The sequence below is a fragment of the Kitasatospora sp. NPDC024654 genome (assembly GCF_055559155.1).
Window position 1 is genome coordinate 1 of sequence record NZ_JBVHLF010000024.1, and the last position, 50,933, is coordinate 50,933.

General features: G+C 68.3%; 39 protein-coding genes. 21 read left to right on the plus strand and 18 right to left on the minus strand.

The genetic code is table 11. From position 1 onward, the window contains the following. Positions 1–43: 43 nt before the first annotated feature. Entirely contained in the window at positions 44–334 is a 291-nt protein-coding gene (locus ACZ38L_RS16645; RefSeq protein WP_465693636.1) for a type ISP restriction/modification enzyme, read from the minus strand. A 146-nt stretch (positions 335–480) separates the two neighbouring features. Here ACZ38L_RS16645 and ACZ38L_RS16650 point away from each other — a divergent pair, with 146 nt between their 5' ends. Further along, the gene (locus ACZ38L_RS16650) at positions 481–3,813 is read left to right on the plus strand and encodes a type ISP restriction/modification enzyme (protein WP_465693639.1); all 3,333 of its coding nucleotides are present in this window, start codon (positions 481–483) and stop codon (positions 3,811–3,813) included. A 77-nt stretch (positions 3,814–3,890) separates the two neighbouring features. On the opposite strand, the gene ACZ38L_RS16655 is transcribed toward ACZ38L_RS16650, so the two are convergent. The 7 genes from ACZ38L_RS16655 to ACZ38L_RS16685 form a co-directional block, all read right to left on the minus strand. Next, on the minus strand, positions 3,891–8,768 hold the full coding sequence (locus tag ACZ38L_RS16655; RefSeq protein WP_465693643.1) for a DEAD/DEAH box helicase: 4,878 nt from the start codon (positions 8,766–8,768) through the stop codon (positions 3,891–3,893). A 539-nt stretch (positions 8,769–9,307) separates the two neighbouring features. Beyond that, positions 9,308–9,505, minus strand: a complete 198-nt coding sequence (locus ACZ38L_RS16660) for a hypothetical protein (protein WP_465693647.1) — start codon at positions 9,503–9,505, stop codon at positions 9,308–9,310. A 34-nt stretch (positions 9,506–9,539) separates the two neighbouring features. Further along, positions 9,540–10,097: a hypothetical protein gene (locus ACZ38L_RS16665; protein WP_465693651.1), complete on the minus strand. Its 558-nt coding sequence runs from the start codon at positions 10,095–10,097 to the stop codon at positions 9,540–9,542. Between the two features lie 464 nt (positions 10,098–10,561). Next, a complete protein-coding gene (locus ACZ38L_RS16670) occupies positions 10,562–11,767 on the minus strand; it encodes an amidohydrolase family protein (protein ID WP_465693654.1) in 1,206 nt (401 codons plus the stop codon). A gap of 215 nt (positions 11,768–11,982) precedes the next feature. Then, positions 11,983–13,104 (minus strand): MAB_1171c family putative transporter, encoded by a 1,122-nt coding sequence (locus ACZ38L_RS16675; protein ID WP_465693658.1) that lies wholly within the window; start codon positions 13,102–13,104, stop codon positions 11,983–11,985. Further along, positions 13,101–13,616, minus strand: coding sequence for a hypothetical protein (locus tag ACZ38L_RS16680; RefSeq protein WP_465693662.1), 516 nt, complete (start codon positions 13,614–13,616; stop codon positions 13,101–13,103). The genes ACZ38L_RS16675 and ACZ38L_RS16680 overlap by 4 nt, the downstream gene beginning before the upstream one ends. Positions 13,617–13,702: 86 nt before the next feature. Continuing rightward, positions 13,703–14,146 carry a helix-turn-helix domain-containing protein gene (locus ACZ38L_RS16685; RefSeq protein WP_465693666.1) on the minus strand — a complete coding sequence of 148 codons (444 nt, stop codon included), beginning with the start codon at positions 14,144–14,146 and terminating at the stop codon, positions 13,703–13,705. 784 nt (positions 14,147–14,930) lie between these two features. Between ACZ38L_RS16685 and ACZ38L_RS16690 the strand changes: the two genes are divergently transcribed. From ACZ38L_RS16690 to ACZ38L_RS16770, 17 genes are all read left to right on the plus strand, one after another. Next, positions 14,931–15,950, plus strand: a complete 1,020-nt coding sequence (locus ACZ38L_RS16690) for an ABC transporter ATP-binding protein (protein WP_465693670.1) — start codon at positions 14,931–14,933, stop codon at positions 15,948–15,950. 94 nt (positions 15,951–16,044) lie between these two features. Then, positions 16,045–16,977 carry an ABC transporter permease gene (locus ACZ38L_RS16695; protein WP_465693674.1) on the plus strand — a complete coding sequence of 311 codons (933 nt, stop codon included), beginning with the start codon at positions 16,045–16,047 and terminating at the stop codon, positions 16,975–16,977. Beyond that, a complete protein-coding gene (locus tag ACZ38L_RS16700) occupies positions 16,974–18,308 on the plus strand; it encodes a YcaO-like family protein (protein WP_465693676.1) in 1,335 nt (444 codons plus the stop codon). Before ACZ38L_RS16695 ends, ACZ38L_RS16700 begins: the two co-directional genes overlap by 4 nt. Before the next feature lie 307 nt (positions 18,309–18,615). Further along, the gene (locus ACZ38L_RS16705) at positions 18,616–19,263 is read left to right on the plus strand and encodes a TOMM precursor leader peptide-binding protein (protein ID WP_465693679.1); all 648 of its coding nucleotides are present in this window, start codon (positions 18,616–18,618) and stop codon (positions 19,261–19,263) included. A 38-nt stretch (positions 19,264–19,301) separates the two neighbouring features. Beyond that, the gene (locus tag ACZ38L_RS16710; protein WP_465693681.1) at positions 19,302–20,969 is read left to right on the plus strand and encodes a nitroreductase family protein; all 1,668 of its coding nucleotides are present in this window, start codon (positions 19,302–19,304) and stop codon (positions 20,967–20,969) included. Between the two features lie 2 nt (positions 20,970–20,971). Continuing rightward, complete coding sequence (locus ACZ38L_RS16715; protein WP_465693685.1) at positions 20,972–21,757, plus strand: nitroreductase family protein; 786 nt, start codon at positions 20,972–20,974, stop codon at positions 21,755–21,757. A gap of 88 nt (positions 21,758–21,845) precedes the next feature. Further along, the gene (locus ACZ38L_RS16720) at positions 21,846–22,016 is read left to right on the plus strand and encodes a thiocillin family RiPP (RefSeq protein ID WP_280669718.1); all 171 of its coding nucleotides are present in this window, start codon (positions 21,846–21,848) and stop codon (positions 22,014–22,016) included. Positions 22,017–22,054: 38 nt separating this feature from the next. Next, entirely contained in the window at positions 22,055–22,234 is a 180-nt protein-coding gene (locus tag ACZ38L_RS16725) for a thiocillin family RiPP (protein ID WP_465693691.1), read from the plus strand. Positions 22,235–22,262: 28 nt separating this feature from the next. Further along, positions 22,263–22,436: a thiocillin family RiPP gene (locus ACZ38L_RS16730; RefSeq protein ID WP_465693695.1), complete on the plus strand. Its 174-nt coding sequence runs from the start codon at positions 22,263–22,265 to the stop codon at positions 22,434–22,436. Between the two features lie 41 nt (positions 22,437–22,477). Next, a complete protein-coding gene (locus ACZ38L_RS16735; protein WP_465693700.1) occupies positions 22,478–22,663 on the plus strand; it encodes a thiocillin family RiPP in 186 nt (61 codons plus the stop codon). 75 nt (positions 22,664–22,738) lie between these two features. Then, the gene (locus ACZ38L_RS16740; protein WP_465693703.1) at positions 22,739–23,977 is read left to right on the plus strand and encodes a PqqD family peptide modification chaperone; all 1,239 of its coding nucleotides are present in this window, start codon (positions 22,739–22,741) and stop codon (positions 23,975–23,977) included. After that, complete coding sequence (locus ACZ38L_RS16745) at positions 23,974–26,415, plus strand: hypothetical protein (protein ID WP_465693707.1); 2,442 nt, start codon at positions 23,974–23,976, stop codon at positions 26,413–26,415. The genes ACZ38L_RS16740 and ACZ38L_RS16745 overlap by 4 nt, the downstream gene beginning before the upstream one ends. Then, entirely contained in the window at positions 26,412–27,332 is a 921-nt protein-coding gene (locus ACZ38L_RS16750) for a thiopeptide-type bacteriocin biosynthesis protein (protein ID WP_465693709.1), read from the plus strand. The genes ACZ38L_RS16745 and ACZ38L_RS16750 overlap by 4 nt, the downstream gene beginning before the upstream one ends. 726 nt (positions 27,333–28,058) lie before the next feature. Further along, positions 28,059–29,024 carry an SAM-dependent methyltransferase gene (locus ACZ38L_RS16755; RefSeq protein ID WP_465693712.1) on the plus strand — a complete coding sequence of 322 codons (966 nt, stop codon included), beginning with the start codon at positions 28,059–28,061 and terminating at the stop codon, positions 29,022–29,024. A gap of 274 nt (positions 29,025–29,298) precedes the next feature. Further along, on the plus strand, positions 29,299–30,180 hold the full coding sequence (locus ACZ38L_RS16760; RefSeq protein WP_465693714.1) for a hypothetical protein: 882 nt from the start codon (positions 29,299–29,301) through the stop codon (positions 30,178–30,180). Positions 30,181–30,269: 89 nt separating this feature from the next. Next, on the plus strand, positions 30,270–31,775 hold the full coding sequence (locus ACZ38L_RS16765; RefSeq protein WP_465693717.1) for an amino acid permease: 1,506 nt from the start codon (positions 30,270–30,272) through the stop codon (positions 31,773–31,775). Next, positions 31,775–33,178 (plus strand): glutamine synthetase family protein, encoded by a 1,404-nt coding sequence (locus ACZ38L_RS16770; protein ID WP_465693722.1) that lies wholly within the window; start codon positions 31,775–31,777, stop codon positions 33,176–33,178. Before ACZ38L_RS16765 ends, ACZ38L_RS16770 begins: the two co-directional genes overlap by 1 nt. 317 nt (positions 33,179–33,495) lie before the next feature. Here ACZ38L_RS16770 and ACZ38L_RS16775 read toward each other — a convergent pair whose 3' ends face one another. After that, positions 33,496–34,377 (minus strand): class I SAM-dependent methyltransferase, encoded by an 882-nt coding sequence (locus ACZ38L_RS16775; RefSeq protein WP_465693726.1) that lies wholly within the window; start codon positions 34,375–34,377, stop codon positions 33,496–33,498. 113 nt (positions 34,378–34,490) lie between these two features. Here ACZ38L_RS16775 and ACZ38L_RS16780 point away from each other — a divergent pair, with 113 nt between their 5' ends. Further along, positions 34,491–36,251, plus strand: coding sequence for a proline--tRNA ligase (locus ACZ38L_RS16780; protein ID WP_465693730.1), 1,761 nt, complete (start codon positions 34,491–34,493; stop codon positions 36,249–36,251). Positions 36,252–36,318: 67 nt separating this feature from the next. Here the strand turns inward: ACZ38L_RS16780 and tyrS are convergent, their stop codons facing one another. The 9 genes from tyrS to ACZ38L_RS16825 form a co-directional block, all read right to left on the minus strand. Continuing rightward, on the minus strand, positions 36,319–37,725 hold the full coding sequence (gene tyrS / locus ACZ38L_RS16785) for a tyrosine--tRNA ligase (protein ID WP_465693888.1): 1,407 nt from the start codon (positions 37,723–37,725) through the stop codon (positions 36,319–36,321). Between the two features lie 96 nt (positions 37,726–37,821). Next, positions 37,822–38,775 carry a glycosyltransferase family 2 protein gene (locus tag ACZ38L_RS16790; protein ID WP_465693733.1) on the minus strand — a complete coding sequence of 318 codons (954 nt, stop codon included), beginning with the start codon at positions 38,773–38,775 and terminating at the stop codon, positions 37,822–37,824. Next, positions 38,772–39,908: a hypothetical protein gene (locus ACZ38L_RS16795; RefSeq protein WP_465693736.1), complete on the minus strand. Its 1,137-nt coding sequence runs from the start codon at positions 39,906–39,908 to the stop codon at positions 38,772–38,774. The genes ACZ38L_RS16790 and ACZ38L_RS16795 overlap by 4 nt, the downstream gene beginning before the upstream one ends. Beyond that, positions 39,905–40,642, minus strand: a complete 738-nt coding sequence (locus tag ACZ38L_RS16800; RefSeq protein ID WP_465693739.1) for a class I SAM-dependent methyltransferase — start codon at positions 40,640–40,642, stop codon at positions 39,905–39,907. The genes ACZ38L_RS16795 and ACZ38L_RS16800 overlap by 4 nt, the downstream gene beginning before the upstream one ends. 20 nt (positions 40,643–40,662) lie before the next feature. Further along, positions 40,663–41,742, minus strand: a complete 1,080-nt coding sequence (locus tag ACZ38L_RS16805) for a hypothetical protein (RefSeq protein WP_465693743.1) — start codon at positions 41,740–41,742, stop codon at positions 40,663–40,665. Then, on the minus strand, positions 41,739–42,668 hold the full coding sequence (locus tag ACZ38L_RS16810; RefSeq protein WP_465693747.1) for a radical SAM protein: 930 nt from the start codon (positions 42,666–42,668) through the stop codon (positions 41,739–41,741). Before ACZ38L_RS16810 ends, ACZ38L_RS16805 begins: the two co-directional genes overlap by 4 nt. Then, positions 42,662–43,819 carry a hypothetical protein gene (locus tag ACZ38L_RS16815; RefSeq protein ID WP_465693751.1) on the minus strand — a complete coding sequence of 386 codons (1,158 nt, stop codon included), beginning with the start codon at positions 43,817–43,819 and terminating at the stop codon, positions 42,662–42,664. Before ACZ38L_RS16815 ends, ACZ38L_RS16810 begins: the two co-directional genes overlap by 7 nt. A 22-nt stretch (positions 43,820–43,841) precedes the next feature. Further along, the gene (locus ACZ38L_RS16820) at positions 43,842–44,900 is read right to left on the minus strand and encodes a zinc-dependent alcohol dehydrogenase (RefSeq protein WP_465693755.1); all 1,059 of its coding nucleotides are present in this window, start codon (positions 44,898–44,900) and stop codon (positions 43,842–43,844) included. Beyond that, on the minus strand, positions 44,897–45,670 hold the full coding sequence (locus ACZ38L_RS16825) for an HAD family hydrolase (RefSeq protein ID WP_465693758.1): 774 nt from the start codon (positions 45,668–45,670) through the stop codon (positions 44,897–44,899). Before ACZ38L_RS16825 ends, ACZ38L_RS16820 begins: the two co-directional genes overlap by 4 nt. A gap of 631 nt (positions 45,671–46,301) precedes the next feature. Between ACZ38L_RS16825 and ACZ38L_RS16830 the strand changes: the two genes are divergently transcribed. Next, positions 46,302–49,562, plus strand: coding sequence for a WD40 domain-containing protein (locus ACZ38L_RS16830; protein WP_465693762.1), 3,261 nt, complete (start codon positions 46,302–46,304; stop codon positions 49,560–49,562). A gap of 2 nt (positions 49,563–49,564) precedes the next feature. Further along, entirely contained in the window at positions 49,565–50,731 is a 1,167-nt protein-coding gene (locus ACZ38L_RS16835) for a damage-control phosphatase ARMT1 family protein (protein WP_465693764.1), read from the plus strand. Positions 50,732–50,933 lie beyond the last annotated feature (202 nt).

A 50,933-nucleotide genomic window follows, 5' to 3' on the forward strand; every position in this document is an offset into this window, starting at 1 on the left:
GCTACCTCACCCCACTCGAGATCCGACAGCGACACCAGCAAGGTCACGCCTTGGCGGCGTAAACGGACAGTGTCCAACCGCAGGGTGGAACTTCAGCCCCAGGTCCGTCGTCGACGTACAGGGACGGCTCGTGGACGCTGATGTGTGTCTTCGGCCCGATGGACTCCTCCTTGTGGGAGTAAGTGTCCCAAAGCGGTAGATATCCACCAAATTCGGGCAACTTCATGTGCAGGCCAGCGAGCTTGCGGCCGGCCTGGGCGAAGCCCTGAAAGTCGTGCACCTTGGGGATACGGGGGAGGGACCTCTTCAGGTCGGTGGCGAAGTCTCGCGGCACTCCGGGATCACCCTCAGGCTGCTCACCATCGGGCTGGTTGGATCGACTTGGGATGCGCTGAACTCGTAGGATCTTGAACGTTACAGTGCTTCGGTGGGGGGCTGACGATGTCGCAAGTGGGTAGTTGGTCTAATGAGGCTGGGATCATGTCAGCTGCGGATCTTGTCGCGCGGTTCGGCCGCGAGGTCTCGGCAAAGCTTCAGGGGGTCGGAGGCAAAGATAGCGGCCGAGAAGAAGCGCTGACAGCTCCCACAGAGCATCTTCTGCGAGGCATGGCCCGCCGCCAGAACGTCAGTCTGACCGCACATGGCCAGCACACGATCAAGAAGCTCAAGGCCCGCCCCGACTTCGCCATGACCATTGGCGGCAAGATCATTGGCCATGTCGAGCTGAAGGCACCAGAGAAGGGAGTTGACCCTTCGAAGTGGTCGATCAGCAGCCACGACCGCGAGCAGTGGGAAAAGATCAAGGTCTTGCCCAATCTCCTCTACACCGATGGGTACGAGTGGGCCCTGTACCAAGAGGGAATCCAGGTCGGAACAACTGCCAAGCTCATCGGCAACTTCGACCACGGCACTGCGGAACTGGCTATGGCAGACGGCCAGTTCGAACAGATCATCGCCGTGTTCCTCGGCTGGGTACCGAAAGAGCCAGAGAGCCTCGGCGACCTGGTCAAGCGCATCGCCGGACTGTGCGCACTGCTGCGTGACGAGGTCAGGGAGCGGCTCACCCGTGAGGAGAGTGGGGAGACCAGCGCTTCCTTCACGGTCCTCGCGCAGGACTGGCGCGACCTGCTCTTCCCCGACGCAACACCGGACTCCTTCGCCGACCAGTACGCACAGACGCTCACATTCGCCTTGCTGCTGGCCCGGATCGAGGGCATCGATCTAGAGACTCTCTCCTTGGTGGAGGCAGCGAGGAAGCTCGGCAAGAGCCACTCGTTGATGGGCAGAGCACTCGAGGTCATGACGCACGACGCCCTGGACGATCTGCGGGGCGTGGTCGGCATCATGGTTCAGGTCATTTCCAAGGTCGACTCCGCGTTGTTCCAGGACGAGACCGGGGACGCTTATCTCCACTTCTACGAGGGCTTCCTAAGCGCCTACGACCCAGGGCTGAGGCAGCGGACTGGCACCTACTACACGCCCAACGAAGTCGTCAGCTTTATGGTCGACTTCACCGACCAGGTCCTGCGGACGCGACTTGACAGAAAAAAGGGCTTTGGCAGCGACGACGTCACCGTGGTGGACCCTGCCACCGGCACCGGCACATTCCTGATCAACATCATCAACCGCGTCGCCAAGGACATCGAGCACGAATACGACCACGGCCTGAAGCCTGGTCTGCTGCGCAAACTCGCCGACCGCCTCATCGGATTCGAGAAGCAGACTGGCCCCTACGCGGTGGCTGAGCTCCGCCTGAGTCATGCCTTCAAGACTCACCAGGCCAACATCGCAGACAACGCACTCCGCCTACACGTCGCAGATACCCTCGACGACCCAGCTGTCGAAAAGCGCCTCGGTCTCGTCTATGAGGCCATCGCCCAGCACCGCAAGGCGGCTAACAAGATCAAGGCCGAAGAGCAGGTCATGGTGATCATCGGCAACCCACCCTACCTCAAGGGCGCCAAGGCCGCAGGACTAGGCAAGTGGGTAGCCGAAGGGGGCAAGAACAAGGCCCCTGCGATCCTGAACCGATTCCGCGCGCCAGACATCGGCCGGGCCGGGTATGCCCTGGACAACCTCTACGTCTACTTCTGGGCCTGGGCCACCTGGAAGGCCTTCGACCAGGTGACCGCCGCCGGGGGGCCTGACGCCCCCTCGGGCATCGTCGCATTCATCACCAACGCGGGCTTCCTCGACAGCAAGGGGGCTGCAGGCATGCGCCGGTATCTGCGCACGTCCGCAGACGAGGGATGGATCATCGGCCTCTCCCCAGAAGGGGCCTACTCCGACGCGCGGAGCCGCGTATTCCCGCTCGCGAAGCGGGAGATCTGCATCGCGATCTTCATGCGCAAGGGCGAGCCCGATCCCGATGCACCAGCTACAGTCAGGCGGCTGGATGTCCCGGCCGGCCGCCGTGAGGAGAAGTTCGCCTGGCTCGCGGGCCTCGGGGTGAACGGTCATGAGGATGGCAGCCCTTGGCAACTCTGTTCCGACATCCTTACAGACCCCTTTCAGCCCGCGGCCGCCGCGGGCTGGGCAGCGATGCCGCCCCTGGATGCGCTGCTGCCGTGGACCGCCCCCGGGAACAAGAACAACCGCAGCTGGCCAGTGTCCCCAAGTCGCGAAGTCCTGCACGAGCGCTGGAAGGCCCTGGTCAAGGCACCCAGTAGCCGCAAGGCCTCGCTGATGAAGGTCACACGCGATCGCCGGCCCGACAAGGTGGAACAACCCCTCCCCCGCCAGGAGTGGCAGGGAACCCTCGCAGGAGAGACCAACCAGACCCCCGTGCTCGAACCCTACGGGCGGATGACCTTCGACCGGCAGCACCTCATAGCCGACCGCCGCGTCATCGACTACCCGCGCCCTCCGCTTTGGTTCACCAAGAGCGATAAGCAGGTGTTCCTCTCCGAACTGCATTCGGAATCGGGTCGTCCCGGTCCTGCGGTCAGTTTCACCGCACTCATCCCAGACATGCACCATTTCAAAGGCACCGAGGGCGGGCGCGTCCTGCCACTGTACCGCGACCCTCTCGGTCAGCAAGCCAATATCACGCCCGGCCTGCTCGCAACGCTCTCCGCTACGCTCGGAATCCCGATTACACCCGAGGATCTACTCGCCTACATCGCCGGAATCGCCGGACATTCCGGGTACACCAAGCGATACCAGAAGGAACTGAGCGCTCGCGGCGTTCGCATCCCCCTCACCCGCGACGCGGCTCTGTGGCAGGCGGTGCTGGAGGTCGGCAAGCAGGTCGTGTGGCTGCACACCTACGGTGAGCGGTACGCGGACCCGGCGGCAGGCAGGCCGGAGTCGGAGCCACGTCTACCGAAGGGCGAACGGCCGATGAACCCAACGCCCATCGGCGAGGGGCCACACAGTTTCCCCGAAGCCGTCGATTACGACGCGGACACACGAACGCTCACCATCGGCGCGGGCACTATCGCACCAGTCGAGCCCGAGGTCTGGGACTACCGAATCGGCGGCGTGAAGGTTGTCAAGAAGTGGTTCGGTTTCCGTAAGCGCAACCCTGACGTCGAACGCCAGACAGCGCTTAACGACATTCTGCCCAAGGAGTGGCCGACGGACTACACGATTGAACTCCTCGACCTGCTGAACGTTCTCGGGCTGCTGGTGGCACTGGAGCCCGAGCAGGCGCATCTACTCGAGGCAGTCGCAGAGGGGCCCTTGATCGGGATCGACGAGCTGACCCAGTGCGGGGTGCTGCCAGCACCTCCGGAAGCCAAGAAGGCGCCGAAGGTGCCACACGCTACCCGGGAGAAGCCTGGCGACGAAGTCCATCAGGACGGGGCCTGAAAGAGAACCGGCGCCTCTCTGCGCAAAGCTGCAGGACTCAGAGAGGTGCCGTTTCCTGCATAAACCCCGGCCAGCCACTACCCAAGAATGTCTAGCGGCGGAAGCACATCCACGATCTTCATGGTCTCCAGGCTAACCGTTACGATCCGCTTGAGAAGATCGATGATGTAGCGCGGGTCGTCAGACCAATCGTTGGGGTCGTTAGTAATGCCAGATGCCTTGTCGGCCTTAAGCTGGTAACGGTCAATGATCCACTCGATCGCGGATCGCGGCCCCAGATGGTAGCGGTATGCCTCCGCCGGAATATTGCTGAGGGTAACGCGAGTGTTGTAGACGATTGTCGAGTAGTCTGGAGTGCCCTGCACCTTGGGGATCTTCATTTTCCCCACTCGATACAGCTCGCGTGGCGACGTAGCGGACACATCTCCAGAGACCGTCTCAACGATGCCCTTGTATGGCTCCGCCTTTTCATAGTGGATGTGCAGGCCGGCGAGCTTGCGGCCAGCATCAGCGAAGCCTCGGAAGTCGCGCACCTTGGGGATGCGGGGAAGAGACTTCTTCAGGTCGGCAGCGAAAAGCTCGCGATACTCCGGGGAGTGCAGCAGGCCGTAGGTGTAGTAGAAGACGTCGTCCGTGCTGATTGTCGAATCGTTGTAGCTGGTCTGGTAGTCACGCAGAGCAGCATCGGTGATGTTGTCGAGGCGCTCGTAGCCGGTCTCTTCCTCTGCGGCAGCAAAGAGGTCGTCGCCCTTGCCACGCTCCCGGTACGTGTAGCGAGGGAAGAATTGGCCGCCACTGCCCGCGCCCGTGACATGGAGGTCGGGAAGGGCATCGAGCATAAGAACTGAGAACGGGACTGCCGATCCGCTGCCGACGTTGTAGAAGCCAAAGTTTTCGTGCTCAGGCGTAGGGAAGAGCCGCGCAAGCTGGTAAACCATGTCGTTTAGGCGCGCGTCGAAAGCAACATGCTGCTTAGCGAATGGGCGATATGAGGAAACGAATAGGCGCTGACTGTCGAAGACATATTTCACACCCTTCGCCACATTGGACTTGTCTGCACGGTTCCAGCTGATCTTCCTCGGGTCGAAGTCGATGTACTTCTCGACTTCCGCAGCCTTCGGGGAAGTGATCCCCTGCGATTTGCAGTGCTCTGCAAATCCCGCAACCTGCTCGTTGTAGAAGTCAACCATAGACTTCACATTCTCCCTGAGCTTCTCCTCTGAAAAGTTGTAGGCCCAAGGATCACGCCCGGTCTTAAGGCCGCCCGAGAAGAGCTCGAAGACCGCGCTCGTGCGCGCGACCTTGTCCTTTTCACCTAGTGCGCGGAACCGTACGAATCGCTCGTCACGCTGGTTGATCCAGTCTCCGTCCGCGTTCGGTGCCAGCTGCTCCCATTCCACCGTGTCGAGGCTTTGGGAACCGATGATGCGGAGCTTGTTCTCACGACTGAGATAGTCCCCGATGTCCCGGTAGTAGAGCGCACACTCTGCGGCCGTACCGGCGCCCTTGCCGCCCTTGACCAGGATCAGGATGGCGACGGTGTTCCGGCTGCCCGAGTCGAAGATCTTGCCACCTTCCCTGCGGGACAGTTCGCCAGCCGTGCGCTGGTTGCCTCGCAGGTTGTAGCAGTAGATCGCGTCGAACTCGTCGACGAGGGACTTGCGCAGGCCGTCTGCGGTGTTGCCGTCGATGTACCCGCCGTTGGAGACGTAGGCGACGACGCCTTCGTCCTTGATGCGGTCGGAGGCCCAGCGGATGGCACGGATGTAGGAGTCGTACAGCGAGTTCTTGTTCGTTGCCGTCGAACGCGCGACGTACGTCTGCTTGATGCGCTCATCGAGAACGTCGTACTTCAGGTTCTGGTTGTCGTCGTTCTGGCTGTCCTGCCCGACCGAATAGGGCGGGTTGCCGACGATGACGGTGATCTTCTGCGTCTGCTGCTTCTTTGCGCGTTCACTGTTGCCTTCCAGGACGTCCATTCCGTCGAGCTTCGCTTTGCCCTCGGCGAGCTGGAAGGTGTCGGTGAGGACGATGCCCTCGAAGGGCTGGTATTTGCCGCCGGCGAGGTCGTGGAAGGCGGCTTCGATGTTGATGGCAGCGATGTAGTACGCGAGGAGCACAATCTCGTTGGAGTGGAGTTCACTCGTGTACTTGCGCAGCAGGTCTTCGGGCTTGATGAGGCCCGACTGGAGGAGACGTACGGGGAACGTCCCAGTGCCGACGAAGGGGTCGATGATCTGGACGCCTTCGTCCGAAAGGGAGCGGCCAAGGTGCTTAGCCAGGGCCTGTTCGGTGGAACGGAGGATGAAGTCGACGACCTCGATGGGGGTATAGACGATGCCCAGGGCGTCGGCGGTCTTAGGCAGGGCGGTCTTGAAGAACTTGTCGTACAGCTCGACGATGACGTGCTGCCGGCCATGGCTGTCGACACCCTCGACCTTGACCCGCACCGAGTGGTAGAAGCTCTCAAGGTCCTTGGCCTCTGCCTCCAGACCCTGGCCATCGAGGATGTCGAGCATCCGCTGCATGGCCTTGGAGACGGGATTGTGCTCGGCGAAGCCGTGGTCCTTGAAGAGGGCGTCGAAGACCGGCTTGGTGACGATGTGCTGGGCGAGCATGTCGATAGCGTCGGCCGCGGTAACGCCAGGGTTTATGTTCACCCGCAGCTCGCCGAGGAACTCCTCGAAGGCGGCCTGCTTATCGGGCATCGCCAAAGCGGCCTTGATGCGGGTGACGTGGCGGTCGGCGATCTGGGCAATGTCCTTGGCCCAGTCCTCCCAGTAGCGGCGCTCGCCGACCTTGTCGACGATGCGGGCGTAGATGGCCTCCCGCCAGTCACTGACCGAGAACAGCGCGTCCTGGATGTGCTGGGCGCTCTGGGCTTCCCTCTCCTTGGCGTCCTTGGCGCTGTCAGCGGTGCTAGAGCCGTCTTTGTCGCCGATCAACTCGTCGTCGGGGCCGATGTAGCCGATACCGATCTTGTTGTCGGGCTTATTCTTGTTCAGGTCGATCTGGTGGACAGTCGCGTTGAAGCGGTCATCGTGAGCGCGCAGGGCCTGGAGGACCTGCCAGACGGTCTTGAAGCGCTGGTTCTGAGCGAGGGCCTGCTCCGGCGACATGCCAGCGGGGATGGCGACAGGCAGGATGATGTAGCCGTAGTTCTTGCCGGGAGCCAGGCGCATTACCCGGCCGACGGACTGAACGACGTCGACGACGGAGTTGCGGGGGTGAAGGAAGAGGACCGCGTCCAGGCTGGGGACATCCACGCCTTCGGACAGGCAGCGGGCGTTGGACAGGATGCGGGCGTTGGCCGGTCCGGGGTCCTGCTTGAGCCAGTCCAGCAGCGTGTTGCGCTTGAGAGTGTTGAACGTGCCGTCGACGTGGTCGACCTCACAGCGCAGCACATCGTCGTCGGCGTCGTCGTAGGCGTCGACGACCTCCTTGAAGCGGGCTGCGATCTCCTTCGAGTCGGCGATGGAGCGGGCGAAAGCAACGGCCCGCTTCATGGGGGCCTCGCCCTCGGCGAAGCCGGAGCCATCGGCGAAGGTTCCGGTGCGCTTTGCCATCGCGTTCCAGCAGCCGATGATCTTCGCGGCGTCGTCAAGGCCCAGTTCAGATGCCCCGCCGGCGAGGCCCTGCTGGAGGGTCTTGGCGACCACACCCTCGTCGATGGCGAGGATGAGGACCTTGTAGTCGGTGAGCAGCCCCTGCTCTACAGCGTGGCCGAAGCCCAGGCGGTGAAATTCAGGGCCGTACTGATCTTCCCTGTCCATCGACGCCACGGTCGCAGCCGCGTTCTTCGCGTCGGACTTGGTGTCCTCGTTGTAGATGCGCGGGGTTGCCGTCATGTAGAGACGGCGGTCGGCTTCGAGATACGTGCTGTCGTGGACTCGGACGAACTTCGACTCGTCATGGCCGGCCAAGGTCACGCCAGTGGTGCGGTGGGCCTCGTCGCATAGGATCAGGTCAAAGCGGGGCAGGCCCTTCTGCTGTGCCTCATGGATGGTCTCGATGGACTGGTAGGTGGAGAACACCACAGTCAGGCCGGGCACCGCTTCCACGCTGGCCATCTGCTCGATCAGCCGCTTCGCGTCAGTTGTCGCGGGCAGCGCCAGGTCATGGGTGGACATGTCCTTGTCGTCGCCCACCGCCTGCTGCTTGCCGACCTTCACGTCCGAGCACACCGCAAAACCACGCAACGGCACCTCGGCCTCGTACGACCACTCGCGCAGCGTCTGGGAGAGCAGGGCAATAGAAGGAACCAGGAACAGAACAGTGGTGTGCTCGCCCTCCCCGGCCTGGGCGCGCTCTTTCTGCAGCCGCTCAACGACCTTCAGGCCAGTAAAGGTCTTCCCGGTGCCACAGGCCATGATGAGCTTGCCACGGCTGTGCTGGGCGAAGCCCTTGAAGACGTCGTCGATCGCCTCGCGCTGGTGCTTGCGGGGGGACTTCTTCGACCGAAGTGTCATCTCGATGGGCGCGCCGGCCACGGGAAGATGCCACTCCACCGGGCTCTCTGCGATCTCGGACAGGCCGATGCGAGTTACCGGGACCTGCTGGTCATCCAGAGCGGCCTCGGCGTGAACGCTCCACTTGTCCGTTGTCGAGATGATCATGCGGCGGGTGAATCCGCCCTTGCCCGATGCCGTGAAGAAGGAGTCGATGTCCTCCTTGTGCACGGTGTGCTGGGGCTCGTAGAACTTGCACTGGATTGCGCAGAAGCCGCCGGTCTCACGGTCCTGGGCCACCAGGTCGATGCCGGTGTCCCGCTTGTCGTGCTCCGTTCCTGGCCAGTCAGCCCACATCCACACACGGGTGAACTGCACGGTCCACTGCGGGTCGGTGCTGAGGTACTGGACCATCAGCTCCTCGAAGCGCGTACCGCGATCGCGGTTCACGTCGGAGCCCTCACGGATCGCCTTGAGGACGTCGTGCACCGTCGTGGTCGTGGCCACAGCGCTTCCCATCACAGTCGACGACGCGCGAAGTCCGCGCACCGAGAAATAAGTATCCAGAGCACCCTACTGGCAGTAGCCGCCATGACACAGACGCTTCGGCTCGGTCGCGCCAGTGGTGGCCGTCATGCACCCGCTTACGAAGTGCTCGCCGGAAACCCGCGCTGGCCAGGGATCACGGTCGATCGGCGGCGCCCCGCCAAGTGACGGCGAGGTCGTCGCCGATCTGCTGGCGCGTGCTGGGGTGGCTATCGTCCTGGCCGAAGTCGGCGGGCTGGATCCAGAGGACGCCGCTACCTCGGCGATGACGCCGGTCACCTCCGATGGCGGCACAGGGGAGTCTGCCGACTACGGGGCAGCGCCAACTTCTGGACGCGCGCTCGAAAGCCCGTCCGGGAATCGCGGCATCCTTGGTCTTCGACGTGGTGGTAGGGCAAGCCCAGCCGCACCACCACGCCACGTTTCGTCACGCCTCGATGCGGACGATCTTTTGGCCTGCCTTGAGGTAGAAGGCGCTTCCCCGTCAATGTCGGCCTCGCTCACGAGGGCAGCCAGCGGCTGCTTGGTGGCCTCCTGGTCTGGCCACCGCCGCCGGCCCGAAGGCCGTCCACCTCCCCCGCCGCCGGCACCGCCGATAGCGGACCGAGCAAACCAGTCACCTCATCGCCGTGGGCATCCAGCTGCGGCGCGCCGCGGGTCTTCACCCCGAGCATCCGGCCCGCCAGCAGCACCGCCATCACAGCCCTCCCGTTCCGGGGATGCCCGGGACCGTCAGGCCGGGCGGGGCCGGCCGTACTGGGGCCTGGTGGACACGGCGCCCGCGCAGTCGACGGTCGCCAGATCGGGTGGCGCCAGCAGAGCGGGGGTATCAGTGCCCGTGTCGTAGGTGACCGCCTGCCCGTCTACCGAGGCGGAGGCCACGCGGCGCTGGCGTGCTGGGGCATCAGCGAGAAGGGGATGGGCGCACGCGGTGGCCCTCAGCCACAGGCGCAGCGGCGCGGTGTCGGGGTCGGTTCGAGCATCGATACCGGCCAGGTATCGCACGGTATAGGTCGACTCGTGAAAGGAGACCGGGGCCGTGACCGGATCCGGCGTCGCGGACAGGATCAGCCGCACAGGCGTGTGCTTGAGCACCCAACCACTGGCATCCGGGCACACACCGGTCTCGCTGTACTCGGCCAGGATCAGCGGCCGGCCAAGATGCGCTTCCACGGCATCTTGGGCGTCCTGAATCGCCGACTCGGCCCGCTGCCGCACCTCGCCAGTGATCGGTGTGGTGTACCCAAGACGCTTGGCCACATCCTCCGCCGTAACGACCAGATCCGTCATGGCGCTCCTCCCATCCAGGCCCCGAGAGCCGAGGCAGCCGAGGCGACGGTAAGACCCAGCCGAAGTTGTGTCCTGCCGTGGAGTCGCTACCAGGCGCAGCACACTGTTCAGAGCCGGGGGGCATGACGGCGGGGCGACTGCTCAAGTCAACGTGGCCATGTTCATCGAGACCCACGGGGCGCAGCCCAACTCCCTCTTGGCATGGATCCTGTGAGTGAGTGTCTTCCTCGTCGGGATGGCTGGCCTGACCAGGGCCGTACGCGCCTGGTTCGGGCCGGTCGAGTTCATCCATCCTTCCCGGACGGGCCTGCCGTGACCGTGTGGCAGGTCGTCAGCGCGTCGTACGCGCGGACCGGCAACCGGGACACACTCGTGCGCCCGGGGCCAGCCTGCGAAGGCTCGCGCTGGTCCCGGACGCACGTGGATCCTCTTCTGCTGCTACCGGGCAAGTGGGACCGACGCGCTCACCACCTGCCGACTGCTCCGTTGCCGTATGGACGTCCTCCTGCCACGACGAGGCGTACGGCGTGCAGGGCGCTCAGGTCGCGGAGCGGGTCGCCGTCGACAACGAGCAGGTCGGCGCGGTAGCCGGCGGTGAGCTGTCCGGTGTGGGTGTCGATTCCGAGGGCGCGGGCGGCGTCGATGGTGGCCATGTCGACGACGCGGTCTCGGGAGAGGCCCAGGTGTTCGTAGAGTTCGAGAGCGCCCACGAGGCCGCCGAAGACGGAGCGCGGCACCCCGGCATCCGTTCCGGCCACCAGGCGGACCCCTTGCTCGGCCATCCGCCGTATCTGGCCGAAGAGTTGCTCCGCCCGCTCCGCACCGAAGTAGTCGGCGAAGCGCCGCCAGTTGTGGCTGGCCGCCGGGCAGACGTGGATCTCCTTGGCGACGATGTCGGCGACCACGTCGGGGCGCAGCTCGAAGCCTTCTTCGACCATCCAGGTGCAGTGCTCGATGGTGTCCACTCCGGCGGCGACCGCGGCGGCGATACCGTCCGCGCCATGGGCGTGGGCCGCGACCGGCAGGCCGGCCCGGCGGGCCTCCGCCACCACCGCGTGCAGCTCCTCGGTGGTGAACTGGGACTGCCAGGTCGGCGGCCCGCCCTTGGTGAGCCCGCCACCCGTGGCCATGACCTTGATCACGTCGGCGCCACTCGAAGCGTTGCGCCTCACCCGGTCCCGGATGGCCTCCTCGCCGGACACTTCGCCACCGAGGAACCAGCAGTGTCCGCCGGGCGGGGTGAGGGGAGCCGTCGCCGCCAGGATCCGCGGACCGGGCAGAACCCCCTCCGCGATCGCGTCACGCAGGCGTACCGAGAGTCCACCCCGGTCACCCAGGTCCCGCACCGTGGTCACACCCGCGGCCAGCGCCTGCTGCGCCCGGCCGGCCATGCCGAGCAGCAGACTCGTGTCGTCCGCCTCCCGCACCGAAGTTACCGGGTCCGGCCCGGCGTCGAAGGCGAGATGGACGTGGCAGTTGATCAGGCCCGGGAGGACGGTGCCATCGGGGAAGGACGCCCTCCGCACGCCGTCGTGGGCGACCTGTTCGACCTCGTCACGCGTCCCGACCGCAGCGATGGAGCCTCCGCTGACGAGTACGGCCCCATCGTCCAGGCATTCGCCACCAGGGCCCGTGAGTACCCGCCCGGCCGAGATCAACAGCTCCATCATCCGTCTCCCTGATTCAATCGTGTTTGTCTGCCACGAACCGAGTGCCACCGACGAGCCGACGCCCCAGCCCTGGCCTGTGGATGCGATGTGCCGCGGCCAGCCCACCGAGACGGGGCACTGAACGGCGTCGGGGTGGACCAGCCCGCAATCGACTCGTCATCCGGGCCGTGCGCCTGCGGGCAGGTGTGGGGCTCACCAGGCACGGATGCGGCGTGCTATGCGGATCTCACCGCATCTGCCAGTGCCACGAGTTGTTGTACGTCGGCGTCAAGGTCGTCGCTGTGTGGCATCGCTATCGGAACCGCCGTCGAAGTCGCCGAGCCGCCTGACGCGTAAGTTTGGAGTGCCGTTCGCAGGTGCTCGGCCAGGGTCACCGGCGAGGTCTCACCGACACCGGCGCCGAGGTCTGCGAGGTATGGGCTGATGCGCACCAGGCCGTCGCGGCACTCGATGACGCGTCGGTAGTAGCGATGGTGGACGCTTCGGAGGGAAAGGATGTGGTCCCATCGGCTGGCGGGTACGCGGTTCAGGGCGTCTTCGGGGTACGCCTCGTGCAGCATCGTCCAGAGCGGGTGCAGTCGCAGGTAGAGGCGACGATGGTGCCGCCAGATTCGTACCGCGGCGACCCGTGTGGCGAAGCCGGGGTAACTGACGCCGACCATGAAGAGTGGCAGCGCGAGGACCAGGAGGAGATTCGCGCTCCGGAGTAGCGCCGGTGGAGCTGAGCCGCCCCACCACCAGAGCAGGACGAGGACCGCGCGGACCAAGCTGGCTGCCACCATGCCTGCCATGCCTGCTGCTGCCAGCCGTAGCCCGGTGGTCAGGGGGCGGGTCGACACCTGGGCATAGCGCCAGGTCCAGCGCAGTGCTGAGGCGATTGCGTAGATCATGTACAGTCCGGCGACCAGGTAGAAGACGGTGACCTGGGGGACTCGCATGTCCGTTGGCGCGTAGGGGAGGTCTTTGACGCTCTTCGGAGCAGTGAGAGCTGCCAGGGAGATGGTTCCGATGGCGACGACGAGTGGGACTGCCTCCCACCGGGCGCGGATTCGCCCCCGGCGGCGATCTGAGGCCGAGTAGAGGTAGAAGCACATCAGCCAGTAGTAGGCACCGAGGAGCAGGACGTTCTGCAGGAGCTTGGCTGAGCCATGTCCTGCGACGTTGTCGAAGGCCCTCGCTCCAGGCGCAAGGCCGAGTGGGAAAGCCGCGCCGATACACGCAAGGCACAGCGTGACCGCGCGGAGCGGGTCATCGTGGCGTGCCCTGACGAGTTGGTACAGCTTCCAGATCAGGGCGACGGCGAAAACCGCACCGGCCAGTGCTGTCACGACGGTCACAGCCATCCCTGCCGATCACCCAATGCCGTCTGCATCCGCTGGACGGAGGGGTTGCTGGACTTGCACGGAGTCACGCGGTCGAGCACGGAGGCCCACTCCAGGATGATCGTGGCGACCAGCTCGGCCTCTCGTTCGTGCTCCTGGTCGTAGGAGGTCCGCCGTAGTGCTCGCCGGATGGCTTCCTGCGAGAGGTCGGGCATCATCTCTCGCCAGAACTCGTCGTCGCCATCGTCGCTCTGGTGGTCTGCCAGGATGTGGCCGACCTCGTGCAGGATGATGTGATCCTGGTGGATCTTGCTGGTCTCCCGCTGGTACAGGATGTAATCAGCCGACGCGGTGGCCAGCCACACACCGAACGGCCCAGGCACGGGCAACGAGTAGGGCACGAGCCGGATCGGGCGCTGGCGTCGTTCCCCGAGGAGCTGGCACAAGACATCCACCCGTAACGGGGGCTGGATGCCCAACGCCTGCAACTCGCGCCTGCAGCGACGCCGCAGCTCGCGCTCTTTCAATCTGCCCACCCCTGATCAGATTTTGATGCCGTTCGCTACTAGCGCCTGCCCCCGCCGGGCGCCAGTAGCCTGCCGATGCCGCCCAGTCACAAGCCCCGCTGCTCCGCTTGCTCCAACTGGTAGACGACGTCAAGAAGATCCATGACCTGTTTGCGTCGAGCGGGCGACAGCTCGCCGGCGCGCATCGCCATCAGCTTCACATCGCTGCTGCCGACCGCCGCGTCCAGGCGCTCCTGCTCAGCCGCCAGGAGCCTCAACTGCCCCTCGACCCGGTCCGTCACCTCGTCGTCGAAGAAGTAGGCCGCCGGCACCCCGAAGAAGTCCGCCAGAGCCTGCAGGTGCTTGAGGGTCGGGTTCGCCTTCTTGTTCTTGCGTAGCTGCCAGATGTAGCTCTGCGAGATCGCGACGCCGGTCCTGCTGATGGCAGCTGCGACGTGCTCGTTGCTGTACTCCTGGCCCCCGCGGGGCTTGACGGTCGCGAACAAGTGGTTCAGCTTGTCCGCCAGGCTACGGTCTACCTGCTCGGTCACAGCGACCCCCTCGCGGCATCACCCTGGTCTCCACTCGTGTCAATGTACCTCAATCCCAATCTCTGCACGATAGTTGAATCCCGCCCGGGCGCATGGCTAGACTGCCCCGAGCCGGCTCCACTGAGGTGCGCAAGCATCGAAAATGATCTTAAACGAGGGTGGAGGAGCTGGTCGCCGAGCCGGAGGGGGAGGCATGGCGATGCACTGGGGGCGCTCGAGGCGGCATGCGGTCAGGGCGGGCGAAGGTCCAGGGCGCGGAACGCCCTGCCGTTGCCCCTCGGGGGCGCAGGTCGGCCAGTGAGGGCGCCTATAAGGGGGCGGCAATCGCAACGGCGCTGGTCGTCGGAAAATTACCCCCCTCTCCATCTCTCGGCCGGTCGAAGTCGGCTCGCCCAGCAGAGAGGACGGAAATCAAGGCGGCTCGTTCGACCGCGGCCAGTGGCGGGGCGGGCTGACTGCCATTGAATCGTAATAAGGGATTCATCGCTTCCACTCGGCGATAATCACAAGCCGGGCGCGGCATGGAGCGCCGCTGGAGCCTTGGCGCCAACCGAGCTATTCGCCACTTGCTTGAAGTTCTATCACTCGAACAACTTGCGCCATGTTCACTCCCTGTGCAAGCATCGATACGAACACAGCCGGTCAGGACGTGCCGAAATCAGACGGCAAGCGAGTCGTTCAAGATCCAATTAAAAAACGCAGGGCTGGACTTCGAGTGTCAGCCCTTAGGATGGTTCAGAGTTTCATTCTTTATTGATCTTCGGGAATTCCTGGGGGGAGTCCGATGTCACCGAACGATGTGACGGCCGCCGATCATGCGGTCACATTCAATCGGCCAGCCGAGGCTGCGCCAGTCGTGAGCATCGACGGGCTGCGGAAGAGCTACGGCGACAAGGAGGCCGTCCGTGGGATCTCCCTGGAGATCCGCACCAACGAGGTCTTCGGGCTTATCGGACCGAACGGCGCCGGCAAGACAACCACGCTGGAATGCCTGGTGGGGCTCCGTCGGCCGACAGCCGGACAGATCCGCGTCCTCGGCTTCGACCCGGCGGGTCGGAGCTTGGAGTTACGGAGGCAGCTAGCAGTCCAGCCCCAGGAAGGCACCCTGTTTCCGCAGCTCAAGGTGCGGGAGACCATCGAAATGTGGGCCTCCTTCTACTCGCAGCCGCTCGGCGTCGACCAGGTGCTGAACGAGGTCGGGCTGGCCGAGCAGGCAGGGCAGAAGGTCAAAGCTCTGTCCGGCGGGCAGCGACGTAGGCTGCTGCTCGCGGTCAGCATCGTCGGTCGTCCGAAGCTGCTGTTGCTGGACGAGCCGGCCGCCGGTCTCGACCCGCAGGCGCGCGAGCTCCTGTGGGACGTGATCAGAGCACACCGCCGAGCAGGCGGGTCCGCCCTGCTGACCACGCACGACATGAACGAAGCCGCCCAGCTCTGCGATCGCGTGGGCGTGCTAGTGGCGGGAAAAGTGGTCGCGTCCGGTACTCCGGCGGAACTCGTCCGCGAACTCGGCGGTCTCAGCACCATCTCCTTCACCACTGATACACCCACATCCCTGGCCGCGGTCCGGATGCTTCCGGGAGTTGCTGACGTGCGGACAGAATCCTCGCACGGACGATTCCTGGTACATGTGAGTACCAAGCAGGGCGATGCCGTGTTGAAGCATGTCGCCTCCACTCCCGCACTGAATGCCATGGATCTGTCGGTCACCCACGGCGGATTGGACGAAGTGTTCCGCAACCTGGTGGCCTCGGCCTCCAAGGAAAGCAGTGACGACAAGGCGGGCGGCGCGGATGGGTCCTCGTAACTCAACTTTCTCGCACTTGGTGAGGACAAATTCCAGGGAGCTTTTCCGCGATGGGAAGACAGCGTTCTTCGTCCTGATTTTCCCATTGTTCTTCATGGCGATGTTCCTCGGAATGGGCCTGCTCACCAGCGGCGGTTCGTATCACGTCGCGGTGGCACCAGGGCCGACCCAGCGCCAACTGGTCGACCGGCTCGATCACGTCAGCGGCCTCACGGTGAAGGAACTCGATCAGGCGCTGCCGGATCAGCCCCGGACGCTCGGTGGCTACGACGCGATCGTTCAGACCGAGCAGGGCCGGCCGGTGGTCACGGTCGATGCGGGGAAGTTCGGAGTGGTGCGCGGAATGCGCGATGCGCTGGACAACGGCGCGGGCCCGTCCGCTCGTTCGGTCTTCCGCACTCCTGACGGCGGGGTGCCGTTCGATCCGGTGAAGGCGTCCTTGCCCACTGCTCTGTTCATCGCACTGATGTCGGCCGCCTTCTTCGGCACCGCCACTCCATTGATCGGCCTGCGCCAGCGCGGGACTCTGCGGATGCTCGGAACCACCCCGCTGAAGCGCCGGACCTTCATCCTGGCCCAAGCGCCGGTACGCCTGGGCCTGGTCATGGCACAGGTGGTCGTGGTCGGGGCGATCGCAGCCGCCTGCGGCTTCCTCTCCCTGGGAGATGCGCTTCCCGTGCTGGTCAGCGGACTGCTGGGTGCACTGATGCTGTTCGGCTTCGGCTATCTGGTGGCTGCCAGGATGCGCAACCCGGAGGTGGCCAACGGCCTGCTGGCCGTGCTGATGCCGGTGGCCATGCTGTTCAGCGGACTGTTCCTGCCGATGAGCCTGATGCCGGGCGCGCTTCGCGCGGTGTCCCAGGCACTCCCGACGACCTATCTGGTGGACGCTCTGAGTCACGCCTTCACGGGGGCGCCCTCCCAATACGGCCTCGCCGTGGACTGGCTGGTGCTGGCAGGCTCGGCCGTTCTCCTCGCACTACTCGCTGCTCGACTCTTCAGCTGGGATCAGGGGGAAGAAAAATGAACGCCATATCGTCGCCAGACTTACTCGGTGGGCTGCGGAACGTTGATGAACTGGTCAGCCCCTATGGGCTGGTGAATCGGGTCCAACGCCTGCCGAACCATCCGGGCGAGCCGCAGTTCCCCATCTACAGCGCCTCCCTGGGCGACATCGCACGTGTTGTCCCCAACGTCGCCGAGGCGGTAGGAAGCCGTGGCGCCCGGGGCCAGATGGACGGGGCCGGCGGTGGTCTCGATCCCGAGCGGGCGGCACGGCTGTGCGTCGCCGAGGCTCTGGAACGGTACTCCACCTGTGCAGCTCCCGAAGAGCAGCTGATCTGGGCGACCGCGCGTGAACTCGGCAACGAGGCCATGCCCTTACAGTCACTACCGCGCTGTTCACCGGCCGAGCTCGCCCATCCCCGGGCGATGGCCGTGGATATCGACGAGGACGCGCCCATCCGCTGGGCACGCGGCTGGTCGGTGACGGAACGTCGCCCGCTGTGGGTTCCGGCCGTCCACGTGTGGATGCACCTGTCGGCCCAATCCCGGGGGGAGCGGTTCTGGAACCCCATCTCCACCGGCTGCGCCACCCACACGGATCTGGCACAGGCACTGGTCAACGCCATCTGCGAGGTGGTGGAGCGCGACGCGATCGCTCTGACTTGGTATCAGCGGTTGGCGCTGCCGCGCATCGAGTTCGACGAGGTACCTGACTCGTTGGCGCCCTACCTGGAACGCTCGCGGCGCAGCCAGGTGGAGACGGTGTTCTTCGACGCCACCACGGACCTGGGTCTGCCGGTCGTCTACTCCATCGACCTCAGTCCGGACAATCGGGTGCTGGGGCAGCTGGTGATGTGCAACGCTGGGCTTGATCCCGCAGATTCCATTGCCAAGATCATCCGCGAGTCGGCCTCGTCGAGGATCGCGATGCAGGTGCCACGCGACGTCCCGGAGTCCTTCGACGACTATGTGAACGTCTACCACGGTGCGGCCTATATGGGACGGCCCGAGCGGCTCAGTGACTTCGACTTCCTACTGCAGGGCGAGCACCGCCGCAAGTTCAGTGAGCTGCCCAAGCTGGCGAGTGGTGAGCCGGCCTGGGATCTGCAGATACTGCTGGAATGGCTGCACATGGCCGGCTGCCAGGTGGTGGCGGTGGAGTGCACCACCGACGAGGCGCGGGACGTCGGCTTCCGGGTAGTCCGGGTAATGATCCCGCAGCTGATGCCGCTCTCGTTCACCTACCGGGCCCGTTACCTGGCCCACCCCCGGCTGTACCAGGCACCGGCCCGGATGGGCTACCCGGTGCTGTCGCAGGAAGAGATCAATCCGCTGCCGCAGCCGTTCGCGTAGCAGCAAGTTCAACGTCGAAGCCGCCCCCTGGCTGGCTGGTGTCCACTCCCAGCCCAATCAGCTGATCGGCTCCGGATGCCAGGGCATCGCACCGCGCACGCCGTCTTCGAACGAGTGACCCCCGCTCGGCACCCGAGCTTCCCCGGCTCTTGGCAACTAGCCCAGTACGGAACAACGGTCGGCCGCGCTGTTCGCCGGCGCCTCAACCGGCCATGCCTGGCTGCGATCGCCACCCGAGACGACCAGCCCCTGCCTACCGCTCTTCCAGCCGACCGATCGATGAGACGGTCCAGGAGATGAGGAACCAATGGAACCGGTGCATCTGATCGCCGTGGGCGACTTCGGCACCGCTGTGGCGGAGCGCCTGATGCAAGCCCGTGGACACCTGGCACTGAGCGTCGAGGGCGAGGGCCCGTGGCCCGCCTCGGCCTCGGCCGCCTGGCCACGGGCCTCGCTGAGGGTCCTCCTTGCCTGGCGGGAGACACCGAAGCTGGCCGAGACGATCGACGTACGATCCGCGGCCTGGGGAACGCCCTGGTTGCCGGCGGTGCTGGAGCATCCCCGACTGCGGGTCGGTCCGGTCGTGGTACCCGGCAGCGGCCCCTGCTACCGCTGCTTCCGCGGGCGTCGCGCCCAGCACGAGCAGGACAGCGCCATCACCGACGCCCTGCACGCCCACTACGACGCAACTCCGGCCGCCGGTCCCGCCGGTTTCCTGCCCCATCACGTGGGCCTGGCGGCCGCGCTCGTCGAAGCAGAGCTACAGCGTTTCGACAGCGGGAGCCTCGCCGACAGCGCGGGCACCGTACGCCACTACCACCTGCTGGAACACCAGGCCTCGGCCGCCAAGGTGGTGGCGGTTCATGGTTGCGACCGCTGCCGCCACACGAAGCCGATATCGACCTGGAGTCAGCTCGCCGACGACCTGACGGCTCTGCTTCCGGTCCTGAAATAAGGAAGATGATGGCTGGTCAACTTGTCTCGGCAGAGGAGATGCGCCGAGCTGTCGCGGGTGATCCGCAGTTCCGCTGCCCACACCGGCCTGCCCTCGTCCGAGGACTGGTACGGCTCGACCTGCCTGACGGGATCCTGGTCGAAGGGGCCCCGAGCCGACAGATTCTGCGCGGCACCGCTACCCGCGACCTCGTCCCCGCCATCCTGCCGCTGCTCGACGGCACGCTGGATGCCGGGGGCATCGCCGAACGGTCCGGGCTGCCCAAACCACACGTCGAGCGGGTCATCGCGCTGCTCTACACGTGCGGGCTGCTGGAAGAGGGCGAGAGGGACTCCAAGGCCGCTCCGGACACCCCCGAGGCCGCCTTCTGGTCGCGCAGTCTGGACTCCACCCGAGTCAATAGCAGGACCTCGGAGGTCCTGGCGCGCCTGGCTCGTGCCCAGATCGGTGTCGCCGGGAACAGCCGGTTCGCGGAGCTGATCCTGAAGGAGCTGGGCGCCGCAGGGCTGACCGCCATCGGGCCGGTCAACGGCGCGGCTCCGCCGTCGGTCCAGCAACACGACCTGGTGCTGGCCGCTATCGAGGAGGACGCCCCTGCACCGGCCGAACTGGCCGAGGAATGCGCCCGTGCCGGGGTGCCATTCCTGCCGGTCCGCCTGAGCGGCGCAACGGTGGAGCTGGGCCCGTACCTCGACCCCGAGTTCACCGCGAGTTTCACCGACGCAGAACGTCAACGGCTCGCCGCCGCGGTGCCTGATGACACCGCGGGCCTGTCCACCCAACTTCGGATGCAGCTCGCAGCCTCCCTGGCTGCCGCTCAGACCACTGCCCTGATCGCCCGGGTCGGCCCCGTGCCTGTGCTGCGCGGTCTGATGCGGGTGGACCTCGGCACCTGGGAACAGAGCCTCCACGTCATTGCGCCGATCCCCGACCCACCAGGCCCGCGGGTGACCACCACCGCCGCAGGCGTTCCTCTGGCGGTCGCCTTCGAGAGCTCGGTTGCCTTCGCTCCGCGACGGCTGCTCAACCCCAGGGCACACCAAGTCCACTACAAGCCGGGAAACTTGGCGCTCCAACACGAGTCCAAGCGCTGGCCCAGCGCAAGGGAGCTGGAGCTGGCGGACTGCACGGCCACTGTCCCGGCTCCCCTGGCCACTCCTGAGTCGCTCGGCGGTGAGCCTGGGGCCGGGTCCGTTCCACTGGGCCAGCTCGCGGCCTTGCTGCAGCGCGGCGCCGGCCTTCGCCCCGGAGGCGACTCGGAGCGCAAGGTCCAGCGTTGGGCTCCGACGGGAGGAAACCTGGGCTCGGTACAGCTTCATGTGGTCGCCCGGCGAGTGACAGGTTTGCAGCCTGGCCTGTGGGGCTACATCAGCAGCAGCCACCGGCTGGCCAGGCTCGGCGATGCCCTCGACATCGGTTACCCATCCACGTCTGCCTCCATCTCACCCGCCGTGATCGTCCTCACCGGGGCGCTGTCGCGGGTGGCCTCGAAGTACTACGGCTTCGGCTGGCGCGTGATTCACCTGGACGCGGGAGCCGCCATGGCCCAGCTGATCTACACCGCCCAGGCTTTCGGGCTCTCGGCGCGGCCACTTGATCGGTGGGACGACAGTCGCCTGGCGGAGCTGCTCGATCTCGAGCTGGACAGTGAGCCCGTTACCGGGGTGCTGCTGGTCGGTGCCGACCTTAATCAGGGGGAGGAATAACCATGCATGCCGCCACTCGAACCGCGGTCGATCCGGCCCTGGTGGAAGACGCCCTTCGGTTTCCCGATCATGCTCAGGCCCTGGGGCTGCTGAGGACACACAGTCGGCTGGATGCACCTGCAGTCGAGGCAGGCCCCCGTACTCCCAGCCCCGGGCTTTACCGGGCGCTCGACATCGGCCTGGACTCAGCAGAGCGGGTGCAGATCGCGGCGGCACCTTCGCCGCGAACGCCGCTGGAGCAGCTGCAGCGCGGACGGCTGTCCGAGCGTTTCTACGCGGACCGTCCCGTCACCGCCGAGGTGATCGCCGCCTTGGTCGCCGCCGCGGGCGGATTCGACGAGGCCACCTGGCCCGACCGTGAGGCCGGGGCCGGTTTGCAGTTCCTGGTCGCCGCCCGAGCAGTGACCGGTCTGCGTCCTGCGATCCACCTGGCCGACCCGCGATCGGGCCGGTTCACCGCGATCGGGGAACTGCCGGTCGGTGCTGCCGCAGCCGATCTCGTCCTGCAACTCGAGTTCGCCCAGGCGCCGGCGATCCTCATGGTCTGCGGCCCACTCGCGTCCTCGTTGGACCGGCACGGGGAGCACGGCCACCGCCTGCTGCTCAGCCGAGCGGGGGCTTCGGCCTACGCCGGTTGGCTGACTGCTCTGGATCACGGTCTCGTAGGCAGCATCTTCGCCGGATTCCTCGCAGCAGCACTGCGCCCGCTGGTCCCTGTCGACGGCTACCACACCACCCAGTTGCTGGCATTGGCCGTCGGCCATCCGCTGGACAGCGCCGGGGACTGACCCGGCTGTCCGCCCTCGACTTCCCCGCCCCCGCCGGGGCGGGGACCACCTGGGACGGCATCCGTCCCGCAACCGTAAGGAGAACCGCATGGACACCATCGACGTCCTCGACCTCTTCGCCGAGGACCTGGCCCTCCCCGTGGACGCCCTCCCGAGCGAGGTCGCCCTCAGCTCCTTCTCCAGCGTCAGCTCGCTGGACTGCCTCACCTGCCCCGTCTCGACCGCGTCGTCCAACGGCACGGTCAGCTCCGCCGGCTGATCCAGTCGACGGCCCATCGCAACCGTAAGGAGAACCGCATGGACGCCATCGACGTCCTGGACCTCTTCGCCGAGGAAGGCGAGGTCCTGCCCCTCACCGCCGAGCCGCTGGCGAACGAGTCCCTGCTCGGCTCCTGGGGATCGTTCGGCAGCCTCACCAGCGCCTCCTGCCCGGCGTCCACCGCCGGGAGCAGCAGCAGCGCATCCAGCGCCGGCTAAGCGCATCAGACAAGAGAGGGGAATCACCATGCATCAGGAAAGCATCGATCTGTTCGCCGAGGACCTCACCGCAGCGCTCGCGGTGGAGCAGCTGGACGACTCCACGCTGCTCGGCACCTGGACCTCCAGCACCACCGTGGGTTCCGCGTCCTGCCCGGCCTCTACGGCCTCCTCGTCGTCGTCGGCCTCCAGCATCGGCTGACGACCGTCTCATCCGAATCACCGAACGAAAGGAGAAAGATCATGCAGGCTGACCTCGCCGCGGGACAGCGCGACATCTGGGCGATCGACCTGTCCGCGGAGGACATGACGGTCGAGAGCCTCGACTCCGCCACCCTGCTCGGCACCACGGGCTCGTTCGCGTGCGGCGCGTCCGCGAGCTGCCCGGTCTCGTCGGCGTCCACCGCCGGCACCATCGGGTCGGCGTGAACCTCCACGCCCATCGACCCGTCGGAGGGCTGATCCCCTAGGCCCGCCGACGAGGGCCGCGCCGCCGGTTCGGCGATGGACAAGATCGCCGAACCGGCGGCGCGAGTCGTTCGGTGCCAAGGGCACCAGCCCAAGTATCCCAGGAGGGTGAGCATGCGGCTCCAAACCGCACGAAAGACCCCCGATGCCGGCACGGTTCCGACAGCCGCAGAAGACCAGAGCTGGATCGAGACCGAGCCCCTGTCCCTGCGGGACACCGTCGAGCAGCTGGAGGGCGCTGATGGCCGTCCCATGCTCTTCGACGTTGCAACCGGACGCTATGTGGCCATCTCCAAGGCCGGAACCGCCGTCCTGAGCCTGCTCGACGGAGAATCAACCGGCCGGAAGCTCATTCAGCGAGTCATCGAAGTCGCTCCGGGCGACCCCGTCCGGATCGAGGAGGCGGTGGCCAGGTTCCTCAGTGAACTGCGACAGGTGGGCGTGCTTTCGGCCGAGCCCCCGCAGCCGAACCGCCGTAACCGCCTGCTGCACATGTCACTGCGCCGCCGAACCCCGCGCTGGCCGCTGACCCGGTCGGCGCACCGGTTGCTCGAGCCCTTGGCTGCGCGGCTCCGCGCCATCCCCATCCGACTGCTGCTCGGGCTGTTGTTCACCTGCCTTGCGGTGGCGGCCGGGTGCGCAGGTCTCGCGCTCAGCCGGCACCCCTTCGGGATGCACTACTCGACCTGGTTCTGGGCCGCCATGGGGATCATGGTCGTTCAGGTCGCGGTCCACGAGACCGGACACGCGCTCGTCTGCCAGTACTTGGGCGTGCCGGTGCGCGAAGCCGGGATCACCTTGATGCTCTACGTGATGCCGGTCGCCTATGTGGACCGCACCGACGCCTACCGGGTCAGGAGCCGGGGAGCGCGGGTGCTGATCGCTCTGGCGGGCCCGCTCAGCGACGTCTTCTGGGCCGGAGCGAGCGGGTTGGTGCTGCTGACCACGCGCGGAACCGCGGCCGAGATAGCCGCAGCCCTGCTCCAGATGCAGGTCCTGCTAATGATCGTCAACCTCAATCCCCTGCTGCCATCCGACGGCTACCACGCGCTGGAGTCGGCGCTGGGCGCGGTCAACCTACGCGGCCGGTCATTCGGCTATCTCCTGCACCTGGTGACCCGCACCGAGCTTCCCAGCCACCTGCGCGCACTGGACCGCCGTCACCGGGTCGGCTATCTCGCCTTCGGCCTGGTCTGCTTCAGCTATGGCCTGATCATGGCCGTCCTCATCTTGGCCTCCTGGTGGCGGCTGCTGGCCTCGGTGATCGGCTCATGACCGTCGCACCCCTAACCGTCCACCGGGTGAACGGCCTGCCGGTCGAGGCACTGGACGTCGAACTCCCTCTCACCTGCGCACTGCTGGTGGAACTCGCCGAGGTCCAGGCGGGGTTGGCGGACTCGGCCGTTCGGCTCGGCGACGCGCTCTACAAACTGGTCCCGCGCCTGGACGACCACCCGGAACTGCGACGCAGCGCGCTCGCACTACGACGGTCCCTGCACAGCGGCAAGCCTTATGCGCTCTCCGCCGAGCACCGCGCCGCATTGGGCCACCGGCTCGAAGACGAAGCAGAGTTGCTCACCCGCCACCTGGACGGCCTCAGCCGAGCAGAGCCCTTGCGAAGCGCGGTCGCGGCGGCCTTCGCGGGGGAGAGTGCGGCGGCGGGAGTGCGGCTGCGCGAGCTGCTCAACCACCCCGCCTTCTCGCAGGGCCTCGCACATGCCAGCCCCGATCTGCTGCGCCACCTCAGGTCGTCCGACCTCCGGCCGGGAACCAAGGCGGCCCGAGGAGTACTCGCCTACGCGTCACGAGCCGCAACCAAAACGAGTCCCTTCTCCCGTTTCACAGCTCTCGCACTGGACGGTGCGCGCGCCGACGGCAGCAGCCGGGTCAGCGTGGCCCAGCAGCACATCCGCGACTGGATCGACCAGCTGGCGCGAAGCGAGGAGTGCGCGGCGGCCTTCCGGGTCGAACCGAACCGCTCGGCACGCACAGTCGGTGAGCGTCCAAGGCTGCTGGTCCCCGCCGTCCGTTCCGGAACCGCGCTGGCCTGGCGAGCTGACACAGTGGTCGATGCCGTGCTCTACGCCGACGCCCTCAGGTCCCTCGCCACCTGGCCGCAGATGTCGGTGCCGGAGTTCCTCGCCCGACTGGGCGGCGATGACCCGTTCGGCTGCTACCTGCGGCTGCTGGACACCCAACTGATCCGGCTGGTCCTGCCGTGGGCCTACGGCGACCAGGAGCCCCTGCCCGCTGTGGCCCGCGCCCTGGACGCGGTCGCCACCGAAGCGGCTGCCACAGCGGCGGCCACGGCCCGTGAAGTCCATCGACGCACCCAAGCGCTGGGCCGCCTGGACGGCCGCACCCGGCTGACAGCGATGGCCGGCCTCAGCCTTGGCGACAAGCCGCTCTCGGTCTACGAGGACGCGGTGGCGGATGTCGCTGTCGACTTCCCCACCGAACATGTCCAGGAAGACCTGCGCGAGCTCGCAGAACTCACGCGACCCCATGTCTTCCGCAGCCATCTTTACGACTGGATGCTGGCCGAGTTCCTCTCCCGCTACGGCCCGGGCGGGCACTGCCCGGACGCCTACACCTTCCTGATCGAGCTGGCGTCGGCACCCGACTTCGGCCAACAGTTCGGCGCTGCCTTGACCGCCGACCGAGCCTGCTTCGGCATGGCCACCGCGCGCGCCTGGCTGCCGGTCTCGGCCAGCAGCGCACCGCCCGCCACCACCGTGCTGTACCAGTTGAGCGCGGCTGACGCCGGTCGCGTACACGAGGGCGACTACCGGATGGTCGTCAACCAGTTCAACCCGGGACTCGGCGGTCTGGTCGCCCGCTTCCGCCGGCTACTGGACCCGACCGACGATGGCCCAGGGCTGTCCGGGAGGCTGCGGGACTGGATCGAGAATGCCTTCCCCGACGCGCGACCTCACGAGATCTCCCTGTGCGCAGACCTCAACAGCATGCAGCTGGACACGGCCGGAATCCTGCCCCCGTTCACCTGGCCGGGCGAACCACCCCACGCCCAAGCATCAGAGGGACTCGCACAGCTGCAGCTGCACCACGAGCCGGATACGAACACGCTGCTGCTGACCGACAGTCAGGGAGATGCCGTGGCACCGGTCTATCTCGGTGTCGTCCCCGCACACCTGATGTCGGGGCCGGTCCGCCTGCTGCTCTGCCTGACGGACCCCTGGGTCAACGGAGCCATCCACCTGAGCTGCAACCACAGCCCGCTGGAGATCCTGCCACCACCCGGCGAACCGATCGAAGAAGAGCCCGCCCGCACTCACGGTCGGCTGGTGCTACGCCGCCGCACCTGGCGCCTGGGGCCACATCTGCTGCCGACCCCGGGAAAAGGGGAAGAGCCGCACGAGTTCTTCGCCCGGATGGACACCTGGCGCCGTGCCCACCAGCTTCCGGACGAAGTGTTCGTTGCCCTGGAAGGCGGCGGTCCCATGGGCGATTACGCGGGCCGCAAGCCATCCTGGCTCTCCTTCCACAGCTCGCACGCCGTCCTCGCCGCCGCAGGCAACCCCCGGCTGGCGAACGCCACCGCGATTCGCCTCTCGGAAGCCGTCCCCGCCCGTAACAGTCACTGGGTGCGGGACAGGGACGGGCTCCACCGCGCTACCGAACACGTCTCCCTCCTCTGCTGGGACCGCCCCACCCCCGGCCGCGCACCCGCCGACCATGAGGGGAATGCATGACCATCGCCGAAGACACCACGCTCCGCGCCTGGCCGGACCTACCAGGCTGGTGGTATGCCCGCCTGTATCCGGGAGGACTCGACCGCCTCGACCTCGCCGTTCAGACACTGCTGCCCGAACTTTTGCCCCTACTCAGCGACGGTGGAGCACAACGCTGGTTCTTCATCCGGTACACCGACTGGAACGGTCCACATCTGCGGCTGCGCGTCCGTGGCCGGCGGGCCCTGCTCGACCAGCTGCAACGGGCACTGCCGAGCCTGGCGAAGTCGTGTGCGGAGATCGCCGCACAGCCGTGCGAGCCCCACGCCTCGCTGGTGCCCTTCGACGCGAACCTGTTCAAGGGCCGGCACACGGGGGTGGACACCGCCCTGTACGAGCCCGAGTTCGACAAATACGGCGGGCCGCAAGGCGTGGAGGCAGCGGAGCTCCTGTTCGCGCGGTCCAGCGAGCTGGCGCTGAAGGCCAACGCGTTGGCGAAGACATCCGACCGGGCGGCGCTGACTGTTCTGCTGATGCGCGCTTCCGTGGCAGTGGTCCAGCGGATCCATGGGATCCGACCCGGCAGCCCGAGCCCAGCAGACTACTGGGATCGTCATCTCTACTGGTGGACGTGCGACGCCGGCGCCGAGGCGGAGCGACTGCGCGATGGGCTGCGACGGCAGGCTCAAGGGGAACAGGCCATCCACCGAAGCCTGGAGCGGCTGTCCACGGACGCCTGGGCGGTCTCCCAGATAGCCGACTGGTCCGCAGCGGTGACCGCGTACTTACGCCAAGCGGCCGACACTTCCGTACCACGCACGCCAGGGCATCTGATGTTTCATCAGAATCACATGATGGCGAACCGATTGGGCATTCTTCCCCGAGAGGAAGCGCTGCTCGGCATCATCGCCGCGACCTACGAAGGGAGCCCAGCATGAGCCGCGGGAGCACGCGAAGTCCAGGGGGGCTAATCCTGGCCTGTGTCCTGTTGGCACTGGCCGGATGCGCCATCGCGATCGCGGTGGTGCTGCACCAGATCCTGACCACGGTACTGCTGACGGCGTGCGCGGCTGGGTCGGTTGCTGCCGGCGTTCGGCTCCTGGCCAGATCGGGCAGGGCTCGCTGAGATTCCGGGTCGCCCTTCAGCTCTGACGACCGGTGCACGCTGCGGCGCGCTCCCCGGCCTGCGCATGCCTCCTTCGGCGCGAACGCGGACTCCACTGCTTCAGAAAGGCCCCTGCAGTGGCCTTGCGGCCAGCTGCGAGAGGCCGGAGGGAGATCGACTGGCCCAGCAACGCCAGCGCGTTCGGCAGTGAGAAGGTCCTGTAACTGGTCGACCGTGACGTTCAAGGCGTCCACGAGTCGGGCCCGTAGCCGCGGTCGTGGGTCAGCCTCGCCGGCCTCCACCGCGCGACCGTCGAGCGCTCCCCCCGGTCCACTCCTCTTCTGAGTGACTCCGTATGCACACCGCCGCAGATCCCGCGCCGACGGCGATGGGACTGCCACGCAAGATCCAGAGCGCATGGCCCCGTGCTCCTACTCAAGCCTGACTGCCTTCTGGCTCGACCGTTGCGCGGACGGCACAGCTCCATCAAACCCCGGCTCCCGGAGCGGCATTCCCCCCTTTGCCGCCCGGGAGCCGGATCCAACCAAGCGGCGAGCCGGTGCACTACCCGCTCTGTCCGCGCTTCGAGATGACCGCCGAGGACACCATGGCCAGCCTTCAGGACCCGCAGCAGGCACCACCCCCGACCGGATGTGATCCCGCCTGCGCCGCTCCGGCCACCACGCGCGCCGCTGCCCGGATGCCGGCCTATCTCCGCGACTGGGCTGCCGGCGCCACGTTGGATGTCGACCGGCCACTCCCGGCGCGGATCGACCACCATCTTCTCGGGGGGAAGGACGGCTTCCGTGCTGACCGGGCGGCGGCAGAGCAGTTGGCCGCGGCTGTGCCGGCGTTCGCGCAGGCGGTGCGAGCTCGTCGGCGGTTCGTGGAGCGCGCGCTGCGGTACCTGGCGCGGGACGAGCAGGTGCGGGGGGTCTTGATCCTGGGGGCTGGTATGCCATCCCTTCCGCACCTGCACGGGGTGGTTCAGGCGGAGACTCCGCGGGCGCGCGTGGTGTGTGTGGACCACGATCCGATCGTCCTGAGCCACCTGCGGGCCGAGCTGGCCTGCCCGCCGCCGGGCCGACTGGCGGTGGTCCGCGGGCACCTTCGCGATCCACAGCACCTTCTCGGTACCGCCGCGGTACGCGCACTGCTCTCCCCAGCCCGGCCGGTGGCGGTGGTGCTGGAGTCGGTGCTGGAGCACATCCCGGACGAGGAGGACCCACAGCGGATGGTCGCCGAGCTGCTGGAGGGGCTGCCGCAGGGCTCGTGGCTGGTGTTCTCCCACGCCACGGCGGACTTCGCGCCGAAGGTGTGGCAGACGGTTGGCGCGATCTACCGCTCCCACGGGGTCGAGATCTTCCCCCGGAGCTTGGAGCAGGTTGCCGGCTTCCTGGACGGCATGCTGCTGGCTGCCCCGGGGCTGGTGGCGGTCAACCGGTGGAGGCCTGATGCGCAGGCGCTCTTGGAACTGAGTGCGGCGACGGTATCCCGGTACGGCGCGATCGGCCGCACGCTGTGAGCGCCCTGGACGGCCTGGCCTACCGGCGGGCGGGCTGCGAGGCGGGGCCGGCAGACCAGCTGAAACAGGGCGGGCCGCCGCCGGAGTCGCAGCAGGCTTCCCCGCGCGCTGGCGGCCTGGGAGGCGTGGGCTCGCTCCATCGGCCGTGTCCGTCAACTGTGGGCGGGGTGCGGTGATGGTGGTCACTGGACGGCAAGAAGAGGTTGTGTTCCACCCGGCAGGCCTCGATGGCGAGTTACGGGTGGTTGTGGCCGACCTCCAGGCGGGACGCTGGATGTCCACCCGGCAGCTGATGGCCCGCACCGGGAGCGACTGGCCGGTGCGCACCGCGCGCAGCCAGGTGCTGGCGGGGACGGCGGCGCGCTCGGATGTGCTGGAGCACTGGGCACGGGAGGACCTGGGCAGCGTCGACCTGGCGGTACTGCGGGCGCGGGTCGCGGTGCTGCGGGCGTTGGCCGCCGCGCGTGCGGGGCACGCCCAGGCCGGTGCGCTGCATGAGACGGCTCGCCGGGAGTGCTGGCACGCGGCACGGATAGTCCCGGCCGATCCCGTGCCCTGGGTGGCCCTGCTGGAGTTGGCTGTCCTCGACCCGGGCCAGCTCCTCCAGGAGCACGGCGGGCGGGCGCCGGACCCGCTGCTGCCCGCCGGCCCGTGGTGGCTGCTGTCGCAGCTCCAGCAGCGCGACCCCTACAGCCGCGAAGGGCACCACCGGATGCTGCGGTGGTGGCTGAACCGTGGCCGGGTGGGGCATGCCGCGGAGTTCGTGAACTGGCTGCTGGGACACGCACCGGTCGGCTCGCCGCTGTGGCTGCTGCCGCTGTACCTGCACGTGGAGCGGTACCGCGCCGCGCCGCGGCGCAACGCCCTGCTGAAGAGTCAGTGGGTGCGCGAGCCGTGCACCCGCGACACCGAGCAGGCCTGGACGGGCTGGTTCCTCGGGCAGGCGAGCGAAGCAAGGTCGGTGCCCGATCTGAGCCACCTCGCCCACGCGCTGTGGGCCGCCAACCGGAAGAAGGACGCGGCGCAGGTCTTCCAGGTGCTGGGGCTGCTGGGCTCCCGACAGCCGTGGGAGGCCGTGGCGGACACCCCTGGTGGCGGCACGGACCTGCTTCTCGACGCCCGCTTCCAGGCGCGTGGGGCCCTCGCGCGTGGCTGACCGCAGGCCCGGTCGCCCCCGCCAACCCGCCGGTGATCGAACCCACTGCTTCCAAAATCCCCTTTCCCTTGAGTGCTGTTGGAGGAATGATGCCCCGCGCACACCGCGCCGGCCCCACCGTGGCGAGCGACGACGCCCGTCTGCAATCCATGGGATACAAACCGCAACTTCACCGCAGGATGGGCGCGTTCGGTAACTTCTCCAGCTCGTTCTCCGTCGTCTCGATCCTGTCCGGGTGCCTGACCCTGTTCGGGTTCGGGCTGGTCACCGGCGGCCCGGCGGTGATGGTGTGGGGCTGGGTCGTGGTGGGCTTCGCGGTGCTGCTCCTGGCGCTGTCGTTCGCCGAGATCACCTCGGCCTTCCCGGTGTCCGGCGCGCTGTACTACCAGGCGCACACGCTCGGCGGCCCGAAGTGGGGCTGGTACACCGGCTGGCTCAATCTCCTCGGGTTGTTGGGTGCGATCGCCGGCATCGACTACGGGGCGAGTCAGTTCATCGGCGCCCTGCTGCAGATGCAGTTCTCCTTCGCGCCCACGCCGGCGAAGCTGTTCGTCATCTTCGCGCTTCTCCTGCTGCTGCACGCGCTGGTGAACCTGCGCGGCGTGCGCCTGGTGAGCATCCTCAACAGTGTGTCCGTGGTGTGGCACCTGGCAGGGGTGGCGGTGATCGTGGGGGTGCTCGCCCTGGTTCCGGCCCATCACCAGTCCGCGTCGTTCGTGCTGACGCACTTCGTCAACCAGACTGGGTGGCACAACCCGTTGTACGTCAGCGCCCTCGGGTTGTTGATGGCCCAGTACACGTTCTGCGGCTACGACGCCTCGGCCCACCTGTCCGAGGAGACGACCAATGCCGCCATCGCGGCGCCGCGCGGGATCGTGCGCGCGGTGTGGTCGTCCTGGATCGCGGGGCTGGTCCTGCTGGTGGGCCTGATCTCCTCGATCCACTCCTACCAGGACACGATCACCACGGCGACCGGGGTCCCGCCGGCGCAGATCTTCCTGGACAACCTGGGGACCACCGGCGCGAAGCTGCTGATGCTGATCGTGATCGGCGCCCAGCTCTTCTGCGGCGCGGCGGAGGTTGCCGCCACCAGTCGGATGATCTTCGCCTTCAGCCGCGACGGAGCGCTGCCAGGCAGCCGCTGGTGGCGGCAGGTCTCGGCGAAGACCGCGACACCGGTGGCCGCGGTGTGGCTGTCGGTCGGAGTGGCGCTGGTCCTGACCCTGCCGGTGCTGTACTCGCCGACCGCCTACGCGGCAGTCACCTCGATCAACGTCATCGGCCTCACACCTGCCATCGCGATCCCCGTCTTCCTGCGGCTACGCGCAGGGCACCGCTTCCAAGCGGGCCCGTGGAACCTGGGCCGCTGGAGCAGGCCGATCGGCATCATCGCGGTCGTGTGGGTCGCCTTCGTCACGATGCTCTTCCTCCTGCCGCAGACCTCCCCGGTGACCGTGGACTCTTTCAACTACGCAGGTGTCGCCCTGGTAGTGGTCCTGGTCGGCGCGGAGGTCAGCTACCGGGTGGCCGGCCCGCGCTACAGCATCCCGGTCGCCGACCGGGCGATGGCCGAGCTGGAAGCCGAGGTCGTCTGATGACCACCGCCGCAACGGCCGCACAGGGCAAGACCCCCAACAATCGGGGAAAGCTGACGCGAAGCCAATTCGGCAAGGCGGTGAGCATCGGCGGGATCCGCTGGGTGCGGATCGCCACGGTCGACCTGCAAGGGCGGTTGCGGGGCAAGACCTACCCGGCGGCCAGGATCGTGAAGCAGCTGCTCAACGGCACCCTGCACCTGGAGGGCTGCGGGTACCTGCTCGACACCGACCTGGGCATGACCCCGACGGACAGGCTCTGGCGGGACGGGTACGGCGATGTTCGCCTGGCCCCCGACGTCCGCTCGGCGCGCATGCTGCCGTGGGTGCCGTACACCGCGCTGGTGCTCGCCGATCCGCTGAACACGGCCGGGCAGCGTCTTGCCGTCGCCCCGGGCACCGTGCTGAGCGAGCAGCTCTCCGCCCTGGCCAGCCACGGCCTGGAGATGCGGATCGGCCTCGAAACCGAATTCGTCATCTACCACGCCCCGGCCCCCGGCCGGCCCCAGCAGGTGGGCGTCGGCCCGCGCACCTTGCGGCCGGCGACCGGTGCGGGTAGGGATTACGCCTTCGACCTCCCGCCGAAGGCAGCTCGGTTCATCGGGCGCCTGATGTCGTCGCTGGCTGACGCGGGTCTGCCCGTGGAGGCGGTCAAGGCTGAAGGTGCGCCGGGCCAGCTGGAGATCACCTTCCCGTACGGGCAGGCGCCGGCGGCCTGCGAGCAGCACGTGCTGCTCAAGGACGCGGCACGCACGATCGCCGAACGCCACGGCATGGCGGCCACGTTCATGGCCGCGCCCAGCGACGAGACGGGCTCGGGGATGCACCTGCATCTGTCACTGTGGCGCGGGGACCAGCCTGTTCTCGCTGCCCCGGACCACCCCGAGAAGCTGTCGCGGCTGGGTGAGCAGGCCGTGGCCGGGCTACTCACCGCTCTACCGGCCTTGATGCCGCTCCTCGCTCCGTACGTCAATTCCTACAAGCGGTACCGGGACCACTCGTTCGCACCGACGCGATTCACCTGGGGCCGGGACAACAGGGGCTGCGCGGTGCGGGTGGTCGGCCACGGCCCGGGCCTGCACCTGGAAGTGCGCCTGCCCGGCGCGGACGCCAACCCGTACCTGGTGGCGGCCGCGGCTGCGGCCGGTGTCCGGCAGGGCATCGAGCGGGGCGTTGCCCTGCCCGCGCCGATCCGCGGCGACGCCTACCTGGACCGCGCCGCGTCTGCGGTGCCGGCCTCGCTGAACGAGGCCCTGCACGTCTTCGAGACCAGCGATCTGGCCGTCGCCCTGTTCGGTGAGCAGACCGTGGCCCACTACGCGCTCGCCGCCGGCGCCGAACTCGGCTTCCACCAGCGGCATGTGAACGACCTGGAGATCCAGCGCGGCTTCGACCAGGCGTGAACATCTCCCCACCACCATGACATCCGACCAACGACGCAGGAAGACCGCCATGCCCTCCCCTCAACCGTCCACCGATGGCCTTCCACTTTCAGGGCGGCCTCGATTCGCCTCCGCAGTGCCGCCGTCTCCCCGGAGTCGGGGTCCGGGGCTAGGGTGACGTCGCCGTAGCCAAGCCTGCCAGCCGGTCAGTGCGAAGCCGTCCGCGGATGACATCGCCAGGTCGATCGCGCGTATCCGCCCGGTCATGCGCTTCACTGGAGCTCGGTCAATTCCGTAGCCCGCGGCGCCGAGACAGAAGGGCTGCCTCGACCTCACTATCAGGAGGGCGCGCGCCACCCGGGAGTGCTCCGGCGCGCTGCAAAGAGAATGTGGGTACCACCGTCACGGGCGCCGGGGCTGGCGCAGGCGGCCGTCTCGTAGGCGAGGAATCGTTCCCAGAGCCGGGGCGAGCGTTCGAGTTCGGCCAGGACGGCTGGGTCTTCGAGGCTCGCCCAGTTGCTCGCCGAGCCCGCCAGGATCTCGCCTCCGCACACGTTGACGAGGTTGGTGATCTGTTCCCACGTGAACATCCGGCAGACATGGACCATGCCCGGAACGTGGCGTAGGTCGCCGGTGCGGATCACTGCGTCGGCGATGTCGGGGCCGAAGCGGACGGCGATCTGCATGGCCCCGGGGAGGCGGGCGCGCCAGCTGCCCCAGAGGGACATGACGGAGGCGACGACGATGCCATCGGGCTTGGCGATCCGCAGGAGGCCGGCGAGGGCCTGGTGCGCGTCATCGAAGGCGTAGGACAGCGGGCCGCCGTAAGCCAGGACCAGGTCGAACGAGTTATCGGAGAAGCGGCTGGTGTCGCGGATGTCGAGTGTGTGGCGCGCCTCGACGGCGTGCTCGGCGCCGGCCGCAGTGACGTTGGCCTCGTTCAGGCGGAGCTGGACCGGAGAGATGTCGGTGACCACCAGGCGTGAGCTGCGCTTCGCGAGCAGGACGGTGAAGCGCCCGGTCCCCGCGCCGATCTCCAGAATCTGCTGATTCTCTTTCAGATGCGGTTTGAGGAAGCGACGGTGGACCTCGAAGGACACCCTGCCAGCTACATCCTTCGTGAGGCGTTCGTGTTCGGCTCCGGCGAGGTCGTCGTAGTAGCGGCGTACAGCCTCGACCGACTGGTCGCTGCTTCGCGCGTCACCGGGCGTCTCCGCCATCCGTCTCCATCCATGCCTCGAACCTGTTGGGCGCACCGGCTGCGGGTTCCCAAAAATGGCGCGAGTCGGGCGCAGCGACGCCACTAGGATGCGTCTCCCGTCGTGCTGTCGGCGTGAGCACCACCGCGACACCCCGCAGCTTCACCGAGAGGACGGTCTCCGGTCCCATGCGTTGGTCCCAGCTGTACGTGCCCACTCTCCGGGAGGACCCGGCGGACGCGGATGCGGTGAGCCACCGCCTGCTGGTGAGAGGAGGGTTCGTCCGGCAGCTCATGGCCGGCCACTACTCCCTGCTGCCGCTGGCGGTGCGCGTCCGCGCCAAGATCATGGACATCATCCGCGAGGAGATGACCGCGATCGGCGCCCAGGAGTTCGTCCTGCCCGCCCTCCACCCGGCCGAGATCTGGCAGCGCAGTGGCCGCTGGGAGGTGATGGGCGAGGAGATGTTCCGGCTCAAGGACCGCAAGGGCGCGGACCTGGCCCTCGGCATGACCCACGAGGAGATCTTCACCGTCCTGTCGCAGGAGCTCCGGTCCTACCGGGACCTGCCGCAGATGTGGTACCAGTTCCAGACCAAGTTCCGCGACGAGGCCCGCCCGAAGAGCGGCCTGCTGCGGGTGCGCGAGTTCACGATGAAGGACTCGTACAGCTTCGACATCGAGGCTGGCGGCCTCGACCGCTCCTTCGACCTGCACCGGGCCGCCTACGAGCGGATCTTCGCCCGCATCGGGCTGCCCGCGATCCCGGTGCAGGCGTCCAGCGGCAGCATGGGCGGCAGCACGTCGGTGGAGTTCATGAGCCCCTCGAATGCCGGCGAGGACCTGGTGGTCCGCTGCCCGGGCTGCGACTACGCAGCGAACACCGAGAAGGCGACCTCCGCCCTGCCCGCCGTCGTGGACGGCCCCGGCCTGGACGCCCCGGAGCGGTTCGACACCCCTAACGCGCGCACCATCGAGGAGCTGGCCCGCCAGCACGACGTGCCGGCCGAGCGGCAGATCAAGACGCTGGTGTACGTGGTCGACGACCAGCCGACCCTGATCCTGATCCGCGGCGACCACAACCTGGTCGAGCAAAAGCTCATCGACACCCTCGCCGCCAAGGCTGTGCGGCCCGCCACGGCAGAGGAAATCCAGGCGACGCTCGGCGCCTCCCCCGGCAGCCTGGGCGCGATCGGCGTCGCCGAGCTGCCCGTCCTCGTGGACGAGGCCCTGCGCGGCCGCACCGACATGACCACCGGAGCCAACACGGACGGCGTCCACCTGCGCGGCGTGTCCGTCGAGCGGGACATCGCCGTGCAACGCTGGGCGGACCTGCGCGAGGTGACCGCCGGGGAGCCCTGCCCGCAGTGCGGTACCCCGCTGGAGGTGGTGGTCACCATCGAGGTGGGCCACATCTTCAAGCTCGGCCGCAAGTACACCGAGGCCCTGGGCGTGACCGTGCTCGTCCGGGACGGCGAGCGCGTCGTCCCGATCATGGGCAGCTACGGGATCGGCGTGGAGCGGGCACTGGCCTCCATCGTGGAGACGCATCACGACGACAAGGGCATCATCTGGCCCGTCGCCGTCGCCCCCTTCGACGTGGCCGTCGTCGTCCTCGGCACCAGCGACGACAAGGTGGTCGAGGCCGCCGAGGGCCTGTACCGGCAACTGCAGGGCGAGCGGGTCGACGTGCTGCTGGACGACCGCGACGAGCGGCCCGGCGTGAAGTTCCGCGACGTCGAGCTGATCGGCATCCCCTACCGGATCACGGTCGGCTCCCGCGGCCTGGCCGACGGCACGGTCGAGGTCACCACCCGGGCCACGGGCGAGACCCAGTCCGTGCCGGTGGCCCAGGCGGTGGAACACGTCCGCAAGCTGCTGACCGCCGCCGTGTGAGGCGTCGACTCGTCAGCACGTGGCGTGGTGGTGGGGGCAGGCCCAGGCCCACCACCACACCGTTGCGTCACACGTCGATGCGGGCGATCTTTCGGCCGGCCTTGAGGTAGAAGGTCACTTCCCCGTCGATGTCGGCCTCGGTGACCAGGGCGGACAACGACTGCTGGGTGGTGCCCTCGTCGAGCTGGGTGGTGCGCTGTTCGCCGTCCGCTGTCTCGGCGATGAGACGGAGGCCGTTCTGGGCGGCGACGCGGCGGGCGGCGGAGTTGCTGGGGGCGAAGCCCAGGGTCTGGGTGAGCAGGGTGACCAAAGTGGTCTCGGCGTGCTCCTTGAGGGAAACGGCCGGGAGGTTCTGCGCCTCGCCGAAGGTCCGCTTGGAGAAACGGGCGGTGAACTCGGCGCGGGCGGCCTCGGCAGCCTCCAGGCCGTGGAGGGTGGCGGTGACCTCGCCGGCGAGGATGCGCTTGACGGCCATGGGGTGCGCAGTGCCGTCGGCCACGCGCGCGGTGACGGTGGCGATCTCCTCGTCGGTCCACTCGGTGAGCTGCTTGAGGTAGGGCTCGATGAGGTGGTCGGGGATGGACATCACGCGGCCGAAGATCTCGTCCGGGGAGGAGGAGAGCCCGACGTAGTTGCCCTTGGACTTGCTCATCTTGGCGCCGGTGCCGTCAGTGCCCTCGATGAGCGGGGTAGTGATGATGGCCTCGGGGGTCTGCTCGCGGATCTCCATGACCTTGCGGCACATCTGGAGGTTCAGGAGCTGGTCCACGCCGCCGAGCTCGACGTCCGCAGTGATGGCCACGGAGTCGAGAGCCATCACGACGGAGTACACGAACTCGGCGACCGACAGGCCGTCGCCAGCGGCGAGGCGGCTGCGGAAGTCCTCGCGCTGGAGGGTCATCGAGACCGGGACATGAGCCAGGATGCCAACCAGTTCGGGGAGGCTGACCTTGTTCAGCCACTCACCGTTGAAGCGGAGGTCGGCGCGCGTGAAGTCGATGAACGGCGTGACCTGCTGCTGGTAACCGCTGAGGTTGTGGGCGATGTCGGCGTCCGTGAGCGCCGGCCGCTCGGAGGAGCGGCCGGACGGGTCGCCGATCTTGGCGGTGACGTCGCCGATGATGAAGACGACGTGGTGGCCCATGCGCTGGAAACGGGACGCGATGATGATCGGCACCGAGTGGCCCAGGTGGACGTCCGGGGATGTCGGGTCGATGCCGTACTTGACCACGAGCGGCCGGCCCTCGGCCTGGGCAGCGGTGATCTTCTCCGCGAGCGCGGACGCGGAGGGGATGACGTTGATCGCGCGGCCTTCGACTAGCGCGGCCTGTTCGGCCGGGGAGAGGTCGGACAGGTCCAGCGAGCGGCGGCTATAGGTCTCTTCCAAGAGCCGGGCGACCGTATAGTCCGCGGCCAGGTCCGATCCCTTGAGGATCTCCATGGCGCGGACTACGGACTCGCTGAGACGGCTCATGGCGTCGTTACGCTCCTGGATCTGTTGGCTGGCGTGGCCAGCGGGCATGGGAGAAGCACGTGATTTTAGCACCGGCGTATCCGGAATCGCATTCATTTAGTTACCGTGCGCTTCGGTGTCGACATGGAGAACCGCCGGGGCCGGAGCGGTAGTTGAGGTTGGCGGCGGCGGAGCGAGTGGGCGGTCACGGGTGACGCTCCAGAGACTGCGTAGCCACGCTGAGAGCGGTGCCCGGCCGCGGAGGGAGTGGTGGAGCATCGCAACGAGCGGGCGGAGGGTGTGGAGGCGCTGGCCCCGCTGAAGGTGGGCTTCCACGCGGTGCCCGGCGGCGCGGGCCTGGTAGCGGTGGGAGATGCGGCGCAGTGCGGCGGCGGTGGCCCAGGCGGGCGGGGCGGCCGTCAGGGCAACGAGGCGGTCGGCGAGGTCGACGCAGACATCGGCGCGGTAATGCTGGGAGGAACCGTTGAGGGTCCGGTCGGTCATGCTTGCCGGGTGGAGCCGGTAGTTCACCAGCGGCTCGGTGAGGGTGTGCCCGTGGCCGGCGTCGCGCAGCGCGTGGAAGTGGATCTCGTTGGTGACGGGGAGAAGCGTGCGAGCGGCGTCGCGACGGACGAGGAGGGTGCTGGTGTTGCCGCCGGGGTGGGGCTCGGGCAGCAGAGGGCGGCCGTCGACGCCGACGACGGTCTCCCAGTGGTCAATCAGGAGGCGATCGGGGGTGATGGCCTCGGCGCAGGTGCGGAGTTTGGCAGGGTGGAACCAGTCGTCGGCGTCGAGTGGGGCGATCCAGTCGCCCTCGGCGAGGAGCACGGCGTCGGTGAGGGTCTGGGCAAACCCTCGCTGGGGGCGGTGCACGATTCGGACGTGGTCCTGGTGGCGGCGGCAGATCTCGGGGGTGTCGTCGGTGGAGCCGTCGTCGATGACGAGGATCTCGTGGAGGGTGTAGTTGCCGGGCTCCTGCTCCAGGCAGCTGGTGATGGCACGGTCGAGGTAGCGGCCGTAGTTGTGGCAGAGGATCACGCAGGAGATCCGGGGCAACGGGGCGTTCGTCATCGGTGGCCGCCTTCGTAGAGCGAGAGGTGGGCGGTGAGGACGTCCTTGTGTTCCTGGGCGCGGTAGTCGAGGAAGTCCTGGTCGAGGCGGCGTGGGGTTGCGGCCGTGCGGGCGGTCGCGGATTCCAGGGCGGTCAGGAAGCGTTCGCCGAAGAGGTTGGGGTGGCCGGTGGTCCAGTCGAACCATTCGGGTTCGGGGACGGCCTGGTCGTGCCGCTGGTGGAGGCGGTGTTGTTCGGGGAGGTGACCGACGCGGGCGCAGACCGGGGTGAGGCCGAGGTCGAAGGCGAGTTCCAGTTGGCCGGAGTGGGTGCCCCAGAGGTAGGGGAGCAGGAGGAGGTCGCTGGCGAGGGCGGCGTCGAGGACGTCGGCGTCGGTGGGGTACGGGCGCATCGTGATCCGGATGCGGGGGTCGTGGCGGGCGGTGTCAAGGATCACGGGGAGCGGGTTAGGAGTGGTGCGGGTGAAGTCGGCGGGGCTGGCGGCGCGCAGGAGGAGGTGCAGGGTGTGGGCGGGGTCGCTGGTGGCGAGTGACCAGTTGACGACGGGTGAGATCTGGTCGCGGTTGGCGCGGGTGGCCCCGTAGAGGAGGGTGCGGACGCCGGTGCCGGGGAGGCGTTCGCGGTGCCGGAGGGTGTCGGGCGGTACGACGTAGCCGTGCGGGATGACGGTGGCGGGAGGCTCGGCGCCCAGCAGGGCGGCGAGGTCGGCGCGAGAGCCTTCGGTGAGGCAGATCCAGGGGACGTCGGCGGCGAGGAGCAGGCGCAGGCGCGTGACGAAGGCGTCGGCCCCGTCGCTGTCGCCGCCGAACATGGGGCGGGTGTCGTGGGCGGTGAAGACCACACGGACGCCGGCGGTGGCGCAGGCGTCGAGGAGGCGCTCCAGGACGGCGGGGGTTTCGAGGTCGATGTGGTGGAGGTGGAGGACGTCGAGCCAGTCCAACGGGGTGTGGTCGAGGATCCAGGAAGCGGTGACGTCGGCGGGGACGACGAGGCCGGGCCGGATCTCGGTGGGCTCGGGGGTGGTGTTCAGGGCGCGGATGCCGGGGCCGTTGAGCTTGCGGGCGTAGGGAGTGCGGGCGGGTAGGTGGACGACGCGGAGGCCGGACTCCGGGGAAGCGGTGGTGGCGGTCATCGGCGGACCTCGGGCAGGCCGACGGTGACGAGCTGGGTGGACAGGCCGTGGGAGGCGTCGTCGCTTCGGGTGACGCCGGCATAGTGGATCTCGAAGCCGCGGGCGCGCAGGAGGGCCTGGAACTCGTCACTGGCCCACTCGCGGACGTGGCTGGGATTGCGAGGCGGCCCGGGGGCGTCGTAGCCGCTGCGGAACTCGCGGGCGGGGGTGGAGAACACGGCGACGGAGGCGCCGTCCGACAGGAGGTTGCGGGTGAGCGCGAGGAGCGGGAGCGGGTCGAGGAGGTGTTCGATGACGTCGGAGCAGACGACGACGGAGCGTTGCAGGAGATCGGGAGCGAGCGGGAGGTATTCGGCCTTCTCCAGGTCGGCGTCGATCCACTCGCCGAAGGCGTGGTTCTCGCGGCACCAGGTGAGGTTGTCTCCGAAGTCGACGCCGATGTACGTCCAGTCGGGGCGTTCGGAGGCCAGGGCGGCGAGTTTGCCGGCGCGGCCACAGCCGAGGTCGATGAGGGTGTCGAGACCGGAGTGCTCGGCGAGGGTGGCGGCGTACGGGTAGACGTCGGGCTGCCAGGTGACGTCGTCGTCGGTGGTGTCGGTGAAGTACTCCACGGTGGTCCGGTGGCGGTAGCCGGTCCGGATGTGGTGGGTGGTGGCGTCGCCGAGGGGCTGACGGGAGAGAACGGGGTACGGCGCCGGGGCTGACGCGGGGGACAGCGCGGGAGTCGTCGACACAGTGAGCTCCTTCGGTCGTGTCACAGCTGGGGCCAGAGGGAGAAGATGCCGACCATGCGCTCGGTGAGCTCCTCGCGGAGCTCGCGCCAGCGGTGGCCGCCGGTGCGGCGGGCTTCGGCGGCCAGGTCGTAGGCGTGGCCGCCGGTCTCGGGCAGGCAGGCAAACATCTGGAGCAGAGCGGAGGTGTCGTCGTCCGGCCCGGAGTCGGTGTCGGCTGCGAGCAGGGCGCGGATGTCGTCGGCCGGCATGGCGGCGGTGATGCCGGAGCCGGGGATGCTCTTGCTCATCTTGGGCAGGCCGCCGAGGCCGGGGATCATCTTGGTGTAGATGCCGGAGAGGCGGTCGGCGGGCAGACCCCAGCGTTCGGCTCCGCGCCGGGCGAGTGCCACGTACTTGTGCTCGTCGACGCCGAGGGAGACCAGGACGTGGCGGTCCTGGGCGAGCAGGTGGACGAAGTCGGCGGCCATGAGGAGGGTGGCCTGCTTCATGCCGTAGGTGAGGTGGTCGAAGACACCGTGGTTGCGGTAGAGGCCGGAGAGGTCCTCCTCGGCCCAGGTGAAGTCGGCGTCGTCCAGGTGGCGGGAGAGCAGGAAGGCCGTGGCCAGGACGTCGGCGTTGCCCTCTTGGCGACGCAGGACTCCGCGCTCGTCGTCGAATCCGAGTCGGCGGATGAACTCCTCGTACTGGTCGGCCAGTCGGCGGACTTCGGCCAGCGGGGTGCGGCGGGCGTTGTAGGAGTCGAGGTCGCCGAGCACGATCTGGACGTGCAGTCCGTGCTGCTGGAGCGTGACGGCGCGCAGGAGTTGGAAGACGGTGCCGGCGTGCGGCGGGCCGCCGAGGCCTACGCCGGTGGTCACGGTGGCCTGCTTCCCGTCGGCGACCGCGGTCGCGAAGGCCCTGGCTCCGGTGTGGCACATCCACTTGGTGCGCAGGTCGTCCGGGCTCAGGCCGGCGAGCGGGAAGTCGATGGCGCCGAGGGCGGGTTCGGCGTCGGCCTCCGGGGTGACGCTGTCGCTGGCGGCAGCGGTGCTCTCGGGAGCGATGCGCTCGTAGTTGTGGCGGGCGATGACGTCGTCGTAGTACGCGGAGTCGAACTTCACGGTGCGGTCACTTCCTTGTCCGGGGAGGTCTTTGTGGAGGTGTCGGCGGTGGAGCGCGATGCGAAGGCCCGGCGGACGAGGGGCTCGAAGCCGTCGGCGAGGAGGTTGCCGAGGACGGTGTTGCGGGGCGCGGCGACGCTGCCGAGATCGGCGGTGACGGTGCCGTCGGCCAGGACCCAGACCCGGAAGGGATAGGCGTCCTCGGCAGCGCGGGTCGGCTGGTCATACACCTGGATGCCGGTGCCGGACAGCAGGCTGCGGACGTGGGTGACGGCCTCGGTGAACGCCTCACGGTCGTAGGCGTAGAGGTCGGCCTTGCGGGAGTTCGCGCGGCCGATCGGGCGGTACTGGGAGATCAGCCAGTACTCCACCGGCGTGCGGGCGGCCAGTCCGGTGATGGTCTCGGCAAGGCTCGGGAGGGCGGCCAGCGAGGCAGCGGTGGTGAAGGTGTTGAAGGCGAGGCGCCGCCGGTCAGCCGCGAGCAGAGCGGTGTTGGCCCGGAAGGTGGTGAAGTAGCCGTCGCCGCGGAACCAGTCGGCGCTCTGCTCGTCGGGGCCGTCCACGGCCAAGGAGTAGAGGCTGACGTGGTCGCGCAGGCCCGCGTAGCGGTCGGCGAGCAGCAGGCCGTTGGTGTGCAGGTTGGTCTCGAAGCCGGCGGCCTGGGCGTGCTGGAGCGCGGGCTCCAGGTGGTTGTCGTACGGCATGACGGGGTCGCCGCCGGTGAAGACGATCCTCCGCGCCTCCGACTCGGCCCGGACGCGGTCGATGACGCGGCGGACGGTCGCTTCGTCGGTGTGCACCCGGTTACGTTCGCGGTAGCAGAAGCGGCACACACCCGGGGAGCCGGCCGTCTTCGGCAGGTCCCAGGCGTTGCAGTCGGTGTTGAGGACCAGATGCACGATGGCGAGTTCTTCGTGGGTCAGCATGCGGTCGTCTCCCTGTCGGAGGCCGGACGGCGGTCCGCGGGCAGTCGTAAGAGGGCGTCGACCGTGCGTGGGGCACCGCCCGTGAGGAAGACGAAACGGCGAAGGCTGTCCAGGGCGGCGCCGTCGTCCACGATGGCGAGCGCGGTGGCCAGCCCAGCCCGCAAGGTGGGGACGGCGCCGGCGGTCACCATCAGCACAGCCGCGTTCAGGGCGACGGTGCGCCGGGCCACCGCCGGGGCGCGGCCGGCGAGGAGATGCACGATGGCGGCGACGTTGGCGCGCGGATCGGCGCGCTGTGCAAGGGAGCCGAGGCCACCGACCGGACCCACGACACCACTGGCCTCGCCGACGGCGCGTGCGAACTCCAGGTCCTCCTGGCCAGCGGTCAGGCGGCAGACGCGGACGGTACCGCCGGGAATCAGCTCGTCGACCTGACTGCCGGGCACGGGGGAGGAGTTGACTACGGTGACGTCACCGAGGCCGAGCCGGTGCAGCAGTCGCGCGGACACCTGGACGGCCGGGTGGGACAGGCCATAGACGAAGCCGTGGCAGGCCACCGGGCTCAGCAGGGCGGGGAAGCCCAGGCTCAGGGCGTGCACGGCCTGGAAACGGCGGCCGTACCGCAGGTCAAACTCCGGCACCCGGTGCTCGATGGAGAAGAACCCGAAGCCGCACTCCCCCGCGATGTCCACCATGGCCTGCGGCGAAAGAGACTCGCACCGCGCACCCACCACGTCCATGAAGTCCCGGGAACCGGTCTTGGAGGAGGCGCTGCGCGAGCCAAGCTTTGCGATGTGTGCGCCGCCCGCTGCGGCGACCAGCGCGGCAGCCGAGCTGATGTTGATCGTCTTGTACGTCTTCTTCCCGCTGCCGGTGTAGCCGACCAGCCGCATCCCCGACGGCGGCATCAGGGGCTCCCACGCGCTGTGGTCCAGCGTGCGGGCGGCCCGGATCGCGGCTTCCACCTCGGCAGGGCGCGGTCCGCGCAGGAGCAGGGCGGTCAGCACGCTGCCGAGCATCACGTCACGGGGCGGGCCGGCGGGCAGCCCGAGCAGGTGCAGCAGACCGTTGTGGACCTCAGCCGGGGAGATGTCGGCGGGTGAGTTGACCAGGTGGACGAGGTCGGGGATCGGGACGGGGGGCGAGTGCATCGTGGATCTCCTAGGGGTGAAGTCAGCTACGGGAAGTGAGCAGCACTTTCAGCGGTCGGCGCGCAGCGGCGGGGCGGAGCGCGTCCAGGGCGTCGGGCAGCCAGGCGAGCGGGTAGCGGGTGGAGATGAGGGCCGTGGCCCATGCGCTGCCCGCGTCCTGGTCGAGCAGTTGGAGGGCATCCCGGAAGTCGTCGCAGTCGTTCGCGCGGCAGTAGGAGTACGAGCCCCGGACGGTGAGTGAGCGTCGAAACACCTCGCGAACCGGGGTGGGCAGCTGCACCTGCGGGGCGTAGGCGTTCTGGACGAGGACCGTGCCGCCGTCCCGTACCGCCTCGAGCGCCTGGAGCAGCGGCGCGGGCGACTGGCCAGAAGCCGCGTCGACCACCGCGTCGCACGCGCCCGCGGGGAGACCCGGAGCCGGGCAGACGGTAACGGAGGTGCCCGCCAACAGGGTCCGGAGCCGCGCTTCGTGGTCCGGCCTGCGAGTGGTCAGGAGGACGTCCCATCCGGCTCGGGCCGCGACGACGGCGGTGCAGATGCCCAGGGTGCCGGCGCCGATGACCCCGAGGCGGCTCGTGCCACTGGAGGGTGGTGCTTGCAGGCCGCACCGCACGCCGTGCAGGGCGACCGCCACCGGGTCGGCGAGGACGAACACAACCGGATCAGGCGCACCAGCAGGCAGTGGCACGGCGTTCCGCACGGGAACGCGAACGGACTCGGCCAGGCCGCCGGGCAGGTCCCAGCCGATGCGTCGCAGGTTGGGGCACAGGTGGATGCGGCCCAGGACGCACTCGGCACATGCGTCGCATCCGACCAGCGGGTTGACCGCGACCCAGTTCCCGGTGGTGTCGTCGATGCCGACGACCTCGTGGCCGGGCACCCACCCTTCGGGTATCGGTCCGCCCCAGGAGTCCGAGCAGAGCTTGCTGGTGTCGCTCCCGCACAGAGCCGAAAAGCGCACCCGGATGTCCGTCGTCCCGGCGTCTGCCGGCAGTGCGGCGCGACGCACAGGCGCGAGGCGTAGCGGACCGTTCGGCTCCCCGCGCTGGGCTTCCCAGACGAGCGTGCCAACGCCGGTCACCGGACTTCCTGCCAGTCCGAGTTCGTGACGCCCAACCAGGTCGGCAGGGCCTCGACGGACTTGAGCGTGACGCCCGGCCAGGGCTGTGCCGGGTCGCCGAAGGCCAGCGTGTCCGTGCCGCCCCGCCGTTCCACCCGCACCGCCCGCATTCCGCAGCGCAGGGCCCCGAGCAGTTCGTTGCCACCACCGTCGCCGCAGTACAGCACCGAATCCGCGGCGTGCCCGAGGCGCTCGGCGACCCGCGCGTACAGGTGCCGGGTCGGCTTCACTGCGCCCTCGCGGCAGCTGAACAGCGCCACGTCGAACTGTTCGGACAGTTCGGAGTGGTGCCACGCCTCGGCGATGTCGGGGGCCGCGTCGCTCAGCAGCGCCAGCCGGATGCCGGACCGCCGCAGCGTGTGGAGGCTCTCCAGCACTGACGGCTCGGCACGCAACCGTCGGGGCGCCAGCTTCCGGAGCACCGACTCCACCTGGGGGACGTACTCAGCCGGTGCCCCGCACCGTTCGGCGAGATGCGCGGCGATCTCGGTGGGCGTGCTCAGGGTGCCATCGTGCCGAGCCTGCCAACTGCTGCCGAGCACCTGGTCGGCGATGTGGTCCGGCACGCGCAGTTCGGCGGCGATCCTCCGGGCGGCATGGCTGCGCTCGCGATCGTCCGGGGCCGGAACCAGAGTTCCGAAGAGGTCCAGGATCACGGCGGTGGGCCGCCATCCGGCAGGCGTCGCAGTGACGATCGGGCTCTGTTCCGGGAGGGCCAGGGTGCTGTCCATCAGTTCCCTTCCGTCACCGGCGACGGCGATGGGCCGAGACGGTGATCGAATTACCAAGTGGGGGCTTCTCCAACGGCTTTGCCGGCCGAAGCCCGGGGGGGGTTGAGCAGCTGTTGAAAGCCTGCCTGCCGGAGCCCGCTCCGGCGTAGGTCCGCGCGTCGCACCGTCGTGGAACCGGCACCGAACCGAGCCCCGCGGTACTGCAGTGCGAGAGGATCACCACTCGTCGCGGCTGTGGTACTCGTGCCGAACCCGTGCTGAACCATTGCCCGTACGACCCGGGATGCCTCGGAATAGGCTGCTAGCGTCGTCAGTACCGATCGCGGGGGTTCGAGTGGGCACGGTGCAGCGTTGGTCAGGTCGTGAGGCCAAGGCTCTTCGTGAGGCATTACGGATGACCGTCCGCGGCTTCGCAGCCCACCTCGGTGTCAGCGATCGGACGGTGTCCAAGTGGGAGGCCGGCGGGGAGCACCTGTTCCCCGTGACCGACTCGCAGGCACTGCTCGACACAGTCCTCGACCGGGCGGACCCCGACGTTGTGGACCGCTTCCGACAGCTCCTCGACGGGCACGTCTGTCATCGAGCGACCACTGCGGGAAGTTTCGTCCTAGCGCCACCTCCGGAGCCCGGCTTGGTACACAGATCCGAAGACTTCGACAGCGTCATCTCCCTGCTGGCCGAGGCGAACGCATCCGGCAGGAGCCCGGTACTGGCGGTGTGCGGACCCGGCGGCTTCGGCAAGACGACACTGGTCACGCAGGTGTGCGAGGACCCCGGCGTCCGGGAGATGTTCCCCGAGATCCTCTGGGTGGAGACAGGAGAAGGCTGCACCGCCGCCCGCGTCGTGGAGCTGATCTCCGATCTCTGCGTGCACGTCGACGGAACCCGCCCCGCACTCACCGACCCTGAGCAGGCCGGCTTCCACCTGGCCCGCGTGCTGCAGGACAGGCGGGTGCTGCTCGTCATCGACAACGTCTGGTCGGCGGCGGACCTGGCCCCGTTCCTCTTCGGTGCGCCATCCTGCACCCGCCTCGTGACCACGAGGAACATTCGCACCTGCCCGTCGACGGCGCAGGTGCTGCGGCTCGGCCCGATGTCGGCTCCGGAGATCAGCGAGCTGCTGACCCGATCCGTCTCCCGCTTGACCCGGCCGGCCGCCGACCGGCTGGCGGCCCTGTGTGGCGGGTGGCCGCTGCTGGCCACCGTGGTCGGCTCCAACGTCTCCTCCGACCTGGCTGCGGGAGCCTCGGCCGAACGGGCCGTCACCGAGGCCAGGCAGGCACTGCACGCCCACGGACCCCAGGCGTTCGACGTCTGGGACGCGGACCAGCGTTCCAACGCGATCGGCCACGCCATCACCGCCAGTCTGCGCAGTCTCGACGAGGGCGTGAGGATCACTGGAGGCTCGTCGCTGCGCGAGCGCTACCTCTCCCTGGCGGTCTTCCCCGCCACGCTCCCGGTGCCCCTGAGCGTGCTCACCCACTGGTGGGGCACGTCCCACGGCTGGTCGGCCAGCGCCGTCCGCCAGTTCTGCCGGATCCTGGCCGACCGCTCGCTGATCAGCGCGTACCTGGCCGACCGGGACGCGGTGGTCCTGCACGACGTGTTCCGCTCCTACCTGAAGCACATGGTGGGCGATCAGTGGGAAGCCCTGCACGCCTCGTTGATCGATTCCTACCGCGGCGCCGGTGCGGCGGACTGGTCGCAGCTGCCGGCGTCCCACCCCTACATGTGGCAGCAACTGCCGTACCACCTGCACGAGGCCGGACTCGATGACGAGCTGGTGGACCTGCTGTCGTCCACCTCGTACGTGGCGCGCAAGGCGGCCACCGTCGGCAGCCAGTCCCTGGCGGCCGACGCCATAGTTCTCGGGACGGTCGAACCCTTCCGGGCCGACTCCCATCCCCGGCACCGGGACTGGCACCGGGCGGGCACGCTGACCGGTGCCGGATACCTACTGCACGGGCTCCGAACACCGCAGGACATGGCCTCGACGCTGACCCTCGCCCTCGTGCGTGCGGGCGACCTGCCGTCCGGCAGCACCACGGAGACCGCCGACGGAGTCGGCTTCCACACCTCGTGGGCCCGGGCCGCCGCAGCGGGGCCCGGCCACGTGGGCGCCGTCGTCTCGGTCGCGACCGCTGCGGGCCTCATCGCCTCCGGCGGCGAGGACGGCGCCGTCCGGGTGTGGGACCTCGCCTCGCGCACCCTGGTCCACGCCTTCCACGCCCACACCGGCTGGGTGTTCGCCACTGCCCTGACCTATGACGGCGCGCTGCTGGCCTCGGCGGGCGAGGACGGCCTGATCCGCCTCTGGAACCCCCGCACGGGACGAGCTCTCGGAATCCTCGCCGGTCACGATCGCCGAGTCCGCTGCCTCAGCTTCACCCCGGACGGCCAGTACCTGCTGTCAGCAGCTGAGGACGGGAACGTACGGGTCTGGAACGTCGAGGAATTGGCCCTCAGCCACTCGATGGCGACCTGCGGAACGCCGCTGTGGACGGTCTCCGTCGACGCCGCTGCGCGGGTCGTGGCCGCAGCGGGTGAGGACGAGTTCGTCCGCCTCTACGACCTGGCGACCGGCGCGCTCCTCGACGAGAAGGCGGGTCACCGGGACTGGGTCCGGTCGGTGGCCTTCTCCCGCACCGGCAGGCTCCTCGCCTCGGGCTCGGGGGACCGCTCCGTGGTCCTCTGGGACACCAGCGGCGGCAGGCTCAACCAGGTCCGGCGGGTGGACGGCCTTCCCGCACGCGTCCGCTCAGTGGTCCTTGACGGCCAGTCGGACCTCCTCCTCGCCGCCACCGAGGACGCCGTCATCCGGGCGTTCGACGCCGGTGGCCCGGTCGGCGAGGTGCAGATGCCGCCGGGCGTCGACTGGGTCCGGGCACTGGCCTGCGCGGCAGACGGCACGGTCGTCGCCGGCTGCGAGGATGGTGCCCTGCGGCTGTGGACGAAGTCGGAACCCGACGGGCTCCACACCGTAGCCGAAGGCTCGAACACGGTCTGGTCCACCCACATCACGTCCGACGGCGGCCTCGGCGCCGTGGGCCACAGTGACGGCCACGTCGAACTCCTGGACCTGCCCACCGCCGCGTCGCGCCGCGAACTGCTGGGCAGCGCGGGCCGGGTGTGGTCGGTGGCCACCGGTGGCAGGTACGTCGCGGCGGCCTGCGGGGACGGCTCAGTCCACGTCTGGTCCCTCGACGACGAGAGCTGGGCACTGCGGCTCAACGACGACGTCACCCGGAGCTGGAGCGTCGCGGTGGCCCGGTCCGGCACCCGGCTCGCCGCCAGCACCGGCGACGGGCACATCCGGTGCTGGGACCTCCCCTCCGGAGCGCTGGTGTGGGAGCAGCAGGCCCATGCCGGCCGCGTGCGGTCGCTAGCGTTCGACGCCGAGGGTCACCTGCTCGCGGCGAGCGGCGGCGACGGCTCCGTGCACCTCTGGGACTCGCGCACGGGCCGCCACCTCAACCGGTTCGTGAACCCCGGAGGATGGGCGCGGTCGATCGCCGTCGACGCCGCGGGCGCCCACCTCGCGGTGGGCTCGGGCACCGGGGAGATCCATGTCCGCGACGTCCGAACCGGCCAGTTCACCGCTCACCTGTCCGGACACGTCGGCCGGGTCCTCCTGATGGCCTTCGGCGACGATCCCGACCGACTGCTGTCGGCCGCAGCCGACGGAACCGTGCGGGCCTGGTCGCTCAGCCACCAACACCAACTCGCCGAGGTACGCGTCGACGCGACGCTGAACTGCGCCGCCGCCGACCCCGGTACGGGCCGCGTGCTCGTCGGGAGCGCGGCCGGCCCTGCGTCGCTGCAGCTCCATCACGGGCAGACCGTGGATCATGTGGCGGAACCCGCCGACAGCCGAGGAGAAGGACGAATCTGAGCATGCCCAGCGCACCCGTGATCCTGAGCGGCACCCCCGGCTCGTTCGCTCGGGACGTCTTCCACGAGCGGCACCCGAAGCTCATCCAGCAGGTGCTCGATGCACTGCCGTACGGGCCTACCGAGCGGGCAGCGATCGAGGAACTCCTCACCGAGAGCACCAGCGGCGTACTGGAGCCGCTCAGCAGGAACGCCCACGATCACCAGCAGTGGCTGGAGTGGGGCGAGGGCTTGTTCGGGCGGCCGTGGGGCGAGGCGCCGTTCCTGTGGGCGGAGAGCTACTTCTACCGCAGGCTGCTCGAAGCCACTGGCTACTTCCGGCCCGGGACTTGGCAGGGCATCGACCCATTCGCACCGTTCAAGACCGCCGAACTGGCCGGCTCGGCCGTCGACGCCGAACTGGCGGCTCTCAGCGAACTGCCCTCCCTGTCGACCGAGAAGCGAGCCGACGTGCTCCTCTCGTCCGCGCTCTGGGGCAACCGGGCGGACCTCAGCTTCCAGATCACCGCCTCGGCGGGGGACACACAGCCCTCTGCTCTGATCGCGGACGACAGCACTCTCCTATGGTCCACCCTGGCTGCTGCGAGCACCCCGAAGGTCTGCGTCATCGCGGACAACGCCGGGCGGGAGCTGCTGCCGGACCTCGTACTGGTAGACCACCTCCTCACGAGTGGGTTGGCCGCCGAGGTCGCCCTGTACGTCAAGCCTTCCCCCTACTACGTGTCGGACGCGACCACCGCAGACGTCCTTGCCACCGTCGAGCGCCTTCGCACCGCGCCCGAGCAGGAGGCAGAACGGATCGGACGCCAGCTCTGGGACGCGATGAACAACGGCACGCTCGTGATCCGCACGCACCAGTTCTTCTGCGCGCCGTTGCCGTTCCAGGAGATGCCCGCCGATCTCAGGGCCGAGCTCTCCGGCGCCGCGATGACGATCCTCAAGGGCGATCTCAACTACCGCCGCCTCGTCGGGGATCAGCTGTGGGACGCCACGGCCCCCTTCGCCGAGAGGGCCGGCCACTTTCCGTCCCCGGTAGCGGCCCTTCGTACGTTGAAGTCGGACGTCATCGTCGGCCTCAACGGACCGGCAGTCGCCGGGCTCGACGCCACTGGGGAGCCGTGGCGAACCAGCGGCAAGTACGGGCTCATCCAAGCCCACGCACAGGCGTAGTACCGGCACGAGGCCGTTGGAGCACGCACAAGACGCGAGTGCCAATCGGAGACGACAGCTGAACCGGTCTGAGCCGCGTCGTGCCCCAGGAAGTAGACAACTGGTTGCCGCGTCGAGAATGGGCCGGGTTTTGTGGGGGGGGGGGGGGGGCCCCTCCCCCGCCGCCACAGCCTCCCCACGCCACGGGGTCTCGAACGGAAAA

Coding starts and splice junctions, on each gene's coding strand:
- ACZ38L_RS16650 (WP_465693639.1), top strand. CDS start 481: ATGTCAGCTGCGGATCTTGTCGCGCGGTTCGGCCGCGAGGTCTCGGCA.
- ACZ38L_RS16660 (WP_465693647.1), bottom strand. CDS start 9,505: ATGGCGGTGCTGCTGGCGGGCCGGATGCTCGGGGTGAAGACCCGCGGC.
- ACZ38L_RS16665 (WP_465693651.1), bottom strand. CDS start 10,097: ATGACGGATCTGGTCGTTACGGCGGAGGATGTGGCCAAGCGTCTTGGG.
- ACZ38L_RS16670 (WP_465693654.1), bottom strand. CDS start 11,767: ATGATGGAGCTGTTGATCTCGGCCGGGCGGGTACTCACGGGCCCTGGT.
- ACZ38L_RS16690 (WP_465693670.1), top strand. CDS start 14,931: ATGTCACCGAACGATGTGACGGCCGCCGATCATGCGGTCACATTCAAT.
- ACZ38L_RS16695 (WP_465693674.1), top strand. CDS start 16,045: ATGGCGATGTTCCTCGGAATGGGCCTGCTCACCAGCGGCGGTTCGTAT.
- ACZ38L_RS16700 (WP_465693676.1), top strand. CDS start 16,974: ATGAACGCCATATCGTCGCCAGACTTACTCGGTGGGCTGCGGAACGTT.
- ACZ38L_RS16705 (WP_465693679.1), top strand. CDS start 18,616: ATGGAACCGGTGCATCTGATCGCCGTGGGCGACTTCGGCACCGCTGTG.
- ACZ38L_RS16710 (WP_465693681.1), top strand. CDS start 19,302: ATGCGCCGAGCTGTCGCGGGTGATCCGCAGTTCCGCTGCCCACACCGG.
- ACZ38L_RS16715 (WP_465693685.1), top strand. CDS start 20,972: ATGCATGCCGCCACTCGAACCGCGGTCGATCCGGCCCTGGTGGAAGAC.
- ACZ38L_RS16720 (WP_280669718.1), top strand. CDS start 21,846: ATGGACACCATCGACGTCCTCGACCTCTTCGCCGAGGACCTGGCCCTC.
- ACZ38L_RS16725 (WP_465693691.1), top strand. CDS start 22,055: ATGGACGCCATCGACGTCCTGGACCTCTTCGCCGAGGAAGGCGAGGTC.
- ACZ38L_RS16730 (WP_465693695.1), top strand. CDS start 22,263: ATGCATCAGGAAAGCATCGATCTGTTCGCCGAGGACCTCACCGCAGCG.
- ACZ38L_RS16735 (WP_465693700.1), top strand. CDS start 22,478: ATGCAGGCTGACCTCGCCGCGGGACAGCGCGACATCTGGGCGATCGAC.
- ACZ38L_RS16740 (WP_465693703.1), top strand. CDS start 22,739: ATGGACAAGATCGCCGAACCGGCGGCGCGAGTCGTTCGGTGCCAAGGG.
- ACZ38L_RS16745 (WP_465693707.1), top strand. CDS start 23,974: ATGACCGTCGCACCCCTAACCGTCCACCGGGTGAACGGCCTGCCGGTC.
- ACZ38L_RS16750 (WP_465693709.1), top strand. CDS start 26,412: ATGACCATCGCCGAAGACACCACGCTCCGCGCCTGGCCGGACCTACCA.
- ACZ38L_RS16760 (WP_465693714.1), top strand. CDS start 29,299: ATGTCCACCCGGCAGCTGATGGCCCGCACCGGGAGCGACTGGCCGGTG.
- ACZ38L_RS16765 (WP_465693717.1), top strand. CDS start 30,270: ATGCCCCGCGCACACCGCGCCGGCCCCACCGTGGCGAGCGACGACGCC.
- ACZ38L_RS16770 (WP_465693722.1), top strand. CDS start 31,775: ATGACCACCGCCGCAACGGCCGCACAGGGCAAGACCCCCAACAATCGG.
- ACZ38L_RS16775 (WP_465693726.1), bottom strand. CDS start 34,377: ATGGCGGAGACGCCCGGTGACGCGCGAAGCAGCGACCAGTCGGTCGAG.
- tyrS (WP_465693888.1), bottom strand. CDS start 37,725: ATGAGCCGTCTCAGCGAGTCCGTAGTCCGCGCCATGGAGATCCTCAAG.
- ACZ38L_RS16790 (WP_465693733.1), bottom strand. CDS start 38,775: ATGACGAACGCCCCGTTGCCCCGGATCTCCTGCGTGATCCTCTGCCAC.
- ACZ38L_RS16795 (WP_465693736.1), bottom strand. CDS start 39,908: ATGACCGCCACCACCGCTTCCCCGGAGTCCGGCCTCCGCGTCGTCCAC.
- ACZ38L_RS16810 (WP_465693747.1), bottom strand. CDS start 42,668: ATGCTGACCCACGAAGAACTCGCCATCGTGCATCTGGTCCTCAACACC.
- ACZ38L_RS16815 (WP_465693751.1), bottom strand. CDS start 43,819: ATGCACTCGCCCCCCGTCCCGATCCCCGACCTCGTCCACCTGGTCAAC.
- ACZ38L_RS16825 (WP_465693758.1), bottom strand. CDS start 45,670: ATGGACAGCACCCTGGCCCTCCCGGAACAGAGCCCGATCGTCACTGCG.
- ACZ38L_RS16835 (WP_465693764.1), top strand. CDS start 49,565: ATGCCCAGCGCACCCGTGATCCTGAGCGGCACCCCCGGCTCGTTCGCT.